The 57,671-nt window shown below is 41.1% G+C and carries 50 protein-coding genes and 1 riboswitch (2 of these 51 cut by a window edge); of the genes, 19 read left to right on the top strand and 31 right to left on the bottom strand.

Features of this window, described 5'->3' with window-relative positions:
- The 3 genes from ACFO6W_RS10590 to ACFO6W_RS10580 all read right to left on the bottom strand — a co-directional run.
- On the bottom strand, positions 1-693 hold the 5' portion of the coding sequence (locus ACFO6W_RS10590) for a peptidase U32 family protein (protein ID WP_379996148.1). 582 nt of this gene lie to the left of the window's left edge; the window shows 693 of its 1,275 coding nt (coding positions 1-693); it begins with the start codon at positions 691-693; its stop codon lies beyond the left edge, outside the window.
- 102 nt (positions 694-795) lie between these two features.
- Positions 796-1,587, bottom strand: a complete 792-nt coding sequence (locus tag ACFO6W_RS10585; RefSeq protein WP_379996146.1) for a tetratricopeptide repeat protein — start codon at positions 1,585-1,587, stop codon at positions 796-798.
- Between the two features lie 14 nt (positions 1,588-1,601).
- Positions 1,602-2,513, bottom strand: a complete 912-nt coding sequence (locus ACFO6W_RS10580; RefSeq protein ID WP_379996144.1) for a LysR family transcriptional regulator — start codon at positions 2,511-2,513, stop codon at positions 1,602-1,604.
- 219 nt (positions 2,514-2,732) lie between these two features.
- Between ACFO6W_RS10580 and ACFO6W_RS10575 the strand changes: the two genes are divergently transcribed.
- From ACFO6W_RS10575 to porN, 4 genes are all read left to right on the top strand, one after another.
- Positions 2,733-3,389 carry a YceI family protein gene (locus ACFO6W_RS10575; protein ID WP_379996142.1) on the top strand — a complete coding sequence of 219 codons (657 nt, stop codon included), beginning with the start codon at positions 2,733-2,735 and terminating at the stop codon, positions 3,387-3,389.
- Between the two features lie 167 nt (positions 3,390-3,556).
- Complete coding sequence (locus ACFO6W_RS10570) at positions 3,557-4,510, top strand: PorP/SprF family type IX secretion system membrane protein (protein ID WP_379996140.1); 954 nt, start codon at positions 3,557-3,559, stop codon at positions 4,508-4,510.
- 149 nt (positions 4,511-4,659) lie between these two features.
- The gene (gene porK / locus ACFO6W_RS10565; protein WP_379996138.1) at positions 4,660-6,084 is read left to right on the top strand and encodes a T9SS ring complex lipoprotein PorK/GldK; all 1,425 of its coding nucleotides are present in this window, start codon (positions 4,660-4,662) and stop codon (positions 6,082-6,084) included.
- Positions 6,084-7,124 (top strand): type IX secretion system ring subunit PorN/GldN, encoded by a 1,041-nt coding sequence (gene porN, locus ACFO6W_RS10560; RefSeq protein WP_379996136.1) that lies wholly within the window; start codon positions 6,084-6,086, stop codon positions 7,122-7,124. Before porK ends, porN begins: the two co-directional genes overlap by 1 nt.
- A 624-nt stretch (positions 7,125-7,748) precedes the next feature.
- On the opposite strand, the gene ACFO6W_RS10555 is transcribed toward porN, so the two are convergent.
- Both ACFO6W_RS10555 and ACFO6W_RS10550 read right to left on the bottom strand, forming a co-directional pair.
- On the bottom strand, positions 7,749-8,495 hold the full coding sequence (locus tag ACFO6W_RS10555) for a BT1926 family outer membrane beta-barrel protein (protein WP_379996134.1): 747 nt from the start codon (positions 8,493-8,495) through the stop codon (positions 7,749-7,751).
- A gap of 87 nt (positions 8,496-8,582) precedes the next feature.
- Positions 8,583-10,283 carry a hypothetical protein gene (locus ACFO6W_RS10550; protein ID WP_379996132.1) on the bottom strand — a complete coding sequence of 567 codons (1,701 nt, stop codon included), beginning with the start codon at positions 10,281-10,283 and terminating at the stop codon, positions 8,583-8,585.
- A 251-nt stretch (positions 10,284-10,534) separates the two neighbouring features.
- Here ACFO6W_RS10550 and ACFO6W_RS10545 point away from each other — a divergent pair, with 251 nt between their 5' ends.
- Positions 10,535-11,185, top strand: a complete 651-nt coding sequence (locus tag ACFO6W_RS10545; RefSeq protein ID WP_291108337.1) for a S24 family peptidase — start codon at positions 10,535-10,537, stop codon at positions 11,183-11,185.
- A 52-nt stretch (positions 11,186-11,237) separates the two neighbouring features.
- Here the strand turns inward: ACFO6W_RS10545 and ACFO6W_RS10540 are convergent, their stop codons facing one another.
- From ACFO6W_RS10540 to ACFO6W_RS10465, 16 genes are all read right to left on the bottom strand, one after another.
- Positions 11,238-12,173: a putative 2-dehydropantoate 2-reductase gene (locus tag ACFO6W_RS10540; RefSeq protein ID WP_379996129.1), complete on the bottom strand. Its 936-nt coding sequence runs from the start codon at positions 12,171-12,173 to the stop codon at positions 11,238-11,240.
- 179 nt (positions 12,174-12,352) lie between these two features.
- The gene (locus ACFO6W_RS10535; protein WP_379996127.1) at positions 12,353-13,108 is read right to left on the bottom strand and encodes a succinate dehydrogenase/fumarate reductase iron-sulfur subunit; all 756 of its coding nucleotides are present in this window, start codon (positions 13,106-13,108) and stop codon (positions 12,353-12,355) included.
- Between the two features lie 19 nt (positions 13,109-13,127).
- A complete protein-coding gene (locus ACFO6W_RS10530; protein WP_379996125.1) occupies positions 13,128-15,101 on the bottom strand; it encodes a fumarate reductase/succinate dehydrogenase flavoprotein subunit in 1,974 nt (657 codons plus the stop codon).
- 44 nt (positions 15,102-15,145) lie between these two features.
- A complete protein-coding gene (locus ACFO6W_RS10525; protein WP_291108327.1) occupies positions 15,146-15,847 on the bottom strand; it encodes a succinate dehydrogenase cytochrome b subunit in 702 nt (233 codons plus the stop codon).
- A 1,061-nt stretch (positions 15,848-16,908) separates the two neighbouring features.
- Positions 16,909-17,970, bottom strand: coding sequence for a glycosyltransferase family 4 protein (locus tag ACFO6W_RS10520; protein ID WP_379996123.1), 1,062 nt, complete (start codon positions 17,968-17,970; stop codon positions 16,909-16,911).
- A 7-nt stretch (positions 17,971-17,977) separates the two neighbouring features.
- Positions 17,978-19,072 carry a hypothetical protein gene (locus tag ACFO6W_RS10515; RefSeq protein WP_379996121.1) on the bottom strand — a complete coding sequence of 365 codons (1,095 nt, stop codon included), beginning with the start codon at positions 19,070-19,072 and terminating at the stop codon, positions 17,978-17,980.
- 6 nt (positions 19,073-19,078) lie between these two features.
- Entirely contained in the window at positions 19,079-20,512 is a 1,434-nt protein-coding gene (locus tag ACFO6W_RS10510) for an MBOAT family O-acyltransferase (RefSeq protein WP_379996118.1), read from the bottom strand.
- Between the two features lie 18 nt (positions 20,513-20,530).
- Complete coding sequence (locus ACFO6W_RS10505) at positions 20,531-21,364, bottom strand: hypothetical protein (protein WP_379996116.1); 834 nt, start codon at positions 21,362-21,364, stop codon at positions 20,531-20,533.
- A gap of 4 nt (positions 21,365-21,368) precedes the next feature.
- Entirely contained in the window at positions 21,369-22,397 is a 1,029-nt protein-coding gene (locus tag ACFO6W_RS10500; RefSeq protein ID WP_379996114.1) for a GHMP family kinase ATP-binding protein, read from the bottom strand.
- Positions 22,398-22,408: 11 nt separating this feature from the next.
- Positions 22,409-22,945, bottom strand: a complete 537-nt coding sequence (locus tag ACFO6W_RS10495; RefSeq protein WP_379996112.1) for a D-glycero-alpha-D-manno-heptose-1,7-bisphosphate 7-phosphatase — start codon at positions 22,943-22,945, stop codon at positions 22,409-22,411.
- A gap of 26 nt (positions 22,946-22,971) precedes the next feature.
- A complete protein-coding gene (locus tag ACFO6W_RS10490) occupies positions 22,972-23,667 on the bottom strand; it encodes a nucleotidyltransferase family protein (protein WP_379996111.1) in 696 nt (231 codons plus the stop codon).
- A gap of 98 nt (positions 23,668-23,765) precedes the next feature.
- Positions 23,766-25,055, bottom strand: a complete 1,290-nt coding sequence (locus ACFO6W_RS10485) for a hypothetical protein (RefSeq protein ID WP_379996109.1) — start codon at positions 25,053-25,055, stop codon at positions 23,766-23,768.
- Between the two features lie 3 nt (positions 25,056-25,058).
- Positions 25,059-26,123: a glycosyltransferase family 2 protein gene (locus ACFO6W_RS10480; RefSeq protein WP_379996107.1), complete on the bottom strand. Its 1,065-nt coding sequence runs from the start codon at positions 26,121-26,123 to the stop codon at positions 25,059-25,061.
- Positions 26,120-27,184 (bottom strand): glycosyltransferase, encoded by a 1,065-nt coding sequence (locus tag ACFO6W_RS10475; RefSeq protein ID WP_379996105.1) that lies wholly within the window; start codon positions 27,182-27,184, stop codon positions 26,120-26,122. Before ACFO6W_RS10475 ends, ACFO6W_RS10480 begins: the two co-directional genes overlap by 4 nt.
- A 96-nt stretch (positions 27,185-27,280) precedes the next feature.
- On the bottom strand, positions 27,281-27,892 hold the full coding sequence (gene pnuC, locus ACFO6W_RS10470; protein ID WP_379996104.1) for a nicotinamide riboside transporter PnuC: 612 nt from the start codon (positions 27,890-27,892) through the stop codon (positions 27,281-27,283).
- 101 nt (positions 27,893-27,993) lie between these two features.
- Positions 27,994-30,222, bottom strand: coding sequence for a TonB-dependent receptor (locus ACFO6W_RS10465; RefSeq protein ID WP_379996101.1), 2,229 nt, complete (start codon positions 30,220-30,222; stop codon positions 27,994-27,996).
- A 114-nt stretch (positions 30,223-30,336) separates the two neighbouring features.
- A riboswitch (TPP riboswitch) is annotated at positions 30,337-30,433 on the bottom strand.
- A gap of 155 nt (positions 30,434-30,588) precedes the next feature.
- Here ACFO6W_RS10465 and ACFO6W_RS10460 point away from each other — a divergent pair.
- From ACFO6W_RS10460 to ACFO6W_RS10450, 3 genes are read left to right on the top strand one after another with little or no spacing between them, the layout of a single operon-like run.
- Positions 30,589-31,092 carry a hypothetical protein gene (locus tag ACFO6W_RS10460; RefSeq protein WP_379996099.1) on the top strand — a complete coding sequence of 168 codons (504 nt, stop codon included), beginning with the start codon at positions 30,589-30,591 and terminating at the stop codon, positions 31,090-31,092.
- Between the two features lie 6 nt (positions 31,093-31,098).
- Entirely contained in the window at positions 31,099-34,479 is a 3,381-nt protein-coding gene (locus ACFO6W_RS10455; protein ID WP_379996097.1) for an AAA domain-containing protein, read from the top strand.
- A 31-nt stretch (positions 34,480-34,510) separates the two neighbouring features.
- Positions 34,511-35,113 carry a hypothetical protein gene (locus tag ACFO6W_RS10450; protein ID WP_379996095.1) on the top strand — a complete coding sequence of 201 codons (603 nt, stop codon included), beginning with the start codon at positions 34,511-34,513 and terminating at the stop codon, positions 35,111-35,113.
- 73 nt (positions 35,114-35,186) lie between these two features.
- Here ACFO6W_RS10450 and ACFO6W_RS10445 read toward each other — a convergent pair whose 3' ends face one another.
- Positions 35,187-37,715, bottom strand: a complete 2,529-nt coding sequence (locus ACFO6W_RS10445; protein ID WP_379996093.1) for an ATP-dependent Clp protease ATP-binding subunit — start codon at positions 37,713-37,715, stop codon at positions 35,187-35,189.
- A 1,009-nt stretch (positions 37,716-38,724) separates the two neighbouring features.
- Here ACFO6W_RS10445 and ACFO6W_RS10440 point away from each other — a divergent pair.
- A complete protein-coding gene (locus ACFO6W_RS10440; protein WP_379996091.1) occupies positions 38,725-39,321 on the top strand; it encodes an IMPACT family protein in 597 nt (198 codons plus the stop codon).
- A gap of 74 nt (positions 39,322-39,395) precedes the next feature.
- Here the strand turns inward: ACFO6W_RS10440 and ACFO6W_RS10435 are convergent, their stop codons facing one another.
- On the bottom strand, positions 39,396-40,730 hold the full coding sequence (locus tag ACFO6W_RS10435) for an NADP-specific glutamate dehydrogenase (protein ID WP_379996089.1): 1,335 nt from the start codon (positions 40,728-40,730) through the stop codon (positions 39,396-39,398).
- A 406-nt stretch (positions 40,731-41,136) separates the two neighbouring features.
- Here ACFO6W_RS10435 and rfbB point away from each other — a divergent pair, with 406 nt between their 5' ends.
- The 5 genes from rfbB (at position 41,137) to ACFO6W_RS10410 (ending at position 46,392) form a co-directional block, all read left to right on the top strand.
- Positions 41,137-42,273, top strand: a complete 1,137-nt coding sequence (gene rfbB / locus ACFO6W_RS10430) for a dTDP-glucose 4,6-dehydratase (RefSeq protein ID WP_379996087.1) — start codon at positions 41,137-41,139, stop codon at positions 42,271-42,273.
- A gap of 20 nt (positions 42,274-42,293) precedes the next feature.
- Entirely contained in the window at positions 42,294-43,172 is an 879-nt protein-coding gene (locus ACFO6W_RS10425; protein WP_379996085.1) for a phage holin family protein, read from the top strand.
- A 30-nt stretch (positions 43,173-43,202) separates the two neighbouring features.
- Entirely contained in the window at positions 43,203-44,210 is a 1,008-nt protein-coding gene (gene murB / locus ACFO6W_RS10420) for a UDP-N-acetylmuramate dehydrogenase (RefSeq protein ID WP_379996083.1), read from the top strand.
- Between the two features lie 94 nt (positions 44,211-44,304).
- On the top strand, positions 44,305-45,609 hold the full coding sequence (gene murA, locus ACFO6W_RS10415) for a UDP-N-acetylglucosamine 1-carboxyvinyltransferase (RefSeq protein ID WP_379996081.1): 1,305 nt from the start codon (positions 44,305-44,307) through the stop codon (positions 45,607-45,609).
- A 141-nt stretch (positions 45,610-45,750) separates the two neighbouring features.
- Positions 45,751-46,392 (top strand): DUF6891 domain-containing protein, encoded by a 642-nt coding sequence (locus tag ACFO6W_RS10410; RefSeq protein ID WP_379996079.1) that lies wholly within the window; start codon positions 45,751-45,753, stop codon positions 46,390-46,392.
- A 93-nt stretch (positions 46,393-46,485) separates the two neighbouring features.
- Here ACFO6W_RS10410 and ACFO6W_RS10405 read toward each other — a convergent pair whose 3' ends face one another.
- Positions 46,486-46,956: an outer membrane beta-barrel protein gene (locus ACFO6W_RS10405; RefSeq protein ID WP_379996077.1), complete on the bottom strand. Its 471-nt coding sequence runs from the start codon at positions 46,954-46,956 to the stop codon at positions 46,486-46,488.
- Positions 46,957-47,157: 201 nt separating this feature from the next.
- Here ACFO6W_RS10405 and ACFO6W_RS10400 point away from each other — a divergent pair, with 201 nt between their 5' ends.
- The 5 genes from ACFO6W_RS10400 to ygiD all read left to right on the top strand — a co-directional run bounded on the left by ACFO6W_RS10400 (position 47,158) and on the right by ygiD (position 52,640).
- A complete protein-coding gene (locus ACFO6W_RS10400; RefSeq protein WP_379996075.1) occupies positions 47,158-47,709 on the top strand; it encodes an IS1096 element passenger TnpR family protein in 552 nt (183 codons plus the stop codon).
- A complete protein-coding gene (gene miaA / locus ACFO6W_RS10395; RefSeq protein WP_379996073.1) occupies positions 47,709-48,617 on the top strand; it encodes a tRNA (adenosine(37)-N6)-dimethylallyltransferase MiaA in 909 nt (302 codons plus the stop codon). Before ACFO6W_RS10400 ends, miaA begins: the two co-directional genes overlap by 1 nt.
- Positions 48,618-48,643: 26 nt before the next feature.
- Positions 48,644-49,849, top strand: a complete 1,206-nt coding sequence (locus ACFO6W_RS10390) for a DUF763 domain-containing protein (protein ID WP_379996071.1) — start codon at positions 48,644-48,646, stop codon at positions 49,847-49,849.
- A 95-nt stretch (positions 49,850-49,944) separates the two neighbouring features.
- Complete coding sequence (locus ACFO6W_RS10385; RefSeq protein WP_379996069.1) at positions 49,945-51,636, top strand: LIC_10190 family membrane protein; 1,692 nt, start codon at positions 49,945-49,947, stop codon at positions 51,634-51,636.
- 173 nt (positions 51,637-51,809) lie between these two features.
- Positions 51,810-52,640 (top strand): 4,5-DOPA-extradiol-dioxygenase, encoded by an 831-nt coding sequence (ygiD, locus tag ACFO6W_RS10380; protein ID WP_379996067.1) that lies wholly within the window; start codon positions 51,810-51,812, stop codon positions 52,638-52,640.
- 4 nt (positions 52,641-52,644) lie between these two features.
- On the opposite strand, the gene ACFO6W_RS10375 is transcribed toward ygiD, so the two are convergent.
- The 7 genes from ACFO6W_RS10375 to purL form a co-directional block, all read right to left on the bottom strand.
- Positions 52,645-53,514, bottom strand: a complete 870-nt coding sequence (locus tag ACFO6W_RS10375; protein ID WP_379996065.1) for a cation diffusion facilitator family transporter — start codon at positions 53,512-53,514, stop codon at positions 52,645-52,647.
- A gap of 46 nt (positions 53,515-53,560) precedes the next feature.
- Positions 53,561-54,490, bottom strand: a complete 930-nt coding sequence (locus tag ACFO6W_RS10370) for a hypothetical protein (protein ID WP_379996063.1) — start codon at positions 54,488-54,490, stop codon at positions 53,561-53,563.
- Positions 54,487-55,206, bottom strand: coding sequence for a histidine phosphatase family protein (locus tag ACFO6W_RS10365; protein WP_379996061.1), 720 nt, complete (start codon positions 55,204-55,206; stop codon positions 54,487-54,489). The genes ACFO6W_RS10370 and ACFO6W_RS10365 overlap by 4 nt, the downstream gene beginning before the upstream one ends.
- 76 nt (positions 55,207-55,282) lie before the next feature.
- A complete protein-coding gene (locus tag ACFO6W_RS10360) occupies positions 55,283-55,684 on the bottom strand; it encodes an acyl-CoA thioesterase (protein WP_379996058.1) in 402 nt (133 codons plus the stop codon).
- 10 nt (positions 55,685-55,694) lie between these two features.
- On the bottom strand, positions 55,695-56,108 hold the full coding sequence (locus tag ACFO6W_RS10355; RefSeq protein ID WP_379996056.1) for an acyl-CoA thioesterase: 414 nt from the start codon (positions 56,106-56,108) through the stop codon (positions 55,695-55,697).
- Between the two features lie 4 nt (positions 56,109-56,112).
- A complete protein-coding gene (locus ACFO6W_RS10350) occupies positions 56,113-57,588 on the bottom strand; it encodes a G protein-coupled receptor family protein (RefSeq protein WP_379996054.1) in 1,476 nt (491 codons plus the stop codon).
- Between the two features lie 66 nt (positions 57,589-57,654).
- A protein-coding gene (gene purL, locus ACFO6W_RS10345) for a phosphoribosylformylglycinamidine synthase (protein WP_379996051.1) crosses the window boundary here: on the bottom strand, positions 57,655-57,671 show its end. 3,679 nt of this gene lie beyond the right edge of the window; only the last 17 of its 3,696 coding nucleotides appear in the window; its start codon lies beyond the right edge, outside the window; it ends in the stop codon at positions 57,655-57,657.

The following is a 57,671-nucleotide window of genomic DNA, read 5'->3' as shown; positions in this document are numbered from 1 at the left end:
GATGTATTCGTTGTCTATCTCAAGCTCTATATCCGTTTCTTTGTCTTTTACAATGTAACTGCGACGGCATATCTGATTACATGCGCCACGGTTTGCCGAAAGGTCGCGTTCGTGCAGGCTGAGGTAGCATTTACCCGATACAGCCATACAGAGTGCGCCATGTGAAAACATCTCTATGCGGATGAGTTCGCCATTAGGGCCTTTTATGTCCTGTTCTACAATATCTTTATAGATAGCCGCTACCTGGTCGAGATTCAGTTCGCGGGCCAATACCACAACATCGGCAAATTGTCCGTAAAACTTCAGGGCTTCTGTATTCGTGATGTTCAGCTGGGTAGATAGATGTACTTCAACACCGATACTGCGGGCATACATCATTACCGATACATCGGACGCAATGATGGCCGACAGGTCTGCTTCTTTGGCTGCATTTACTATCTGATGCATCAATGCAATATCATTGTCATAGATAATAGTGTTGACTGTAAGGTAGCTTTTCAGCCCGTTTTCCTTACAGACAGATGCTATTTGCTTCAGATCGTCGATAGTGAAATTATTGGATGACCTGGCACGCATATTCAGCCCTTCGATGCCGAAGTATATAGAATCAGCTCCTCCTTGTATGGCTGCTGTCAGTGAGTCGTATGACCCTACAGGTGCCATGATCTCAAAATCGGATATATTATTTTTCATTACGGATGTTTAATATTTTACGGGAAAAGATGTGCAAAATTATACTTTTTAAGCTGAATAGACAACTCTGCCATATAGATTAAGCCTATGCTTTTATTAATTTTATATATTGGCAATCTTTTCCTTTGTTATGCGTATGCTGATTTCCACATCATTTTTTATGTCACTGTCACTGCTTTCGTCAAGATTAGCCAGTACTGCCTCGTAATCCTCCAAAGCTGCCTGGTAATTGGCCAGTTCGTAATGTGTATTTCCTCTGTTGTACCAGGCAACGGGCGATCCTTCCAATTTTATGGCTTCATCAAAGTCGGAGAGTGCTTCATCGTAATGTTCCATTTTTTCATGTGTCAGACCCCTGTTATTATAGGCGCTGGCATAATCGGGCTGCAATTCTATGGTACGGTTAAAGTCATGCAGAGCTTTTTCATACAGTCCCATATTGCTGTAGATCGATCCCCGGTTATAATAAGCCATTCCGTCTTTAGGATCGAGTTCTATGATTTTTGAGCAGGTATTGAGCGTCTCCATTTCGTTGCCTGTCTGATAATAGATAGTCGCAAGATGCATATATGTTTTTAGCAGTACTTTATTGCGCCATTCGGTATCTTTTTTATATTTCTCGTCATTGTTGATGCGCTCGATCAGATTGTTCAGCATATTTATTTTCTGCTGAGGAACAGATAGTTTATTGAGCGCAATATAGATGTCATTGTTAAATTTCACCAGGCTTTTTTCTCCCTGTTTCCGTCTTTTTGCAATCAGGAAAAACATGACAGCAAAGAGAATAAACATCAGGACAAACATGGCAACGATGCCCGCTATACCGAATCCGGCGACAGAACTTACATTACAAGATGTGAATAAGAACGGTGTGAGTATTATTATATATTTCATGTGGCAGATCGGGTTTATTCAGTGGTATTAATATATGTCTTTATAAAAGTCCTTACTTTTTCTACGTATTGAGGTTGTATTTTATCCTTATTATATGCCAGATAAAGCGTATTGGTCGCGGGAGCCTCTCCTTTCCAGAGAACTTTTACCAATCCCTTTTCCAGAGCTTTTCCCGCAATCAGGTCGGATGAAACGGCCAGTGCGTCGCTGTTGCTTACCGCCCTCAATATACCGTCGTTGTCGGGTATGGTCGCATGTAGTTTCAGTATAGGACGTTTCTTGAAATTTTCCCGCCAGAATCTCCTTACTAATGCCAGATCGGTACTATAGGCAATCCATTTTTGTGCTTTGAGCCATTTTTCGATATCTTCTATACTGTTTTTTTCTATACAGGCATCGAACCCGGTTGTGTCCATAGCCGGATTGCATACGATCATAAACGATTCGGTGAATAATGCTTCATAAGTGAGGTTATCCGCCGATTTATTTTGTCGTGTGATGATCGCTATATCGAGATCATGACTGATGGTTTTCTCGGTCAGGATATCAGCGAGGCCGTATTCCACCGTCAGGTGCAGATCTTTTTGATTGCCTACATGCTCAGCCAGATAATCATTAAAGATTTCGGCAGGCGTGCCTAAACGGATGCTTGGAGCCTTGTTCAGTACTGTACGCTTAAACTCGGTTTCTACTCGCTCCAGATTATCTATCGATTCCACAATTTGGGTATAGAGCTGCTTGCCGTACTCGGTGGGCATCATTTTGCGGGGGAGCCTCACGAAGAGTTGTTGCCCTATATAGCTTTCGAGCGATGCCAGCTGAATACTCATATTGGGCTGGGATATCATCAGCTCCTGCGCGGCACGGGTGAGTGTCCCGTACTGATAGATTGCTTTGAATGTCCTGTACCATTCCAGATTGACCATATATAATTATGATTTATAGATTTTCAGAGTGAACATGTCATACGTCAAATACGTTTACTCTTTAGTTATAGATTTTTATTTAATTGATTTATTCTGCAAATCTATTAATTTTTTTATGATTATGTATCAATATAACTATTTTGAGAATAGAATGAAGTATTTTAACTTTGCGACATATTTAAAACAAAATTATATTAATATTAAACAAGGAAATTGAAAATGAAAACATATTTATTGGCAATCGCATCATTGGTATTCATGGCATCGTGCAACAACGCTGCTAAAAATAAGGTAGAAGGAACGGATGCTCAGGCGGCTGCATCGGGAACCGGAGTTGAACTGGCAGTAGATCCTTCGGCATCGTCCATACATTGGGTAGGATCTAAAGTGGGAGGGTCCCATCACGGGACAATCGGTATAAAGAGCGGAAGCCTTGCCGTTAATGGAGAAGAAGTGGCTTCGGGCTCATTCGTAATAGATATGAATGCAATTGTAGATGAAGACCTTACGGAAGCTAAAATGAATGATATGCTGGTAAACCATCTGAAAAGTGAAGATTTCTTCGATGTAGCCAAATATCCGGAAAGCACTTTTACCATTACCAAAGTAGAAGCACTTGCAACACCGAATGACAGTGTGAACTATACGGTCAGCGGAAATCTGAAACTGAAAGATGTGGAAAAAAATATCTCTTTCGGCGCGAAAGTTACTAAAGAAGGTGAACTGTATAAGGCTGTTACCGTTCCGTTTACGATCGACCGTACACAATGGAATGTAAAATACGGTTCAAAAACCCTGTTTGCCAATCTGAAAGAAAATATTGTGAACGATAATATCGAATTGCATATAACAATTGTAGCAAAAGCAGCTCAATAATACATAAACGGTATTTAATATTATATACGGCTTTGACTATAACAGTCAAGGCCGTTGTTATATAAATCAGACATTTTTTAATGTATCAATTATAATATTTGGACTACCGGTCCGTATTAATAATAAATTATTGTTACTTTGCACAGCATAACCCACTGATTTTGTGAATGAGGTTTAAATATACCATATTATCTGTTTTGTTTTTCATTTTTGGTTTCGGAGCTGTTCACGGACAGTGGGATGCCCAGATAAGCCAGTATTGGCGAATGAAGAACTTCTACAATCCGGCCTTTATCGGCGAAACGGGTAATATAGAAAGCTCAATGTTGCACCGCCGTCAATGGGTGGGCATAACCAATGCTCCTGTTACTTCCGTGGTCTCACTGAATATGCCGGTTAACTTCTTCGGGAAAGAGCATGGAATAGGTGCTATAATCACAAATGAAAAAGCAGGACTGTTCTCAAATACGTATTTCTTAGGGCAATACGCGTACAAATTCAAATTTAAAAATAATAAGATACTGCATATCGGACTACAGGGCGGCCTGCTTAATGTAAGTTTTGACGCCGCTAAAATACATATTCCAAACAGCGATTACCATACTCCGGGGGAGCAGGACCCCGCATATCCTTCAGCCGCAGGAAGCAAGGTGGTCGATGCAGGACTGGGTGTGGCATGGGTCACCCCTGATTATTACATAGGTTTCTCGGCCACTCATCTTTGGGAACCGAAGTTCGACCTGAATGATAACAGCTCGGCATTCGTCGGGCGTACTTATTATTTAATGGGCGGATACAATATAAGGCTGAATAATCCGTTAATAGAATTGCAGCCTTCTGCTTTCTTTAAATCTGATGCTGTGACCTATCAGTTTGATATTACGGCAAAAATTGAATATAATAAACTGTTCAATGGAGGAATATCTTGGAGAAAAGACGAAGGTTTTGTATTTTTGTTGGGCGTAAAAATAAGGAACATAGACGCAGGCTATTCATACGACTTATTGACATCGGATGTGTCTACTGTCAGTCATGGAAGCCATGAATTGTTTATACGCTATAGTATTCCGTTACAAAAGAAACGTGAAGTAAAAGCAAGCAAGAGTATAAGGATATTATAGAGCCCCGCTAAGCCTCCCCGGAGGGGGGAGGATGTAAAATAGAATAATAATGAAGAGTTTCCCTTTGGGGTAGGGGACTTAATACAAAATTACGACAAACAATTAAGATCAAGCCTAAAAAATAAGTAGCCGAAGGCTAACAGAGATATATGAAACAACTGTTTTTTGTAACTATAGCTTCACTTGTATTACTGGTTTCCTGCGGAAGGTCGACAGGCGGTTCAGGTATCGGAGGTGAAGTAACCGGAGAAAAAGGTTCATCATGGGCCGAGCCGTCACCTTATGGGATGGTACTGGTGTCGAGAGGCTCGATAGAGATGGGCCCTGCAGAGAATGATTCCCTATGGGATATAAAAGCCAATCCGAAAGGCGTATCCGTCGATAACTTCTGGATGGACGAAACCGAGGTGACTAACTCCAAGTATCGTCAGTTTGTATATTGGGTGCGGGACTCCATTATCCGCGAGCGTCTGGCCGATCCTGCTTTTGGGGGAGACGAAACCTTTAAAATTACGGAAGACCGCTACGGTGAACCGGTAAAACCTTATCTGGACTGGAAAAAACCAATCCCGAAAAGGCCTTTGGAAGAAGAAGAGCGCGCTATCAACAGTGTGACGTCTGTTCATCCGATAACCGGAAAGAGGGGATTAGACCCTGCCCAAATGAATTTTAAATACGAATGGTTCGATTATACGGAAGCTGCGAAACGCAGAAACAGGCTAAATCCGCAAGAAAGGATATTAAACACTGATATAACCGTAGATCCCGGTCAGGTGGTAATGATTTCGAAAGATACGGCATATATCAATGAAGAAGGACTTCCGGTTAACGAAACGATTGTTCGACCGTTGGGCTCACTCTTCGACTTTGTACATACCAAGATCGTAAATATATACCCTGATACGACAGTTTGGGTGAATGACTTCAATAATGCTTACAATGAGCCTTACATGAGAATGTATTTCTCCCATCCGGGTTATAATGACTATCCTGTTGTGGGTGTTTCATGGGAGCAAGCCACGGCTTTTGCCGAGTGGCGTACGATGTTCTACCGTATGGGGCAGCCGAAGAATGCCCGTCCGATAGAGAATTTCCGCTTACCTACCGAAGGTGAATGGGAATTTGCTGCACGGAACGGACGCAGCGAGAATAAATATCCGTGGGACCGGGAAGGGACAATGGATGAAAAAGCCTGCTTCATGGCAAACTTTAAACCGGGAGAAGGCAATTATACCAAAGATGGCAACCTGATACCTTCGCGTGTAGCGTCGTATATCCCAAACCGGTTTGGAATATACGATATGGCCGGTAATGTATCTGAATGGACTTCAACTTCATATACCGAATCGGGTACGGAACTGATGAATGATATGAATCCGCAATACAAATATGATGCGGCAAAAGAGGACCCTTATGCTATAAAGAAAAAAGTCGTAAAAGGCGGTTCGTGGAAAGATATAGGACGCAATATCAGAGGAGATATGAGAGAAGGTGAATTCCAGAACCAACCACGCTCTTATATCGGCTTCAGATGTGTAAGGACACAAATAGGCTTTGCAAAATCAAAGAAATAATGAAAAGAATATTCCACATAACAACAATATTGCTCTGCGTGTTCTGCCTAACTAATATGATGCAGGCGCAGAACCAGCAGGAATCGCTGCGCGACAGACTGGCCAGAAAACAGCAGCAAGAACAAGGAGCACAAGGTCAGAGCAACGGACCTAAAGTGCCTCAATTATCCGTTCGCGCAGAAATGATGAACGAAAATCAGACCCGTGATTTGTCGAATGCCACATGGATACGCGAAGTATATCGTTTTCTGGATCTTACGAAAGGGAAAAACGCGGCTTTATTCTATCCTGTACAACCGGTAGGCGAAAAGATGAACCTGTACACAATGATATTCAAGCTGATGGCTAACGGAAGCCTTATAGGATATGACTGGAATCAGGGACAGGATCTATTTACGGACAACCTGATTATAGATTTCGGCGATGTACTCAACCGGCTCGAAATACCATACCAGAAGAATGGCAACATTTACACATTTGATGAATTTAGTATTCCCAGCAATGAAGCGTTGGGTTATTACATAAAAGAAGCCTGGTATTTTGACCAGTCGAATTCAGTACTGGGGGTAAAAACAGTAGCTATATGCCCGGTCTTGTTCCGCCAGCGGTATTTTGGTGATGACGATATGGAATCGTCTATGTCAGCTACCGGTTCCCGCGAACCGCAATTCTGGATACCATACGAATATATAAGGCCATACGCTGCGCGAATGCCGATAATGACTTCTGACCTGAATAATGTAATGAATAAAACCATTGACGATTATTTCAGGCTCAGGCTGTATGAAGGTGAAATATATAAGACAACCAATATGGAAAATAAGTTCCTGCAAGAGAGATTTACCACTCCGGAGGCATTGCAACATGCGCAGGACAGTATCGAAACCCAACTAAAGCAATTCGACAAGGACCTGTGGGTTATCAACGACTCGATAAAAGCAGCCGGGGATATGAATCCTAAAAAGACAAAGGCATCCAAAGTCAGCAAACCGAAATCGTCTTCATCAAATGCAACCTATTCCGCTCGCGACAGGAGATAAGATAAAATATAATATAATAGAGAAGGCGGCAATCATTAGATTGTCGCTTTTTTGCTATTCTTTCACGAAAACTTTATCTATAGAATGTCGCCGATGGTCTTTTCATCCGGGAATAGTTCTTTGACATTTTTTTTGAACCTGAAAACGGAGATACAGTAAAAAGTAACAGTAAGAAAAGTTTACTTTTTAACAGTTACGAGTTACAAGTAGACAAGATACGAGATACAAGATACGAGTTGTTAACTGCTGACTGTTTACTGAAACAAGTGTTACCTTTGTTACTTTATAGTTACAAGTTACTCCGCCCTAGGGCAGTTACGAGTTACGAGTGGACAGAATACGAGATACAAAATACGAGTTGTTCACTGTTTACTGTTAACTGATATATCTGTTACTTTTTAACAGTTACAAGTTACTTCGCCCTAGGGCAGTTACGAGTTACGAGGGAAAAAATTAGCTCCATTAACCGTTGGTTCTTAATTTTTCATTCTCAATTCTTAATTGCTTTCCGTGTTACTTTTGTTACCTTTTCATATCTGTATCCATATAAAAACAAGAGAGGCTTTCCTCTCGGAAAACCTTCTCTCTCACATTAATTATCTTAACTAATTAGTGACAGATCTCTTAAAATCTGATTCCTAATTTTATCATCGGTTGTGATAAGATTGAAAAAGAGTGACTATCAGATGAAAGCAGTCCTAATCCTGCCTGAGGACGGATGCTATAAGTTGAGTATTGATAAGCCACCGGACGGATATCAAATCCTAAGAATAAAGCAGAATTAATAAAATAGTCCGCACCTACAACCGGAGCTACCTTTAATACATAAGCTTCACCTACGCTTGTACCCAGATAGTCTTCACTATCTACAGCATTTGCAGATACACGGCCGTAAGCATAACCGAATTCACCTCCTATGCGCAGATGTAATTGATCCCATTTCGTTTTGAAATAATGGTCTGCTCCTATGCCTGCAAAGAATTGTATATTGTCTCTGCTTGGCACTGCATTATATGTAGGAATGTCTCCTGCTTCGAAATCCTCGCCTAAGGCTGCTCTGGTAACTTCCTTATAAGCGGGATTGTGACTGAAGTTAAACCCTCCCGTCAATTTTAGCGCCCACTTGTCCGACACGAACCACCTGCCTTCTATATCCAATATAGGATTCTTATCGAACCATGCCGATGTAGATGCCGATAATGTATAGGCCGGATTATTGGGAGCCGGAGCGTCTGTCCCGATATATGACCCGACTCCGAAGTTGACGGAGACCATCCAGTCGCCTTTTTTTGGAGCCACGTCACTTGAGTTTTGAGCAAAAGCCGAAAAAGCAAAAGACAGGAGCATTGTTAAACATAATATTTTCTTCATTTTAACTTCTGTTTTTTATCAGAATGAGTTGAGGAAGGAATATTGTTCCCTCAACTCATTGCCAGATAGATTAACCTTCCAGTGTTTTTATTTGATTTTTGCGTCTATTATAGCTTTAGCAACAGCTGCGTCCTTTTTAGCTGCATCCATCTGGAGTTTTTCTTGAGCTACTTCTTCTGTCAGAGCAGCAATCTCGGCTACTTTCGTAGATATATCGTATGTAGTAGTAGCTTCCAACTCTTTGATATTTCTCTCTATGTTACTGATAGACAATTCAGTGCTAGCAATAGCATCTTCAAGTCTTTCTATCTGCTGCTCTTTTATATCTCCTATATATGTGCCGTTAAATACAGCTGATTCAAGCGTCCAGTAGTAGTTTCTCAAAGAATTTGCTTCACGAACTTTTACATCCTTAGCATCAACAGCTGCATAATAGTCTGTTCTTGCTTTATCATAGGCAGCTTTTAACGTTGCCGGAGTAGATTCATCTTTGTAGATAGCTTTCACGGCTTCCATATCAGCAATATCTTCTGTCAAATAGTTAATAGAGTTAGTAGCGTATTCTACTGCACGCTGCGCATTGTCAACCTTATTTTGGCCGTCGTAGTACTTGTTGCTTTTATCGGCAAGAGTTACTGCGGCTGCGTTATCTGCAGTATCAGCAGCGGTAACAGCAGCGTCAGCAGCATCTTTCTGAGCCTGTGTAGACGAAGGGTTATTATAAACTGTATTGCGATCTTCTATTGCTTTATCCAGAGCCGCTCTTGTTTTAGCTTTGTCAGCTTCTGCTTTTCTGAAATCGGTATGTAATCCTACCAGTGCTGAAGTAGCAGCAGTAAAATCAGCTTCTGCTTTAGTCTTATCTGCTTTAGCTGTAGCCAGATTAGCTTTCATGTCTGCAAGGATTGTGTTCAATTCCGCGATTGTATACACCTTGCCGGTTCTCCAGTTGTAAGCGTTATCATAGAAATCGTACCATGTATTACTTGCATTGTTGTAAACGATCTCTGCTTGCAAACGTTTGTTTTCAAGAGCAGGGATATCAGTAAACAGCAGTGCTTTTTCGTCGGCTTTTGCTTTAGCTATTTCTTTTTCGGTATCTTTTATATCAGTAGTAGCTAAAAGATCCTGCCATCTCTTAAGGTCGGCTTTGTCGTTTTCGAGGCCAATGTTCATATTAGCGATATCTCTTTCCTTCAACCTGATATCATTAGCTAAAGTTTCATTTTTCCCTGCTTTATATCCGGCAAGCAACTCATTTTCTTTAGCCAATCTGATTGTCTTTTCAGAGAAAATAACTGTATGGAGATTTACTTTAGCTATCGCATCCTGATATGCAAGTACTGCTGCTTTCAATGCCGGGTCTTCTACTGTAGCCTCAGCTAAAGCTTGAGCTAAAGCCTGTTGAGCTCTTACAAGATTAGCTTTCTCTTTCTCCAATTCAGCCTCAGCTTTCTTGATAGCTACTTCTGTAGCTTTTTCCATTTTCTTGATTTCTTCAGCCCAATACTTTTTATGGTATTCTGTTTCGGCTTTCTTGTACTCAATTTCTGCTTTAATTTTTTCTGCTTCCGCTTCTTTCAAAGCTTTTTCAGCTTCTGCAAGGATTTTTTCAACCTCCGCCTGTGCTCTTTTAAGCTCTGCATCAGCCTTCAGCTGGTCGGCCTTAGCGCCACGCAATTGGGTTACGCTTTGCGACTCGTTGTCATCAACGCACGATGTTGTAGAAAATACAATTCCTGCGCACGCTATAGCCAATACAGGAATATAAAACTTAAGTTTTTTCATAATAAAAAAGCTAGTTGTTAATAAATTAGTTGTTTATCAATTCAGTTATTTATGTGATAGCATATGTTGTCTCTAAATATTAAAATATATCAAAAAGATATGTTTCTACGATAATTATCTAACTTTACTTGTTTATATATACTGTGAATAGCTAAGCACTATTCATAAATACAATATTTGATTGCAAATATACAATTTTATATTGTATAAAAAAGTTTTTTTGATATTATTTTAAAATTTGTAAAAGGAAAATGAACGACAACTGGGATAGACTTGTAAAAGTCATAGAATCGACCAATCTCTCTATCAATAAATTTGCAACCTCAATAGGTCTGAAAAGATCTGAAAACTTGTACCGCATAAAAAATGGCAAGAATTCAATAAGCAAAGATCTGGCAGAACAAATTACAACAAAATATTGCAATATAAGTAAAGCGTGGTTACTTACCGGGGAAGGAACGATGTACATCAACGAATCTGAAGAAAACAGGAAATCTTCATCCAAAAAGAAAATACCATTCTATGATTCCATAATAATGGACTCGGATGAACAGACCGAAATCACTCTTCCCGAACCACTATATTATATCGAGGTACCATCATTGGCTAATTGTGATCTTGCAGCACTCTTTGTCGGAGAATCAATGAAGCCGGAGATACCATCCGGTTCGATAGTTGCACTGAAAGAAATAAACCTGCATCTGATACTCCCGGGAGAAATGTACCTGATTGTAACGGACAAGTACACAACAATTAAATATCTAAGAACTGTAAACGAGAATAACACTCTGTTGCGGCTCATCCCACGCAATACCGAACATTATGATGAAATGCTTCTGGATAAATCTCTTATACGCCGCTTGTTTTTAGTTAAGGGTGTAATTTCTACAAAAGTGTTATAAACTTATACAAATAGAGAAAAGGCTGATTTCCAACCGTCAGCCACTCCAGATGCTATTTATTACCAGATAAATACTGCGTTTCTATAAACTGTAACTGACTTCTCAGCATAGCGATCCGTGTCATTTTATATCCCACACTCTCTGCCTCGGAAATAGGACGTGAATATATATACTCTATCTCCATAGGCCTCCGATAATCAAAGTCCAGCTTCATGCTGGGAGAGTATGGTGTCATATGCCGTGTCATCTCCAATATATCCCTTGCATAACTTTCTGGTATAGAGAACCTGCCCTGACCGACAGAATTAGCTCCATGCACGACTTCGAGCATAATGCTGTAAAGTAACTCTACCATAACCGGATCACCCATTAAATTAGCGGTGGTGCTATTCATTACAACTGTCATACCATTATAAGGGATATTCCAGATCAACTTCATCCAGCGGGCTTTCTCCAGCTCGAGCACCTGTGTTCTTACACCGGATTGTATGAGATCGCTGCATACCTGTTCTAATATTTCGGGATTGGCACACGAATAAGAGCCAATGTTGAGATGCCCCTCATCGAAATGCCCGATATGTCCTTCCCCTATTTTACTGGAACAAATAAAAGCAAGTCCTCCGGCAATGCTCACTCCGGGAAAATCTTTTTGTAAATCGGCTTCCAGCCCCAGGCCGTTCTGAATAAGGATTACTACAGTATCTTTATGTAGCAGGGGAGGCAAGAGTTCTTTTAACAGCTTATTATTTGTTGTTTTTAAGGCAACAAGTACGACATCGCATTTCGGCATATCCGATGTTGATCTATATGCGTGTACCGACTTCAAGTAAAAATTCCCATGAACGGAATCTACTTTCAAACCATGCTTCTTTACAAACTCATAATCAGAGTGCAACAGGAAGTGTACTTCCTGTCCTGAGTTGGCCAGCCGTCCGCCATAGTAACCTCCTATGGCTCCGGTACCTATTACTGCATATTTAAGTGACATAAAACGATTTTCTTGAAAAATTATTTAATTAATTAAATATAAAATGTACAAAAATCTAACTATAAGGTCAATCTTCGTCATCTCTTTACCTATAGATAAATATATTTAGATTTCATAAATATACAAACAAAAAGCGACTATCTTCAGATAGCCGCTTCCAATTCTATAATCAAAACTTACTAGTCTTTATATTTTGCTTTCAGGAACTCACGGTTCATACGCGCAATGTTCGCAATAGAAACGTTCTTCGGACATTGTACTTCACAAGCCTGTGTATTTGTACAGTTACCGAAGCCAAGTTCATCCATTTTGCTAACCATCGCTTTTGCACGGCGCGCTGCCTCTACACGTCCCTGTGGAAGAAGTGCCAGCTGGCTTACTTTCGCGGATACAAACAACATAGCCGAACCGTTTTTGCAAGCTGCCACACAAGCACCGCAACCAATACACGATGCTGCATCCATAGCTTCGTCAGCAGCCGTCTTAGGGATAGGAATAGCATTAGCGTCCGGCACACCTCCGGTATTTACGCTAACATATCCTCCTGCCTGCATGATTTTATCGAAGGCAGTACGGTCTACCATAAGGTCGCGGATAACAGGGAAACCTGCGGAACGCCAAGGTTCAATGGTGATAGTTTCGCCATCCTTAAACTTACGCATATGCAACTGGCAGGTAGTAATATCTTCATCCGGCCCGTGCGGATGTCCGTTTATATAAAGGCTGCACATACCACAGATGCCTTCGCGGCAGTCGTGGTCGAACACAACAGGTTCCTGGCCTTCGTTGATTAAGTTTTCATTCAAAATATCCAACATTTCAAGGAAAGAACTTTCTGTAGAAATGCCTTTTAATGGATATGTCTCAAAAGCCCCTTTTTCCTGAGGACCTCTCTGACGCCAAACTTTTAATGTTATATTGATTAATTTTTCCATCGTTTTTCTGAGTTACAAGTTACGCTTTATAGTTTCTTTGTTGTCTAACTACAAATTCATAGTCGAGAGGTTCTTTCACAAGCTCAGGAGCTTGGCCTTCTCCGTCATATTTCCAGCAGGCAACATAAGAATAATGTTCATCATCACGCATAGCCTCACCTTCCGGTGTCTGATATTCTTCACGGAAGTGGCCTCCACAAGACTCATTACGATTCAATCCATCATATGCCATCAATAAGCCTATCTCGATAAAGTCTGCTAAACGCAATGCTTTTTCAAGCTCAGTGTTCAGACTGGTAGCTTCACCCGGTATGCGGACATTAGACCAGAACTCTACCTTCACAGCTTTCAGCTTTTCGATAGCTGTTTCCAAAGATTCCTTGGTCCGGCCCATTCCTACAAAATCCCACATAATGAGACCCAGTTCCTTATGAATAGAGTCAACTGAGCGTTTACCCTTGATATTCATTAGCTTGGCAACTTTTTCCTTGATTTCATTTTCTGTCTGCGCAAATTCAGGCAGATCGGTACTGAAACGGGGAACAGAAATCTGGTCGGCCAGATAGTTCTGGATAGTATAGGGCAATACGAAATATCCGTCGGCTAATCCCTGCATCAGTGCAGACGCTCCGAGACGGTTAGCACCGTGGTCAGAGAAGTTCGCTTCTCCAAGTGCAAACAGGCCTTTGATAGAAGTCATCAGTTCATAGTCAACCCAGATACCACCCATTGTATAGTGGATAGCCGGATAAATCATCATTGGTGTTTCGTATGGATTTTCATCCACTATTTTGTCATACATCTGGAACAGGTTACCATATTTAGCTTCCACCACATCCTTACCAAGACGGTTGATGGCATCGGCAAAATCGAGGTAAACAGCAAGGCCTGTGGAACCTACGCCATAACCGGCATCGCACCTTTCTTTCGCTGCACGTGAAGCCACGTCGCGCGGAACAAGGTTACCGAATGCAGGATAACGTCTTTCCAGATAGTAATCCCTGTCTTCTTCTTTGATTTGAGTTGGTTTCAATTTACCGGCACGGATAGCTTCCGCGTCTTCTTTCTTTTTAGGCACCCAGATACGGCCATCGTTACGAAGCGACTCCGACATCAGAGTTAGTTTCGACTGGAATTCGCCATGAACAGGAATACAGGTAGGATGGATCTGAGCAAAACAAGGGTTTGCAAAGTAAGCACCTTTTTTATATGCCTGAATGGCAGCCGAGCCATTCGATCCCATTGCATTGGTAGAAAGGAAGAACGCATTACCGTAACCTCCTGTAGCAATTACCACGGCATGAGCAGCGAAGCGTTCCAGTTTACCTGTAACAAGGTTGCGGGCAATAATACCGCGTGCACGCTCTTCGCCGTTGTTGTCTTTTATAAGAACCACGTCTACCATCTCGTAACGGGTATACAGTTTTACGCTGCCTTTGTGTACCTGACGGCTAAGAGCCGAATAAGCACCAAGCAACAATTGCTGTCCTGTCTGCCCTTTAGCATAGAATGTACGCGATACCTGAGCGCCACCGAATGAACGGTTGTCAAGCAGGCCTCCGTATTCGCGGGCAAAAGGAACACCCTGGGCCACACACTGGTCGATGATACTGTTTGCAACCTCAGCAAGGCGGTATACGTTTGCTTCACGGGCGCGGTAATCACCACCTTTGATAGTATCGTAGAAAAGACGGTAAACAGAGTCACCATCGTTTTGGTAATTCTTTGCGGCATTGATACCTCCCTGTGCTGCAATGGAGTGTGCACGGCGAGGGGAATCCTGAATACAGAAGTTAAGCACGTTGAAGCCCATTTCTCCAAGAGAAGCGGCCGCCGATGCTCCTGCAAGGCCTGTACCTACTACAATAATGTCGAGGCGACGTTTATTAGCGGGATTCACCAATTTCTGGTGCGCCTTATAGTTGGTCCATTTTTCTGCCAATGGTCCTTCAGGTATTTTTGAATCTTTTTTTGGATCTAGTATATTACTCATATCTGTTTTTCTTTTAATCTTTAACAAAAATAATCAGCGCCTACTTAACAAAACGGACACAGTAAATGTCTTGCATAAAAGTAGATGGTTACAAAAGCAAATGCCAGACAAATAACAGTGGCAAGTACCTGACTGATTACTTTCCAGCGATTCATCCAAACCAGATTATTCCAACCGATGGTTTGAACCGCACTCCAAAATCCGTGAGATAAATGGAACCATAGTGCAACATACCAAACAAGGTATGCAACCACAACCCAGGTTTGGCTGAAATAATACTTGATGAAAGCAGCCCCATCCTGAGGGGAAACCATTTCACCGCCAAGGGCCACTTCGTGGTGTCCCATCAGCTCGGTGAACATCATCTTATACCAGAACTGGCTAAAGTGAAGCACCATGAAACCGATGACAATTACACCCAGGACAAACATGTTTTGTGAAGCCCACTCTACATGTTTAGGGCGTACGTTTACTGCATAAGCGTCACCTCCGCGCGCTTTACGGTTTTGTAAAGTCAGAATGAGAGCGTAGATGAAATGGATGGCAACAAGTGCACCCAAAGCAGCAGTCCCCGCCACAGCATACCAATTAGCTCCTAATAAAGCACAGATGGTATTGTAGGCATCCTCCGAAAATACAGCCGTCACGTTCATCGAAGCGTGAAACAGCAAAAACAAGATAAGAGCGATACCAGTGATACTCATTATCAACTTCTTACCAATAGAAGATTTAAGTAACCAACTCATAAATTAAAATTGTTTTAGTTATTTAGAATAGTTAAATTTTTAGCTGATAGTGATAGAAAATAACCATATGCAATTGCTTTTTTCTATTGTCATGCAAAAATAGATTAAATAAAGGGATTTTCAAAAGAAATGGAATGCGTTTTTGATTAAAAAGTAAAATGATTTGTTAATCCTTGAACATATTTTCCCATATATTCTATTTTGTTCACAGCTAGGGATTACGGTAATAATCATAATGTAAATTTTGAGTGGAAATAGTAACAGAACGTAATTAATAACTAAGAATGAAAAATTAATAATTCTGTAAGTTCAGATTTGCTTTTTATCTCACTACTGACACTTTATTCTAATTTCGTATTCTCAGCTATATTTAGTTAAAAGGTAACAAAGGTAACAGATATATCAGTGAACAGTAAACAGTGAACAGTAATGTAGCTTTCTCAACTTATGACTTACTACTTATTACTTAAAATTTACTACTTGTTAAAAGGTAACAAAAGTAACAGTCTTTTTAGCCTTTGTGCCCTTTGTGATTCCCTTCGTGTACTTAGTGGTTAAAACTCTTTACCACAAGGGGCACAAAGATTTACACAAAGAGCACTATATAAAAAGTAACAAAAGTAACAGATATATCAGTTAATAGTAAACAGCTATCAGTCAACAATTTGTGTCTTATGTCTCGTCTACTCGTACCTCTTTACTTATAACTTACTACTTGTTAAAAGGTAACAAAAGTTACAGCTTTTATACATTTTAATTTTTAAACCTTAAATCTTTAAATCCTTATTCAACCTTTCAAAGAACGGCAAGCCGTTAAGCTCACTATATAGATAAACCAGAAATATAAACATAACAAAGAGGGTGTGTCAAAAGTAAAACTGTACTATCAAATTATTACCCTCTTTGTCATTCTGAATGTAATGAAGAATCTCGACCCTTCTGGCACGAGATGTTTGACTCCGTTCAACATGACAACCAACGGTCACAGGAGCGTAGCGTATGTAAATAGAAAGTAAAAACTGCTTTTGACACACCCTCCTTATCTTTTCTATCTAAGCTTTTTATATATATTTCTGCGCAAGGTCATAAACCTGCCGGGCGGATTCATCCCACGAATATTTTTTTATCTGTTCCAGACCTTTAAGGCGAAGTTGCTCCCTTAAATCCTGATCTTTCAACAATAGGTTTATTTTTGATTTCATATCTTTCACATCATAAGGGTCAACATACAAAGCGGCGTCTTCGCTAATTTCACGCAAAGCGGGAATGTCGGAACAGATTGCAGGACAACCATAGGTCATAGATTCCAAAGGAGGTAGCCCGAAGCCTTCGTATAGAGAAGGGTAAACCGACAATAGTGCATTCTGATACATTTCTTGTAGCTCATCGTCAGGTATATATCCCGGCAGATGTACATTCTCTCCTATAAGTTTTTTCAAGTCTGGAGTATTGAATGCCTTGAAGGACATGCCGATGATATATAGCTTTACCGATTTATCGTCTATCTTATTGAATGCTTCCACAAGCCTGCTGAAATTTTTACGGGGGTCCATGGACGATACAGCAATTATATATTTTTCACTGTCCGGGTCAGGCTTATAATTCAATATTTCTTCCCGCGCAGGTTTATTATGAAACGGCACATTACTATGTATCACATGTATTTTAGCCGTATCTATCCTCAGTGTATCTACAATCTCATTTTTAGAAAACTCACTCACTGTGACTACCGCGTGCGCTTTTTTGCCTATGCGGGGCATCATAAAATGATAAAAGCGGTAGTAGTTCTTCGAGAACCATTCGGGGTAACGCTCATGCGATACATCATGGATAGTCATTATCTGGTTACTGTAGTATAAAGGGCCACAACCTGTAAAACTGACAAGTAGCGGATCACCTATACTTTTCAGATAACGCGGCAATGAGATTTGCTCCCACAAATGAGTCTTCATCGAACCGCACTTTACCGTCTTGAAGCTGAACTTGTATTCGGGATGTATTTTCTGAGGGGTAGCTACATGAAAATCCACACCCATTTCATGCAGTTTATTGCATATCTCGAATGCATAGCGGTGAACGCCCGTAGCCCTCTGAGTAAGAAATCTCCCGTTTACAACAAACATATAAATTTTATTTGGGTAACCAGTCTTTATTTTTTTCAATAAATGCATCCACAAGGCTATCTACCCGCTGTGCCATTGCATCCACATTCGAAGAATTTATTTCATACCTGGGGTTAAACATATTCATCATTATGCTATCGCCCAAGGCAGGGCTAAAATGGGTAACATCCCCATAATAGTTCAAATCTGTAATTTCATTTCTGTCGAGAAAAGAAACCACCCTTACATTGTCGTATTTCTCCACCATCCGGGTAAACTTAGCTGCAAAGCCAAGAAACTGGTTATAATAATCATGCTTGCGTGTATGGTACCAATACAGGGCCGAATAGGACGGGAACATAAATGTGTAATTCACATCCTTGTGTTTATCTATTTCCAGCTTGGCAATAAAGGAAGTGAGGCTATTGTCCATCCGCTCTTCGATATGTTCCACATGCTGGTATAATACGCTGTTTCCTGCCAGGTAGTAGTTTTTTACAAATTCGGCATCGTAGGTCTTGGCATAACTCTCAGTACCTATCTGGTCAATATTTGTTTTCATCCTATATATATCCGGCAGATTACCGTCTTTAATTTTAAAATACAGTTCCAAGCCTAAGTCTGCGGGAATGTATTGTATCTGGGCTTCATAACTATACAGGTATTGTAGCTTATCCAGGAAGCCATCTGCATAAAGATAATCCGGATAACGGGATACAACCCCGGCCTGATTGAAGAACGGCATATCTACGTTCATTATGATGTTTTTCACACCCCTCTCCTGTACGATTGAATACAATAGTTCCATCTCTGCCAGGTTCATTCCCCCCGAAGATAACTTTACAGGCTTCATCCCCTGATAAGTATTACGCATAGTTGATATATCGAAACTCTGTACCATCGACGAACCTATAAGCGCCGTATTGTATTCATAATTCCTGGCCAGTCCTCCATTTACAAAACGGGGATTCAATATATAACGGGATTCTGGATTCACCCTGAATTGCAGAAACGGGTCGATGATATAGCAAGTCAGCCCGATAATTAGCAGCAAGGCGACTGCCGATATGCTAAATGCCGTCAGAAAGGTTTTGGATGTATATTTCTTATCTGATGTATCCATATTTTACTAAAAATTAAAATAGATAAAAGCTCCCACCTTAGAAAAATGGATTACGGCTATCGAAAACATAACTGCCGACATTATGGCGATTTTCGGTTTCGGTTTGAATTCATTATACAAATCGATACTGTTCTTCGGGAAGAGGAATACAAAATATGATACTATCAGAAGAGTTCCAATTACAAATATCGACTGCATCATGTCCGGATAAGCCAATGTCGTATTGAATGCCAGGTGTGAAATTCCGTCAAACGAAATTGTATCAGGAATATACATTGTTTTCAGCATTATCAGTGCATCGTTTACGGTCAACGAACGGAACAATACCAGCGCCGAACTTACAAACAGGAATGTAAAGAAAATCCTTATCAGGTCAGGAACTTTATCCAGTTGCTTGTCAAATATCTTCTCAAATACACGGACAAGCCCGTGTAACGAACCCCATAATACAAACGTCCATGCTGCCCCATGCCAGAGTCCACTCACAAAGAACACAGCGAAAAGATTAAAGCAGGTACGGGCATATCCTTTCCTGTTACCTCCGAGCGGAACGTAAATAAGAACAAACAAGGAGCGTCCCAGTGTTATATGCCACCGTTTCCAAAACTCGGTAATACTTTTCGACTTATAGGGTGAATAGAAGTTCACAGGCAGGTTAATATTGAACATCTTACCCAGGCCTATCGCCATATCGGAATAACCGCTGAAATCGAAGAATAACTGGAATGTATAAGCCAGAGAACCGAGCCATGCCGCTCCGAAAGATAAAGAATTGGGGTCGAAAAAAGCATTCGAGGATAAGATATTCAGCGTATCGGCTACCACCGCTTTTTTGAAAAGACCAATGATAAATATGAAAAGGCCTTGTGCAAAATTGTCTATATTGAAGAAACGGTTCTTGTCATCCTGATACTGAGCCATTACATCCTGAGAAAAGACGATAGGACCTGCTACCAGTTGGGGGAAAAAGGTGATAAAAAGAACATAATCCAATACTCCGGGCACTTTTTCCTGTCTCTTATTCACGCTTATCAGGTAGGCTATCTGCTGGAAGGTAAAGAAGCTTATCCCAAGCGGCAGCATAATGCCTTTGAGTACAAAATGCGTATCGAATACGGTATTGAGGCTGTCTAAGAAGAAATTATAGTATTTATAATATCCCAGTAAGCAAACATTAAATAATATCCCCGTGACAAAAAACAATTTCTTCCAAATAGTCCTTGCTGCACTCTGCACACCCGTAGCCATTACATAATTGACAGATATAGAAATGAGTATTAGCCATACATAGAATATATGATTGTATCCGAAAAATACCAGTGAAGCGAATACCAAAAATAAATGCTGTACTTTTCGTGATACATAGCGCGATATGCCGAAATAAAGAATCAGTAATACCGGCAAAAAGACGAGAGTGAATATATAGGTGGAAAATATCATAAATCTGAAAAATCGCTTTTACTCTATTACTTTATATGTTTTTTTGCTATACCAGCTACGTTTTACAAAACATTTGCTCAACCCTATCCAGAAGTTCATTTTAAACCGGTTCCACGCTTTATTCCCGGATTTCACCTGCGGGAAATAATCAGTGCCGGCCAGTATATTAAAATAGCGTTTTTTTTGTTCCATTCCGCCTTTCAGAAACTCGATATGATGAGTTACTGTCCTGGATTTTGGGAATATATAAAAACGCCCTTCCCTGATATTGGGTACATAAGGATAACTGTATCGGATATAGCTTGGTACATGTACCGGCATATTCTCTCTTATCCATATGAATCTAACATTTGTATCTCGTAAAAAGTTTGTGATATGACATTCCGGAAAGAGTTCAAAATCAAATATCCCGGGGTTGTCTTTTATATATTTTGTTTCTATAATAGCAAAGTCTGTAGCCAGAGCATAATACTTGTCATACCAGTCGGCGCTGGCCCACACGGCATCTGCTTTTTCCGATAGCAGTTTCGTATATTTAGACTGTATACTATCTCCATAAACCCATGTGTCGGCTTCCAGTATCAATGTATATTTACAGTCGTCGGGGATGCACTTCATACCTTCTATCAGCAGCTGGGAGTTCCCCTTCCTATGTCCGGCATTTTCCTCGAGAATTATCAGTTTGTCTATATAAGGGATAGATTCGGGTAAAATGTCGTGGCCATTTTTTTTACCGTTACTGACGACTATAATATAATAATCATTCTCTTTCCAGGTATCGGAGATAATCTGAAGATTGTATTTCAAATCCTCGATTCTATCGTAAACGCGTATAAGGACAGCCAGCTTCATTCGTTTATCTTATATGCCAGGTTTCCAACCCTTTTTTAGTAAAAGAATACTGCTGCACCCTTCCTCCCAGTCTTTCCAATGCCTTAGATACAGCGAACCGTGTATTGCCCGGACAATAAAAAAACACATATCCGCCTCCTCCGGCTCCCGATATCTTCCCTCCCGATGAGCCTGCATTTATTGCTGTATTGTATATTTCTTCAAACAGCGGTGTTGATATACCGTCTGCCATTTCCCGCTTATAGGTCCATCCGCGATGCAGAATATGTCCTATTTCGCCAAGGTTGTTTTTAAGAATAGCTTCCTTTATTTCATATGCCTGATTCTTTATCTGGTGCATTGCCTCAATAGACTTTGACTTCTGTTCTGTGACGTTCTTTTGCTGCTTTTCTATTATATCACCTGAATTATGGCCTGTATTGGTATAATACAGCAGCATATTGTTCGACAGTTCATTTATTGTTTCGTTGCGGATACGCAGAGGGTTTACAATAACCTTATCCTCGGAGTAGAACTCCATGAAGTTGAATCCTCCGAATGCCGCTGCATACTGGTCTTGTTTCCCTCCGGCTTGCTTCAGGTCGGCACGTTCGATCAGGTATGCCAAATAAGCCAGGTCGTATTCGCCTAAAGGCAATGTAAGCCATTCGGCATATGCCCCTAATATAGCAACCGCTAATGTGGAAGATGTTCCCAACCCCGATCCGAAAGGAACTTCCAGGGCGCAGGTAAGAGTGAAAGATAATGGTTTACCGGTAAAATCTTTCACCACCCTGTTGTAAATTCCTTTCATCAGATCGGCTTTGTCATTCAATATAGGAAGTTCTAAGGCCGCATCGAATACATATTCTTCATTATTCTGAGGTATACGGAATACGATTTTGTTATCGGAGCGGGGTTCTATATTGGCATATGCATACAAACTGATAGTCGCATTCAGTATGCAGCCGCCATACAGATCCGAATAGGGAGAAACATCCGTTCCCCCACCTGCCAATCCCAGTCTGAAAGGCGCTTTACTTCTTATAATCATAGCCGGATTTTTTATTTTGTAAAATTAACTGCAAACTTATACAGATTTTCGTAATAAGCATTTACAGACTCATATATTTTAGTTCCTTTTTTATATTTATCACCTACCAATATGGTAAACATTCCCAGCTTATTACCGAATTCAATATCTGATTTGCTGTTGCCTACCATTATTGACCGGGCAAAGTCAACCTCAGGATAATCCCGCTGGATCTGGAATGCCATACCTATATTGGGTTTCCGGTTTACAGCTGAAGTATCCGGATCGGTACAAAAATATACACGGGTAATATTTCCTCCGGCTTTTTCTATCTCATGTAACATATAGTTATGTACATGCTCAAGATCAGACAACGACATTACATTCCGCCCTACACCTCTCTGGTTAGTCACCACAAATATATAATCAAAAGCCTGAGATAATAGCTCGACTGCCTTTAATGAATCTTTTTCGAAGACAAATTCGGATGTATTTTTTACATAATCACCGGGACGCTCCACATTAATTACGCCATCTCTGTCCAGAAAAAGATATTTGTATTTCTTCATATTACCCATATTCTTATTCGCTCCTCCTATTTTCCAAGAAAATCCACATTCGCTTTCTCAAAATCGGAAGGTATCCCTATATCTATAAAGTAATTATCCAGCCGGTGACCGTAAATATTTATACCGTGAATATGTGACTCCATTATATCTTTTTCAAAAGAGAATTTTTCGGGCAGAGATAACTTTGAAAATAGTTTTTTTGCGATTATATATACACCCCCGTTTATCAATCCTTCTTTTTTATATTCCTTTTCATTAAAGCGTATAATACGTTGTTCATCATCCAATTCTACAGAGCCGTACCTGTCAAAATCCTGCATCGGTTTAAGTGCTACTGATATATCTGATTCCTTTTCCCTGTGAAATTCCAGAAATGATTCCGAATCTAAATCAAAAAAAGTATCACCGTTTATGACAAAGGCTTCTGTCCCTTTTACTTTTGTGAATGCCAGTTTTATAGCTCCGCCTGTACCTAAAGGATATTCTTCCGCTACATATGATACTTCGAAAGGCATGTTTTGCGTTTCCAGCCAGCTGATAACAATTTCAAACTTATAGCCCAATGAGAGGATTATGTGGTTGAATCCCTCATTAGCCGCGTAATCAAATAAGTACCGTAAAAACGGCTTTCCGGCAACTTCCGCCATACATTTAGGAACATCGCTCACAACCGACTGCAAACGTGTGCCAAAGCCTCCTGCTAAAATGATGCACTCTTTCATTATTCTTTATTTAAGGTCTATGACCTGTTTGTTCCTTTTTTATGTATGATGGTTACTGTTGGTTGCGACTAAATAATATTTTCTTTACTTCCGGTTACTTATGATATGGTCGATTCCCTGCTTCTTCTACTCCTTTCATTTCTGAAACTAGCCAGCGTTCTGGTTCCTATATTCCGGCCCGGTATATAGATATAGTATTTATAGAACATGAAATAAAAGAAGAACAGGTATATAATCAGATTTAGATCTATCCATCCTTTTACATTCAACCCCAGGCAATACACTATAATAGCCACTGATACCAGATTTACCGCCCAGTCTTTAGTCTGGTACAACTTGGCGATAATCATCGGGTAACAATAAAAATACAATGTACCGGGAATGCCTACATAATACAGCATACGTGAATATCCGACATCCGTGCCCATGAAGATCATCCTCCCTGTACCAAATATCAGCGTATCTAAATCAGTCGGTATCTTAAACATTTTTTCCAGACCGGCCGATGATCTGGTCTCCAGTTTACCTGTGCGCAGAAATGTTGTAAATAGCTCAAAAGCCCAATCCGAGAAGTGCGGAAAATAGAACATAGCGAAGACGTAGCCCCCGGCCATCATAAAAATGGATGATATGAAAAAGATTCTGGCCTGTTTCTTCACCGACCTGTTGTCCCACAGATATAATATAGCTATTACCAGCAATCCCACAGCGGCGCCGATTACTGTCGTACGCGCCATAAACAGGCCGATATAGAATGTGAAAACGTATAATAGCGCCAGCGCTATGAAACCTGTATTATTAAGTTTCATCCTCATCAGCAGGTAAGAGATAATGATAAGTCCCAGCCCGGCTACAGCTCCTGCTCCAAAAAAAGCGATACCATACCCCATAATACGCTGGCCGGCCCCCTCTTCCAGGATTTCTTCCGTAATTTCGGATTGCATCTGTAAAGAGAAAAAGAAATCTTTTATACTATCATTGACATTCATCCCGAAAGCTATAAGCGCCTGAAGGCCTATTGCTGCGGCAATATATAGCAACACTGTATTGAAAGAAGGTTTTTTATGTATTTTGAAAATGGTGAATATAATGAAGTATGCAGAAAAAAGCCATGCTATCTGACTTCGGAAATATCCGGTTGTATAAGGGTCATCTACGTTATTCAACCAGCCGGAGGTATAAAATATAAAATACATTGCCCCCATCGCTATTAAAACAGATACTATTTCTTTGAAGGGAAAACGGTGATAGGCGAACAGGCCGAATCCCAATATCCCCGACAAGAAAGTAAAAGCCCTTCCCCCCACATCGAGTGCCTGCGGATATATGAGGTAAAACGTCAATATCAACGGCAAAAACATAGGTATAATCTGCTTTAACTTGGACATATATTACCTGAATACAAATTTGTAAATAAGCGACTTTCTATATTTGAGTTTAAATGTACACTTTGTGTAAAGAATAGCAAAATCTCTTGATGTATAATTTTCTTCCTTATACAAAGGGGACTCTTTCAGTTTGCGCAGGACTTTCAACCCCAGACGCGAATTTGCACATAACCGGAGCCAGTGAACTGATAGCATGTGCTCAAGATAGGCTCCATCACAAAATGGTTTATCCCTGTTTATCCGAATCAATGAAAGCATGAACCCTTCACACATATCCAAGTACTTAAAAGATGAATGTAACGGTACACATTCTGCGACCGATGAATATATTTCCAGGAAATCATCGTCTATGGGCAGACCTAAATGCCTGCAATGGATCTTGAATACTTTTTTCTTATTGTCAGTTTGTAGTGCTTCATTCAGTGACGACACCTGTTGTTGGTGAACACGATACAAAAGAAGTGGTTCCCCTATATTAGCAAGTTTTGTTTTATATATAGCCTTGGACCATAACGCATAATCTTCGACATGAAGATACTCTGTCTCAAAACTCAGCCCTAATTCTTTGAATACACGGCTGCGGATCATAACAGCCGGATGGCAAATACCCGATTTAAATAGCAGGTAGGCTCTTAATTCCTCATCTTTCAGGGGACTATGGTGCAAATCCCGTTTTCCGGGATTCCCTGTTCTGAAAGCATAAAAAAGCGTACTGACAATATCATGTTCTTTGTTTTTCTCCAGAAATGCGACTTCCTTTTCTATACGGGTGGGCAAAGCTATATCATCCGCATCCATGCGGGCAATATACTCACCTTTACAGAGGTAGATCCCTTTATTCAAGGTTTTTATAAGTTTCAGGTTTTCCTCATTCTCCACGACCGTTATACGCGGGTCTTTTCGGGCCAGTTCCTGCAGTATCCGGCCTGTATTATCCGTAGAACAATCGTTTATGGCTACAATCTGCAAATCTGTATATGTTTGATTCAGAATCGAGTTCATTGATTCTCCCACATACTTTTCCACATTGTAACAAGGCATCAATACTGAAACCAGAGGCTTGTTCATTTTTTATTTGCAACGATTGCGTTAAAGACAGATTTATATCCGTCTACCATTTTTTCGATTGTAAAGTTAGCAAGATATGATTGTCTTGCATGTATTGACATGCTTTTTTTTATATTTTCATCCGAAAGGATGTATTCTATCTTCTCTGTAAACAGGTTTATATCATTGTTTACAGCAAAACCGTTTTTCCCGTCGAGTATTTCAGTTATACCCCCGACTGCAGATGCAACCACCGGAACTCCGAATGCCAAAGCTTCCAGTAAAGACATGGGTAAACCCTCATAATTAGACGGAAGTATAAACAGATCTGCATATTTCAGGTAGGAGCATGCCAGATGGGCCTCTCCTAAACAGAAAACATTGGAAGGAACATCATGTACCTCCTTTTTATTTCCAATCCACACAAATGCGTATTGCGGCATTCGTTTCGCTATATCAAGGAAAAGGTCGAATTTCTTCTGTTTTGAGATACGGGATATGCACATTACGGTTTTGGAGTATGATAATTGCAGCTTGTCCAGTTCTGTCGTAATCCGGTCCTTTATTTCCACCTGCTCCGGATACAGGTCCGTAACGCCATTGTATATACATTCCACATTCTTATAGATACCTTCCTCGCGCATGCTGTCCACATCGTATTGGCTGACCCCGATTATTTTGTACGCACGGTTTTTGAGAAAACGTTCTACGATAAGGAAACGCTTAAAAGCTTTCCGTATCGAATCGAAACCATGAACCGTATATACTGTTTTTTTTCGGCTAAAAACAATACGTCCCAATACACCCATCTTTGAAGAATGAAGGTGTACGACATCAGGATTATACTTGAATCTATAATAATAAAGTTTGAGGAGCAGACCTATATCTCTTATTGATACCTCTTTGCGGTGATTGTTTAATTTTATTTTTGTAAAATTATTTCCTAAAGCGTTCCATGCTTCGCCATCGCCTCCATATAAAACAAATAGTTCGTGTTCGGAACTCAAAGTTTTAATCAGATTTGCCACAATCGTCTGCGCTCCCCCATATTCTGAAACTGTTATGATCTGGAAAATCTTCATTTAATACTTTACCTACAATTTGAATTTGTAAAGATAATAGGAATAATCTATATATTGAGAAAAATATTGCTTTTATATATTTTCTTTAGCTTATTTTTAGATACTTAATTGACTGGTAATCATTCTTCTCCAATTGATATATCCGAAAATAGATACTACGAAAAAGATGAAAAATAATATTCCCGACATGATATCTTGTTGTACGAATAATAATATGCTTGATACAGCATTCGCAGGTATTACGAGCAACCACTGCTCGGCCCACTTACGGGAGATCATCCACAACGCGACAATATTGAGCGATGTGGTAAGGGCGTCCCCGATAGTAACAAAGGACGGATTGTGGCTAAATTGTATCAGAATAAGATAAATCAACAACGAGATAATTATCACTCCTATGATAATGGGAATAATGAACCGCTTCCCGACATGGGTAATAATCTCCGCTCCCGAATCTTTGTCCCTGTTACGCATAATCCATACTATCCAGCCATAGACAGAAGCCAGAAAGAAATAGATATAAATCCCCATGCTGGCATACAACCCTGTCTTATAGAATATATAAATATAGAATGCAGCCATAACGATACTTACAGCCCACATCCATACATTTGCTTTGTATTCCAAATACAGGAAAACCAACCCTATAATTGCGCCGGTTATACTTACCCAGTTATTTTCTATAAAAGAAAGAATTATATCCATCATAAAGTTACGGGTTATTTCGCCCTTTGGGCAGTTACAAGTTACGAGTTGCAATACACGGTTACTTGTAACTCGTAACTTGTAACTCGTAACTAATATTTCTATCAGAAGCGGTATCTTATTTTCCCCAGCAGGTTCGCGCCTGCCTGTGGATATAAACCACGGTCAACCGATTCGCTTCCATCTTTGAAACGGGCAGTATATACCCATGCATTCGCACTATATTTGATACTTGCCAGATTATTGATAAAGAACTGAAAATCAAATTTACCTATTTTAGGGGCATCCAGCGTATATGAAGCTACCATATCAGTTACAAAATAATCTGATAAACGATTTCCGGCATTCGAGGTGTTGTCATAATACATACGACCAACATACTTATTGATAAAAGACAGCGTAAAATCTTCTTTCTCGAATGGTTTGAATGTAACGCCGAGGCTACCTACCGTATTCGGCGAGAATGAGATATCAGTTGATTTATGGAATTCCGAAACTTGTCCTACCGGATTCCAGTCATTCTGATTATCATACAGATCGTAATAAACCGTATAGTTCTTTATCTTATTACGGCTCAATGTCAGGTTCCCATCCAGGCGCAACCATTCGGTAGGGGTATAAGCCAATGACAGTTCTATACCAGTACGGTAACTGTCAGGTACATTTTCCTGCAACTTATAACCGATATCATTCAGTTTCCCGGTTTGCACCAACTGGTCTTTATAATCCATATAATAGAAATTGGCACTGAACGAAACCATTGAATTAGCATATTTATAACCTAGCTCATAATCATATAATCTTTCGGGAGCAATACTTCGCGAACCTCCGCCTTTCAGTGATTCTTTCAGGTCAGCCCGCAATGGTTCCCTATTAGAAATTCCGAATGATCCGTAAATTTCATTATAGTTGCTGAACCGGAATGAAAGGCCTCCTTTCGGATTTATAAAGTTATAATAATTCTTATTGGTCAAATCCATCAGATCGTCGTCCAATCCTTTCATGCGATAATCTATATAGCGTTCCTGTACCTCCGCAAATAGCGACAGGTTGTCCACCGGGCGGTATTCCATTTTAAGGAAGGCATTCATATCCTGTTTCACGGCCGTATTCCGGTTCCAGTTATACCCTTCCGGAATATTCTCATTATGCTTTACCCACAATAGTTTACCGTAATGCGATCCATCATAGTAGCTGTACATTGCTCCGACCGTAATGCCCAGCTTACCAGCTTTATAATCCAGATTGAAACCGCCTACATAAAAGTCATTTTGCATCAGTTTACGCAATGTAAGATCCGAACTCTCATAGGTCGTCCCTCCTACAATTTGTTTACCTAGTCCGTAATCAGCAAAATCCTCATCTACTTTATAATTCTCGTAATAGCCGTAACCATTATTATAACTCAGATTTACATTCAGTGTCAGCCTGTTTGTAAGATAACGGGTATAAATCAACTGTCCGATATTGGAATAGTAGTTATCCGTCTCGTTATCATAATATTGAGTTCTGCCATTATCATCTTTATATTCTCCGGCAGGATTGTAGCGCCTGTTAATTTTTATCATTTCAGGACTTATGCCTTCCCATGTAATACCCGTATGCTGGATACCATTCATGTATATAAGACGAATCAATTGTTTATCGGAATAGTGTGATAATGCCGCATATATATTCTTGTGGTCTACTTTTCCGTTCCGTATATATCCGTCACTCTTGATATACGAATAGCGGGCATCGAGTGACAGGCCGCTTTTCATGATACCTGTTCCCGCAGCACCTGTCAGCAGTAGAGTATTGTATTGCCCATATGCAGATGACAAGTCGGCATAGGCCTTATTTCCCTTTCCTCCGGCTGTCTGCATCGAGATACTGGCACCAAAAGAGGCTGTACCATTCGTTGATGTGCCCACTCCCCGCTGCACCTGCATGCTTTGCAATGAGTTAGACAAGTCCGGCAGATTAACCCAATATACCTCCTGGCTTTCCGGATTATTTAGCGGCATACCGTTCAATGTCACATTTATACGGCTTGCATCCGTACCTCTGATACGAAGCGCCGTGTTTCCTACGGCTGTTCCGCCTTCGGTATATGAGACTACCGATGGTAAGGATTGTAATATAAAAGGAATGTTCTTTGCAGCATTATCCTTTTTAATTTCCACTTCGCCCAGATCCGAATAGGAGATAGGGGCACCACGGCTTACCCGTGTGGCAGACACTACTACCTCCTCCAGTTTTATGAGCTTAAGGCTATCCGCCTGTTGTTGAGAATAAACTGCTTCTGCTCCACTGATTACAAGAGCAGCAAAAGCTAAAAATACCTTTTTCATTTAAATACAAAATTTCTATAAGCATAAGACAAATCATTCTTGTTTTATACTTTGACGTTAAACAAAAAAGGGGTTTGATAAGATGATTTCCCGGAATTTAAGAATATGCACGTGCGCAATAGCATCTTCTTTCCCTACGCCGGCATTACCCGGATCAGGTTTAATGGGTGTGATCTCAGCCTGTAATTTTAAGGCACCCCTAAGACTTCGAGGCAAAGATAACCAAACCTTTTCAATAAATAAGTGTTTACCTATTATAAAATTTTTCTATAACTGGGATTTCCGATGTTACAAAACGGGATTTTCCTAGTCATATATAATATTAGATAAAATTAATTTACCTTTGTAACATAAAACTTAAAAAACATGAAAAAGAATATTTTTGTCGCGGTTCTCTTTTCTATTGTAGCGTTGGTTTCTTTCTCGTCCTGTGAGACTGATCACTATTACTGGGACAGAGGACGTTTAGATTATGTCGCAGAACTAAGAGTTCCAACCAATAATACTTTTCAGACGAGTTTCAGAATTTACGAAAATGATATTAGACTAAGAGGATATGACAGATATGTGGAGATACATGATCTGAAATTTATTAGTGGCTATTCAGATATATATGTATATACCACGGGATATATAGACTGGATGGATCTTCGTGTAGATGGGACAAATGCCGTTTTACAATATGATATCATATATTTAGGTTATCCCGTCCAGGACGAAACTGAAAAAGCACAATATTTTCTTAATGCAATGACAGAGCAGATACGGCGTTATGGTTATGCAACTATTATAGTCGAAGGAAAAGGGAAAATGAATTCAGATTATGATATTGAGATAGGCGTAGATCTGGATATTTATATCCGTGACTAAACCATTATGTCAGATCATATCTCACTGTCAGCATCTTTTGGCTATCTCTCCGAAATACAGCAAATAGATAGTTCCGGCCTATCATTAAGAAATAAATATATCCGCCTGAAACAGGTGCTGGAAAGAGTCTGCAAAGATATCACGGCAAGTGAATCTTTGCAGTTTCCCTCTTTATTCTCCCGCCTTGTCTTTATCGGGCAAAAATATGAACTGCCAAAATCATTGGAATGGCAGTTGCAAAACATACGCATAAAAGCATCCTGCCTGCAGCGGAACGATAAGAATCTGGTATCTCCCGGACAGTATCAGCAGGCAAGGGAAGGTCTGGAAAATTTCCTTTTATATATCGAGGGTGAGAAACAGGATTTCAACTATGTGGAAGATACTGTTTTCGATTATGAACCTGTGTCTCAGGATTTATCAAATAAGATACGAGTACAGATATTGGAAATCGATGCCGAAGACGAACTTCTTATTTGCAGGTCCGAAACACTTATCGGTCAGAGCTTAAAAGTGAAATATAACGTCTCTCCCGTTAATAATATATTCAATGAAACTATTGAACGCCTTTGGATTGGCGCGCAACTCAACCTCATTGACGTAAAAGTAGACGATGCGGGGTTCTACATCCCTAAAATGTTTGTACTGGAACCCGATTATCTGATAGATGCTTCAGCAATGGCTGAATGTTTTCAACCCTATGGCAGTTCATATCTGCACTATTTTCGCCGTAAATTCGAACCCAATGTAAATACTCATTACATATTATTGGGGAATCTTGCCAATTTCTTTTTGGATGAACTTATTTATGCAGGGGATGCCGATAATCTGGTATTCGAAGAGGTGTTTATGAAGTCGTTCCGCTCCATGCCATTCGAATATGCGGCATGCAAAGAGATTCGTGATAACGCTGCTTTCAAAGAGTTTATGGTCAAAGCCCGGAGCCAGTTCGAAAACATAAAGCGAGTGGTGTTGAACGATATGCCTGCAAACGGATTCGATGTGGCATCCTGCACGCTTGAGCCATCCTTCTTTTGTGAGAAGTACGGGTTTCAGGGACGGCTCGATTTACTTCAACTATCAAACGACAAAACAGGGACAGACCGTATAATCGAACTGAAATCAGGCAAACCTCCCTATCCTCGCGAAGACGTTACCAAAATAGCGCCCAATCATGAGACGCAGACAGCCGTTTACCGTCTTATGATACAAAGCGTATTCGAAAAAGATGCACGCCATATATATCCTACCATCCTTTATTCTTCGGCCGAAAACGCGGGAGAGAACATTCGGTTTGCCGCTATCTATCAGCAATTAGAAAAGGAGATTATTAATATGCGGAATCTCATTGTAGCGACCGAACATGATTTATATATCGGTGATACGCAATCCGTAGAGAAGACTTTCGGCAGTCTTTCCAATCCGGATAATTACGGACGTGTGCCCCAGTTTTTTATAGACAAGTTGGCTGGGTTGGAGAAAGTAATAGATAAGGCCGCTCCATTAGAACGGGCATATTTCTATCGGTACATCAGTTTCATTACCCGAGAATTATACCTTCAGAAGACAGGTGATGAGGGTTATAATACATCGATGAGTGTATCCGCCTTGTGGAATACCTCTTTTGAAGAACGGCAGGATGCTTTAGATCTGATTGCAGGCCTTGAAATAGATGATATTGACAACAGCGGACGGGACATGATTATCCGTTTCCGCAGGGATAGCCCGGATGATTGTGTCAATTTCCGTGAAGGGGAAATATGCATCCTGTATCCCCGTCAAAACAATGATGATTCTGTATTGACAAATCAGATACTGAAAGGCACAGTGGTAGAAATTACCTCAGGCCATGTTATTCTGCGCTTCAGATATAAACAGCGAAACCATGATTTTTTCTCCCGTTACAAATACTGGGCTGTAGAGCATGATAAACTGGATCATAGCTATAATACGATGTACAAGAGCCTGTTTGCTTTTTTGTCTGCCCCTGATGACAAAAAAAGGTTATTGCTTGGCTTACATGAACCTGCTTCATCTGCCCGCTGTAAACAACAGTATGCTAATGCGACAAAAGAGGAAAGGCAAGAGGTTATCATAAGTAAAGTCCTGGCTGCGGAAGATTACTTCCTTATTGTGGGGCCTCCGGGAACAGGCAAGACATCCATTTTTGCCCGGCAACTTATAGAACGCTTCTCTGCCGGGAAGGATACAAATATCCTAGTAATGGCATATACCAACCGTGCCGTGGATGAATTATGCGCTTCCATTTGTCAGGCATTCGGCAAAAGTGAAGACGAGTGTGACAGATATATCCGTATAGGCTCGGAATTATCGTGCGGTGAAGGTTACCGCCATCGTCTGTTGCAAAACATTTCCCATCAGGCTGAGAACAGAAAAGAATTACTCCAGGCTATAGGTAATGCCCGCATTTTTGTCGGCACTCTGGCTTCCATTACCGGAAAGCCCGAATTATTTGATCTTAAGAAGTTCGATGTTGCTATCATAGACGAGGCATCTCAAATACTGGAACCTCAGCTTATAGGCCTTTTGCCCCTGTTCGACAGGTTCATTATGATAGGGGACCATAAACAATTGTCTACAATCACCTTACAGGATGAAAACAAGTCGGGGGTAAAAGAGGCTATATTGAATGACATTGAACTGTATGACTGCCGGGAATCCTTATTCGAACGATTGTTCCGTATCTGTCAAAAACGAGGCTGGACACATGCATATGACACTTTGACCTATCATGGACGGATGCATGAGGATATTGCCACTCTCGTCAACCCTACCTTCTATGATAATTTGCTGAAAACTGCCACCGGCAGGCAAAGCATGCCTCTCGAATTCCGGGAATATGAAAGATCAGACAAATTACAATCTCTAATAGCAACTAGGCGTACGGCCTTTATCCCAGTCAGAGAAACAGATGATACAAACAACTCGGACAAGCTGAACAAACATGAAGCGGACGTTGTTATTTCATTGATAAAAGCGATACTTGAGATTTACAGGCTTAACAATATGAATTTTGACGCCCGGAAAACAATCGGCGTAATCACTCCTTATCGTAATCAGATTGCCTTGATAAAGCATAAACTGGAAGAAGCGGGAATTCCGGAGTCTAATGACATTATGGTGGATACCGTAGAACGTTATCAGGGTAGCCAGCGGGATATTATCATTCTTTCATTTTGTTTCAATAAGCCATATCAATTGAGATTCTTTAGTAATCTGAACCGTGAGGGCACTGTGGACCGCAAACTGAATGTCGCTCTCACCAGAGCCCGCGAACAGCTGTTTATGATTGGGAATGATTATATACTGAATCAGGATTCAATCTATAGAAAGATAGTAAACCAATCGCTTATCAGTTTACGATAACTTCTTTTTGTCCCGAAAAAACGAACAAGCAATGACCAGCAAAATAAAAGAATTACGGAAAATAGTCCCTGTACCAATGAATGAGGCCTTGCAGCTATTACAGGCAAATGACGGGGATGTGGAAAAATGCGTCTATCTGTTCAAAGCCAAATCAATCAAAGAGATATGTGAACAGACAGGCTGTGACGAACAAACTGCGGCTGAATACTACGAAGCTGAGAAATTCGATATAAACAGGGCTGTATCCAATATCAAGGAAGCCATCTTTGATAAGAACTATCAGCCAATACCTGGCGTCACTAAAGAGGGTATCGGTAATATCCTGCAATGGTTGCGTGTGGTCGAAGCCGAAGATTTCGGCATATCTCTCGATTATCAACTGCTGGATAAAGCATTGGAGACATTGAGCCTTATTTCCTCGTTACATGATATTGCGGCGAAAGTAAAAGCCGCTAAACAAGCTAAGGAGTTGATCTTTCAGGGCTATACGGATGCCGATAGCCTTGAAGACTTTGTCCGTCGCCACAGGGAGCTGGATGACGATCAGGATTTTATAGAAGCGAATCAGGTCATCGGTCTTAGATTTACAGTAATTAAAGAGGAACTTTTGAGGCATGTACGAAATCTTAACTAAAAGGTCTTAAAATAAGATGCAAAGAGGTGCTGATTTTCCCATCAGCACCTCTTTTATTATAATGATCTTACTGTTAAGCTTTCGCAAGTTCATGGGCTACAGCTTTCAGTTTATCCTTTTCTTTATCTACTTCGAAGGATATAGTGCTGCCTTCTTTGGCTGCACCCGAAAGTATCAGTTCGGCTATTTCGTCCTCCACATAGTTTTGGATAGCACGTTTCAACGGACGGGCCCCGAACTGGACATCATAACCCTTATCGGCAAGGAAATCTTTCGCGTCCTGAGTGAGCTCGATAGTGTAACCAAGCTCGGCCATACGTTTGTAGAACCCTCTCAATTCGATATCTATAATCTTTTCGATAGAAGTTTTGTCCAGCTGGTCGAATGTAATAATATCATCCACGCGGTTCAGGAACTCAGGCGAGAACGTCTTGTTCAGCGCTTTTTGAAGTACGCTTCTCGAATACTCGCGGTTTGCCGCCGATTGCTTGTTAAAGCCGATACCTCCGCCAAAGTCCTTCAACTGACGTGTACCGACATTCGAAGTCATTATCAGTATTGTATTCTTAAAATCTATCTTACGTCCCATGCTGTCGGTCAGATGACCTTCATCCATTACCTGAAGCAGGATATTATACACATCGGGGTGAGCTTTCTCTATCTCGTCGAGCAATACTACAGAGTACGGTTTGCGACGGACCTTTTCACTCAACAGACCACCTTCTTCGTATCCTACATATCCCGGAGGTGCCCCGACCAGACGCGATACGTTGAATTTCTCCATATATTCGCTCATATCGATACGGATAAGCGCATCGGCGGAGTCGAACAATTGTTCGGCGATCATCTTGGCCAAATGGGTTTTACCCACCCCTGTAGGTCCAAGGAACATAAATGAACCTATCGGGCGGTTAGGGTCTTTAAGGCCTATACGGTTTCGCTGTATCGCTTTCACAATCTTATTTACAGCTTCATCCTGGCCAACAACCGATGCTTTCAGGCTGTCCTGCATTCCTACAAGCTTGATGCCTTCCGATTCACCGATACGTTGCACCGGTACTCCCGACATCATGGAGACCACTTCGGCAACCATCTCTGCATCCACAGTTTCCGGTTTTTCCTTCAATGAAGCTTTCCATTCGGCCTCTGCCGTATCCAGTTTTGCCATCAATTGGCGTTGTGTATCACGGAAGCTTGCTGCCAGTTCGTATTTCTGAGCCTTAACAGCTTCGCCTTTTTGTTCTACAACATCCTTCAGTTCCTTTTCAATATCTTCTATCTCCTTAGGAACATGTATGTTTGCGATATGCATACGGGAACCCGCTTCGTCCAGGGCATCGATAGCCTTATCCGGGAAGTTGCGGTCCGTAATATATCTGTCAGTCAGTTTCACACAGGCTGCGAGCGCATCTTCGGTATATTTCACATTGTGATGTTCTTCGTACCGCTCCTTGATATTATGCAATATCTGCAATGTTTCTTCAGCAGTAGTAGGATCTACCATCACTTTCTGGAAACGGCGTTCGAGTGCACCGTCTTTCTCTATATTTTTACGGTATTCGTCAAGCGTAGTTGCACCGATACATTGTATTTCACCACGGGCCAAAGCCGGTTTCAGCATATTGGCGGCATCCAGCGAACCGGTTGCCCCTCCTGCACCCACTATAGTGTGTATCTCGTCAATGAACAATATGATGTTCGGATTTTTTGATAATTCGTTAAGTATCGCTTTGATACGTTCCTCAAATTGTCCACGGTACTTAGTACCGGCCACTACCGAAGCCATATCGAGGGCGATCACACGTTTATCGAACAAGACACGTGACACTTTCTTCTGGGTAATACGTAAAGCCAGTCCTTCTACAATAGCTGATTTACCTACTCCGGGTTCACCTATCAGTATGGGATTATTCTTCTTGCGGCGGCTCAATATCTGCGCCAGTCGCTCTATTTCCTTTTCACGGCCTACTATCGGGTCCAGCCTGTTTTCCAGTGCGGCCTTTGTCATATCCATACCGAAGTTGTCCAGTACGGGTGTATCGGTTGCCTGGCGGGGCTGTTGGGTATTCACATTTGAGTTGCCGCCCACAGCTTCGTCCTCATCATCGTCGTCATCTGTGAAATCGGCTCCCATACGGGGCGATTCCTTGCTGTTTTTATGTAATATATCACCCATGCTTTTAATATAGGTGAAAGCTCCGTTGTAATCCATATGGTTTTCTTCCAGTAACATCGCCGTAACATTGTCGTGATCTTTCAGAATAGCAAGAAGTAAGTGTTCGGAGTCAGTTTCCTGGCTTTTAGTCAAACGCGCTTCCAGTATGCTCATCTTCAGAATCTTTTCAGTGCTTTTACTTAATACGATCTCACTGTTTGGGTATGCATCCTCCTGTTGCTTTAATATGTTATTATCAATACTGTCTTTTAACTCAATTAGATCTATTCCGAAATCCTTCAATGCCTGTATGGCTAATCCTTCTCCGTTGCGGAGTATTCCAAGCATCAAATGTTCGGGCGCTAGATAATTCGTTTGCAGACGTCCGGCCTCCTCACGACTATAAGTCATGATTTTGCGAACTCTTGGTGAAAAATTATTTTCCATAACCGTCTTATTTGATGTTTTATGCAAATTATGCGTATGTTACAAATATAAGATTTATTTCTAAAATGTATTTCAGATAAAATCTTAATAATCTAATTTATTATATTCAAACAAAAATGGTGCCATAATGTTTACATCTGCTATGCAAATCTAAAAACAATATTTCAAATTGTAAAATTTTAAATGTTATATATGACAATATGAAATATTATGCATTACATAAATATTACAATAATGTTAAATAATTATTTTTAATTACTTTTTGTTTGATAATATAAAAATAGTTCCATACTTTTGTAAAGTATTTTTCATGGTATTAGATTTATGGTTAGGAGTGAAGATTGGTTGTCGTGAGACAACCATTCCTATTTAATAGGGTTTCGTTCCGCCTATTTTCCGCCTTTTAAATTGGAAAACCTAAGACTAATTGATGTCTCTCTTTACCTCATTTCTTTATTCTGTTACTATCCGTCATTTATATTGGTTTTGCTTTCCACTATTGATTTAAGTTATTTATTATCAATGATTAATATCGAAAAAGGTAACAAAGGTAACAGATATATCAGTTAACAGTTAACAGTAAACAGTAATGTAGCTTTCTCAACTTATGACTTACTACTTACTACTTAAAATTTACTACTTGTTAAAAGGTAACAAAGGTAACAACCTTTTCAGTGAACAGTTATCAGTAAACAGTATCGTGGTCTGTCATGCTGAGAGAAACGAAGCATCTCGTCCGAGAGTAGTTAACAACCTGTATCTCGTATCTTTCTCCAAAAAGGTAACAAAAGTAACAGATATATCAGTGAACAGTCAGCAGTTAGCAGACTTGTAACTTGTAACTGCCCGCAGGGTGAAGTAACTCGTAACTGCTTTAATCAATACTTCAAAGAGCTGACAGCTAACAGCTCAAAGCTATCAGCTATATACATAGATAAAGTTTTCCATAAAACTTTTACTATATTTACCACAAAGCTAATATTAAGAGAAAAGATTATCTTTGCTGACTATGGAAGATACTTTCAGGACAATCGCCAAAGCATCCAAAGCAATCTATACAGAGAAGCGAAGCAAATTTATAGCTTGCGCTATCCCTGTATTGTCGGCCGAAGAAGTTAAAAATGAAATAGAAAAATTACGAAAAGAATACTATGACGCCCGCCATGTATGTTGGGCGTATATGCTGGGTGCCGACAGAAAAGACTTCCGGGCAAACGACGACGGGGAGCCCTCCGGCACGGCAGGGAAGCCGATACTCGGGCAAATAAACTCCAATGAACTGACAAATATTCTTGTTGCCGTAGTGCGTTATTTTGGCGGGATAAAACTGGGTACAAGCGGACTTATTGTGGCATACAGAGAAGCGGCAGCCGGGGCAATCAGTGAAGCCGGAATAATAGAAAAAACCGTAGACTGTCAAATCTCATTTAGCTTCGAATATCCTTTCATGAACGATGTGATGAAAACTGTGAAAGATCTGGAGCCGGCTATTTTAAATCAAAGCTACGAGATGGACTGTCTGATGACCCTCGAAATACGTAAAGCTAAATTTGAAGAATTGAGAAACCGTCTCGAAAAAGTAGAAAGTTTGAAATTTATTGAATAAAATAGCGGCTATCGGATACTTGACAGCCGCTAAATTCATATAAGAAATAATTACGATAAAATTTAAACCGGTTCTTAGATTATTCCCTGGGCCATTACAGCTTTTGCCACTTTCATAAATCCGGCTATATTCGCACCTTTCACGTAATTTACATAACCATCCGGCTCTGTACCGTGTTTTACACAGTTTTCGTGAATATTAGCCATAATCCATTTTAGTTTGCTGTCCACTTCTTCTTCTGACCAGCTAAGGCGTTCTGAATTTTGTGTCATTTCTAGTCCCGATACAGATACGCCTCCCGCATTGGCGGCTTTACCCGGTGCATACAGTATTTTTGCTTTCTGAAATACAGCGATAGCTTCCGGTGTGGACGGCATATTTGCTCCTTCCGAAACAGCAATAACTCCATTTGCCACAAGCTTTTGCGCGTCTTCGCCGCTAATCTCGTTTTGTGTTGCCGACGGAAGGGCGATGTCTCCTTCTTCACCCCAGGGGCGGGCACCGGCCACGTATTTACATCCGTAAGTTTCGGCATACTCGCTGATGCGTCCCCTGTAAAGTTCTTTCAGCTCCTTCACATATTCCAGTTTCTCTGCCGTAATGCCATCCGGATCGTAAATATAACCGCTCGAATCTGACAATGTTACAGGTATTGCTCCCAGTTCTATCAGCTTTTCACAAGTATATTGCGCCACGTTGCCCGAACCAGACACAAGGCATCTTTTACCGCTTATGTTTATGTTTTTAGTTTTCAGCATTTCCAGCAGGAAATACACATTTCCATATCCTGTTGCTTCCGGACGAATCAGAGATCCCCCGAATGTAAGGCCTTTCCCTGTGAAAGTTCCTGTAAATTCGCGAGCCAGTTTCTTGTACATACCAAACATATAACCAACTTCTCGTCCGCCCACGCCTATATCTCCGGCCGGAACATCCGTGTCAGGGCCGATATGACGCCACAGTTCTGTCACAAAAGCCTGGCAGAAGCGCATAACTTCCGCGCTCGATTTCCCTTTAGGGTTAAAGTCGGAACCCCCTTTACCTCCACCCATAGGCAGTGTAGTAAGCGAGTTTTTAAATGTTTGCTCAAAGGCAAGGAATTTAAGTATCGACGGATTCACCGAAGCATGCAAACGGATACCTCCCTTGTATGGCCCGATAGCATTGCTATGCTGTACACGATATCCCATATTGGTATGTGTATTCCCTTTATCATCCACCCATGTTACACGGAACGAAAAGATACGGTCGGGGATACAGAGCCTTTCTATCAGATTGGCTTTTTCAAATTCAGGATGTTTGTTATACTCTTCTTCAATGGATTCCAATACTTCATATACTGCCTGATGATATTCAGGCTCGTTAGGGAATCTGCGTTTTAAGTCCTCTAATACTTGTTCTGCTTTCATTTTTATTTATGGATTTTGATTTATGGATGCTACAAATATAGGGAAAAAACATCTATTTGTTAATTTTTATTTCAAAAATGTGATAATTTATTTATGCCGGGGCTTGCTTGGATATTCAGGATGGTTCATTTCACGGGAATAAATAAAGGGGCTAACCGCGCCGGGGAAAAGAACAAGCGAAGCAGAACCAACCGAAGAAAAACTGGAAAATGCTCATAGAAGAATATTCGAGGGAATTGAAGATTCATGAATGCCTGAAAATACGATGAACTGGAATTTAAACAGGCTCTAAGTACACCCTAAATTACGAATTGGAGTATCTTTACCATGATATATTGTGCCACAGATATTTTTTAATCTCGTTTTTTTCTTATTTTTGTGAATAATATAATTTTAAATTAAAAAAATGACATATTTAATCACAGGCGGAGCCGGTTTTATCGGCTCAAATTTTGTGAAACATATGCTGGCCGTATATCCGGACGCAAAACTGATCATATTCGACGCCCTTACGTATGCCGGTAATCTCGGGACATTATCGGAGGAGCTGAAAGATCCCAGGGTTACTTTTGTAAAAGGAGATATCTGTGACAGAACGGCAACCGAGAAAGTTTTCTCCGGATACGATATAGATTATGTCATTAATTTTGCGGCGGAAAGCCATGTCGACAGAAGTATCGAAAACCCGCAACTGTTTTTGCAGGTGAATATTCTGGGCACTCAGAACTTGCTGGATACTGCAAAGAAATACTGGACCACAGGTAAGGATGAAGATAATTATCCTGTTTGGCGCGAAGGCGTAAAATACCTGCAGGTATCTACCGACGAAGTATATGGCTCCTTAGGTGACGAAGGCTATTTTACAGAAACTACCCCTTTGGACCCGCGCTCACCGTACAGTGCAGGAAAAGCCGGAGGCGACCTTATTGTAGGTGCCTATGGTGAAACATATAAAATGCCTGTGAATATAACCCGTTGTTCGAACAATTACGGCCCCTTCCATTTCCCCGAAAAGCTGATTCCGCTTATTATACGCAACATCTTGTCGGGAAAACAACTGCCTGTATATGGAGACGGCAGTAATGTTCGCGACTGGCTGTACGTGGAAGACCACTGCAAGGCTATAGACGCGGTCCTTCATAAGGGGCGCATCCACGAAGTTTACAATATAGGCGGACACAATGAGAAAAAGAATATAGATATAGTTAAGCTTGTTATCAGGACCATTCACGATATTATGGACAAAGAACCCCGGTATCGTGAAGTATTGAATAAAAAGGAAGCAGCTGCCGACGGCAGTATAGACATCAGCTGGATAAATGAGAATCTGATCTCATTCGTCAAAGACCGTCAGGGGCACGATCACCGTTATGCGATAGACCCCACAAAAATAAGTGCCGAACTGGGGTGGTTGCCCGAAACAAACTTCGATACAGGTATCGTAAAAACGATCTACTGGTACCTCGACAACCAAAAATGGGTGGAAGAGGTAACCTCGGGTGACTATATGAAGTATTACGAACAAATGTACGGAAACCGATAAATATGTAATCGTAATAAAAAATGGAACGCTTAAAAGCAATTCTGGCCGATAAAATACTGGATATATCATCCGCCAGCGGTGATGAAGTAAAGGCGAAAATAGACAAAATGCAACGCTTCCGCGACTTTGCCAATGCCTGTCAGACCTTGATGAAAAAATATCCTGCCATAGAGGATGAGCTCATTAAGATGGTCGAAAACGGAGACTTTGATACTAAAGTTGCCTCGTCACGTGTAGATACCGTTATTCGCCTGGCAGACACCGAAGCGGCGCAGGCCGGCAGGATTATCATACCTCAAATTACAGAACCTGTAAACGCAGAAGGCAATTCTACAGGAGTACCGGTTGCCGGGGAAAGTGAAGTGTCTGATATACAGGAAGAACAGTTCCCGGACGAGACCGGGGCAGAATTTCAATACACTTCTGTAGATGACATACCGATGGAGATCATCCACACGGAAGATGCAGACTACGAAGAATTACAATCATCACCCGGAGAGGATACGGAAAATTATGTACCTTTCGAAGATGTAAGCCCGGCAGAGGAAACTGAAACCGGTATATCGTTAGAGGCGGAAGAAAACTTCGAACAGGAATTATACCCCGATTCTGAACCGGAACCGGATACGATCACCGAAGCCATCATAAGATCCGGACAGGAAGGACCCAAGCCGGACTCATACGAAGAAGACGAAGCCGGATTGAGCGAAGAAGAGCGTGTTGCCCGGCGTAAAGTTATTATCAAAAGGGTTATTCAGATAGCAGGGCTTGTAGCTGTAGTGGTAGCATTGATCTTTATAATCAGATTTGTGATGGACCATTGGCTAACCATACTGATTATTCTCGGTGTTCTGGCTGTTTTAGCCATATTATTCTTCTGGTTTAAGCGAAAGCGGTAACCGGATCATGTCGAACCAATTATTTCCGAAATGGACTATTATAGGCAATTCTCGTTAAAAAATTACAATTCATTTAAGACTGAAGCTTCGGCAAAGATATTTTGCCAGCCAAAAAATGTAGAAGAGCTTCGAAGATGCCTGACAGAGCATCCATACGAACAAAAACTGATTATAGGAGGTGGTTGTAACCTCTTTTTTACCAAGGATTTTGACGGGCTTGTCATCCGTCCCGAACTGAAAGGCCTTCGCGAGATATCCGACGAAGAAGAAGAGGATGAGGACATATTTATTGAAGTAAATGCCTCCGAAGACTGGGACGAATTTGTTTCCTATTGCGTAGAACGTGGTTTCGCCGGGCTCGAAAACCTGTCTTTGATTCCCGGCACAGTAGGTGCGGCGCCTATTCAGAATATAGGAGCATACGGAGCAGAAGTAAAGGATGTTATCCACGAAGTCGTAGCCATAAATATGGTAACCGGGGAGGCCGTGTCTTTCTCGAATGCCGAATGTGAGTTTGGATACAGAGACAGTATTTTTAAACGGACAAACAAATATCTCATTATTTCAGTCGTGTTCCACCTGAAACGTACTTTTGTTTATACACCGAAATACTTCGACCTGAACAAAGAACTGGAGGATATAGAAGAACCCACGATACAGGATGTGCGCAGTGCTGTAATACATGTCCGCCAGCGAAAATTACCGGACGAAAAAGTATTGCCTAATGCCGGCAGCTTTTTTAAGAATCCATATATAAGCCAGGAACACGCAGAAAAGATAAAGACTGATTATCCCGAACTCCCGGCCTTTTTACAGAAAGACGGCTCGGTGAAGACATCGGCTGCTTTCCTTATCGATAAAGCCGGTTATAAAGGCATAAGGATCGGCGATATAGGTACTTATCCAAACCAACCGCTTATTATCGTAAATTACGGTTCTTCGGATGGAAACGATATTGTGCGTTTTATGCGTGAAATCCAGAGTGCCGTAAAAGACACATTCAATATAGAATTGGAACCCGAAGTAAGAATATTTTGAAAGCCATTAGCCCATAGCCATTAGCCCATAGCCATTTGTGCAAAAGCTAATAGCTAACGGCTAATAGCTAACAGCTAAACAAACAACTAATAACATGGCATCATTTATCATAGAAGGCGGTTGCCGCCTCAAAGGTGAAATAACTCCGCAGGGAGCAAAGAACGAAGCATTACAGGTAATCTGTGCAGTATTACTCACACCCGAAGAAGTAATAATAGAAAATATCCCTGATATACTGGATGTGAACAACCTTATTGCCCTGCTGGGCGAAATGGGTGTGGAAACAAAACGATTAGGTGAGGATACATGGTCGTTCAAAGCCGAAAATGTAAATATCGATTATTTACAAACACCTGAATTTTTGAAGAAAAGCGCGTCCCTTAGAGGATCAGTCATGATTATCGGTCCGCTCGTGGCCCGCTTTGGAAAGGCTATGTTGCCGAAACCGGGGGGGGATAAGATAGGACGCCGCCGTTTAGATACCCACTTTATAGGCATTCAGAAGTTGGGCGCCGACTTCGTGTATGATGATGTTCAACAAATCTATAATATCTCTGCCGGGAAGCTACAAGGTACTTATATGTTGCTTGATGAAGCGTCGGTAACAGGTACAGCGAATATCCTGATGGCTGCCGTATTGGCAGAAGGGGAAACAACTATCTACAATGCAGCTTGTGAACCATATTTGCAGCAGCTGAGCAAAATGCTGAATAAGATGGGCGCCAAAATTTCGGGTGTAGGTTCTAATCTGTTGAGAATAGAAGGTGTAGAATCTCTTGGAGGGGTTAAGCACCGTATTTTACCCGATATGATCGAAATAGGCAGTTTTATAGGAATGGCAGCTATGACAGGTTCGGAAATTACTATAAAGAATGTTGCATATGACGATTTAGGTGTCATCCCCGACACCTTCCGCAGATTAGGTATTCAGCTGGAAAGGAAAGGCGACGACATACATATCCCGGCTCAGAAAGAGTACGAAATAGACACGTTTATCGACGGGTCTATACTCACTATTGCCGATGCGCCGTGGCCGGGTCTGACACCCGACCTTATCAGTGTATTGCTGGTGGTGGCTACACAGGCCAGGGGCAGCGTACTCATCCATCAGAAGATGTTCGAAAGCCGCCTGTTCTTCGTCGATAAACTGATAGATATGGGTGCGCAGATTATATTATGCGATCCGCACCGGGCGACAGTTATCGGTACAGGCAAGCGTCCGATGCGCTCTACTACGATGACATCACCTGATATCCGCGCAGGTATAGCACTGCTTATAGCTGCAATGTGTGCTGATGGAAAAAGTACAATCCACAATATAGAGCAGATAGACCGGGGATATCAGAATATAGACGTGAGACTGAATCAATTAGGCGCAAATATTATGCGATTGGACTAAGGGTCCTGCTCTCAATCTCACCGGGGGGAAGATATTCGACAAATGATAATGGAAAGGCTATTCGATAACATAAATACTATTAATTTATACTCTTAGCCCCCTTTTTGGGAAGGGATGGGGGCTACAATTTTTTTTTACACTATGACAGAAAATGAAAAATATCTCTACGATCATTTCCTTATTAGTATAAAATCAGGATTTGAAGCATTAGAAGATATTATTAACGATGCGCTGGAGGCCGTAGAAGATGAGGGCTGGGAGAGCGAAATTTCCGAAGAATGGATTCGTGAAACATTTGAAAGGGAATACAAAAAGAATGAGGACGAAAGCAAAACATGGCAGCATCCAACCGATACGGAAAAACTACGTGTGGTATTTGATACACTCTGTAAGGAAAAGATAGTTGCTTTGCATAACGCCGGATATACCCAATCCGATGCTATCTATGATGTGCAGGATGTATGGACAGATCTGGAAGACGAAGGTATTAAGCCTATCGGCTACTGTTACTATCACGGACAGGATTTGGAGCGTGTGATAGAAACCGGAACGCTTTCTATCGGATTCTATGGGGAAAAAGAGAAGAATGATAAGGAAGCCATCCTTATAGGCAATAAAGTGGCTGCAGCTCTTAAAGAAGCAGGTTTTACCATCGACTGGAATGGTTCTGCGTCAAAAAGAATAGAAATAAAAGATTTCAACTGGCAAAATGTATTTATTTCCGATGATGATGTGGAAGAAAAGTGGGGTTATGCCCGCGTTTTACAATTGATGGAAGAATAAGATATTTTGGTAAAATTAAAATTCGTCAGAAAATAAAAAAAGGCGGGAGAAAACTAATACTGGTTTCTCCCGCCTCTTTTTATCAAACGGTTGTCAAAATCTTACACCATATCCTAACATGATATTTGCATTATCTACATCCTGGAACGAATATTTAAATTCAAGGTTCAAATAACCATTATTCCCTATATCATAACTGCCTCCTGCACCGATATTCACACCGAAATCCGTACTGCTGTCGGAATGCCCACCGTGAGACCAGCGATTATTCACCATGGCAACGCCAGCCAGAGGATATAATGAAAAACCGCTCTGGATAGGAAATACATAATGTATATTCGCATTAAAATCCAATCCGGTCAGATGATTATTCGGAAAATAGAAAGTAAAATCCGGTGCCAACCGGAGATTGTTTGTTATAGAATAACGACCTTCAACGCCTAATCCGAATCTTTCATAATCTGTTTGATATCCGGCTTTAACTAATACTGATTTAGAACCGCTTTGGGAAAAAGCTCCCATAGAAAGGCCTATCAGAGCTATTAGTACGAGTAATTTTTTCATCTTGTGATAAATTAGTTTATAAATAAATGAGTTTTTGATCGATTTTCTTTTATCTATAACAATAAAATATTGAATAGGTTCACTCGCTGCTATGGCTTCTCATGAAAAGAATCCCTTTGTTGAACTCATTTTTTATATGATTTTATGCTCTTTATAAAAAAATTACTACTTTTGAATTAAGAATAAAAATGTCTATTGAAAATGGTATTCAGATTTTTACTTTTATCGGATGAAGTGGAAGACTTCAAACGTGAAATTCAGATAGATGCAGATGCTACATTCTTTGATCTGCACAAAGCTATTGTCAAATCGGTCGATTATAAAGAAGGCGAAATGGCTTCATTTTTTATTTGCAGCGACGATTGGGAAAAAGAACAGGAAATCACACTTGTGGAAATGGATACAAGCCCCGAAGAAGACTCTTACACAATGGAGGCATCCGTATTGAATGATTTTCTGGAAGATGAGCGCCAGAAACTTATGTATGTATTCGACTATCTGACCGAACGCGCGTTCTTTATGGAATTGCGCGAAATTATCACAGGAAAAAATATGGAAGAAGCCGTCTGCACCAAATCTATCGGAAATCCGCCTGCACAGGTCGTTGATTTCGACACAGTAGCGTCAACCTCTTCCTCCCTTGATATAGGAGAGAATTTCTATGGAGACGAAGGTTATGACATGGACGAGCTCGATGCTGAAGGTTTCGACGGTCTGGATAACGCTCCGCTACCGAGCGACGAGGAGTATTGATGAAACAGCTTATAGTCCTGCTTGGCCCTACCGGCGTAGGGAAAACGGAGCTTAGCCTCAATCTTGCAGAGCACTATCGTTCGCCCGTTATTTCTGCCGATTCCCGGCAATTTTTCAAAGGACTGGAAATAGGAACTGCTGCACCTACGACAAAGCAATTGTCGCAAGTGCAGCATTTTCTTGTTGGTATGCTCGGTATCACAGACTATTACAGTGCCAGTGAGTTTGAACGGGACGCATTGAATATAATAGCGGAACAGCATAAAATACATGATGTGCTGGTTGCCACAGGTGGCTCCATGATGTATATAGACGCGTTATGCAACGGTATAGACGACGTGCCTACAATAGACGAAGGACTGAGAAAAGAGCTATATGACCTATACGAAAAAGAAGGACTGGAACCCATTCGTGACCAATTGAAAACTATCGACCCGGATTTTTACAATATAGTAGATCTCAAAAATTACAAACGAGTGATTCATGCGCTGGAAGTTTGCCTGATGACCGGAAAACCATATTCGTCTTTCCGTACCAATACAAAGAAGCAACGTCCGTTCGACATTGTAAAGATAGGGCTGACGCGCGAACGCGGACAGCTTTACGAACGTATCAATCAACGGGTGGATGAAATGATGGAACAAGGCCTGCTTGAAGAAGCGGAACAATACTATCCGCAACGCCATCTCAATTCCCTGAATACAGTAGGATACAAAGAACTTTTCAAATATCTGGATGGCGAATGGACTCTCGATTTTGCCATCGAAAAGATAAAGCAAAACAGCCGGATTTATTCCCGTAAACAAATGACATGGTTTAAGCGGGATGAAGATATACACTGGATAAATCTGTCGGAAACGACTGATAGTGAGGCTTTACAAAAGATAATTGCCATAGCGGGTTCTTGAACCTGTTTTTTTCTTACCTTAGAAGGATGAAACGAGGACATGCCGATTTACCCCTTCACTACGGGACAGTACCCCCTTGGTTGGCCCAGCGTATGAGCCTTCTGGGCGGAGCCATTGCCGAAGCCATCGTTATCGAATATGGGCGTCCGGCATTGTTGCAGCGGCTTAGTGACCCGTTCTGGTTCCAGTCATTGGGATGTGTGTTGGGTATGGACTGGCACTCGTCAGGTATTACCACATCAGCGATGAATGCTTTAAAGAAGGCCATAAACAAGCGTTCCGCCGAATTGGGTGTCTACGTTTGCGGCGGACGGGGAAAATCTTCACGGCAAACGCCTGCCGAGCTTATTGAGATAGCTAATAAAACAGGTTTGAACGGAGATGAACTGGTAAGGAACAGTAAATTATCGGCCAAGGTAGATAATACGGCCGTTCAGGATGGTTACCAACTTTACCTGCATTCTTTTGTTGTAACTATCGATGGAGAATGGACTGTTATCCAGCAGGGGATGAACGGAAGCAACCGTATGGCGCGGCGCTATCACTGGCTTTCGTCTTCTCTTGAATCCTTTATGGAAGAGCCGCACACTTCTGTTTGCGGAAAGAATCAAGGGTTGATCCTTAACCTGACGGATAAACTCGCAGCCCCGGCCAAAGAAGGGATTCTGGAACTGACAAAAGAAACTCCGGATAAACTGATGAAAGAAGTTTCAATTATTTTGCCAAACCATCATGACGTACGGGCCGAAGATGTAAATCTGAAACGTTTGGGAGCCGCGCTCATTCTTGCCCATGAAACAGATGTCTCTGATATGGAATCCCTGCTCCTGCTCGAAGGAGTAGGTCCCCGCACTTTACAATCACTCACACTGGTCAGCGAAGTGATACATGGTACGCCATCGCGCTTCTCCGACCCGGCGCGCTTTTCGTTTGCCCACGGGGGAAAAGACGGGCATCCTTTTCCTGTCCCTACACGCGTGTACGACGAAACTATCGGGATTTTCGACAAGGCTATTCATCAGGCGAAACTGGGAGACAAAGATAAATCGGAAGCTCTGAAAAACCTCTCTAAAATATCGCAGGAAATGGAGAGGGGATATACTCCAAATAACTATTTCGACGATCTGGTACAGCACGAACGTAATACATCATATAAGTACGGAGGAAAAACGGTATTCGGCGACACCAGGAAGCCGAAAGATGAAGGGACACAACTGAAATTGTGGGACTGACTATGAGACTCCGCTAATACAGAGCGAAATATATTAGTTTAACAGAATAAATTCGTAATTTTGCAGTCTCTTTATAAAACTTTAAAACAACCCGGATGATTGCCGCTATATTGTGCTGGTTCTTAATAACGCTTGTTTTCTTTTCATTTGGAGACATATTCGTCAGCCTTTATTCGAAAGTCTTGAAAAGGGATGAAGACTACTCATTCTTTGAGACATTCCTTATCGGCCTGTGTATTACGGGAACAATAATCTGCATCACATCCATCTGGTTGCCTTCCGGTATAAAGATAGCCGCTACTCTGGGCGTAATCTCAATTCTCTACCTGATTGCTGTCAGGAGAAAAGATATTGTGACTAAAGTACGGACCGTTATCAAAAGCCTGTCTCCATTGCAGGTTATCTTAATTGGTTCTGCCGGATTGCTATTTATGTTATTCTTTCTTGTACCGCCGCAATTTCCCGATATATATTACTACCATCTGCAGAATATACTGTGGAATGAGGAATACCATGTCGTACCCGGCCTGGCAAATCTGGAAGAACGTTTCGGCTTCAACAGCAACCTGTTCCTTTTATGCTCTGCATTTGGCCTGCGCCCGTTGACCGGAGAATTTGTCTTTGGAATAAACGCGCTATGTATGGTGTTTATGATGGCATATATAATCAGGCAGGCCGGCCGTCAACGGCTGTTTCTTATTGTTTTGTTCATTGTCGTATTCGTTCCGTTCTTTATGGAATATAAGACGCATATAGGTTGCTCTTCGGCCGACTTATTACCTAACCTGCTTATCGTATATCTATTATTTACTCTTTTAGCCGGCCAGCAAAACCTGAAGAAAAAAAGTATACTCTTCTGGCTGGTCCCGATATTCTGCATCACTCTGAAAGTGTCTACTGTGTTTATTTGCCTGGTATCCCTTTACCTTCTTATTCTGTTTATCAAAGAGAAGAATTATAAAGCCGTAGCTTTTATTTGTATTTCTGCCCTGATAGTTGTTGCCCCATGGCTGGTACGTAATGTAATTATATCAGGCTATCTTATACATCCCTATCCTTCAGTAGATTTATTTACTTTCGACTGGAAACTTCCTGTAGAATACAGTATAGAATCGAAGCGGTATATCGAATCTTTTGCCATCAGCTACGATGCCATGTATAACTCCAGCGACTATATTCTGGATATGCCATTAGCTGTAAAGGTTCAGAAATGGCTGGGAGAAAGGCATCCGCTCGACATTTGTATTGCAGGCGCAGGTCTGGTTTCCCCGCTGTTGATGCTCGGGGCATTGTTGAGGAAGAAGGTGCTTATAAAAGAATATTCTGTGCTATTGCTCGTCTGGGTTATAGGACTGATGGGCTTTATATTCTGGCTGGTAATGGCTCCGGCCGTGAGGTTCGGGTATGGATTTATAGCCATCGTATTTTCCATTCCGGTCTATCTGTTATTCAAAGATTTTAGAAATCCGGTCAGGTCCTTACCTGCAAATGTGTTTCTGGTAGCTACGATAGCCTATTTCGGAGTATTATCAGTCCGCTACTTCCTTGTTGTAAAAGAGCCTTATGTGTCTTACGCAGAGATATTCTATAAGCCGCAAAGCATACAAACCCGCCTCGATAAATATCCTGTGACAATGGAGATATTCAAATTGAACAACACAGAATTCTTTAAACCTCTTGATGGTGGTTGTTATGACCATGTCATACCTTGCAGCAACAATTACATAAAGAATCTGGAGATGAGAGGTAAAACCTTGCAGGAAGGTTTCAGGGAAAAGGAAAATTAAAAAGGCAGAAGACTGAACTATACAATTTACCGGGTGTTTAATCTTTTTCGTTTGGTTTATTCTTTTATTCAATTCTGATGCTCCTCGATTACCGTTTCGAAGAAGAATAAATCGGACTTGGGATAGTTCTGATAGAAACAAATAAAATTGAAACAAGCTCTTGAGATAAAATTATGACACTAAAAGACTTACATAAACAAGCCATGCAGTTTCAGGATACGCCGCTTATGCCGGTTGTATTTGTCGGACATGGTACACCCATGAATGCCATTGAGGATAATGAGTTTGTACATGCATGGACCAGTTTGGGGCAGGATCTTCCGCAACCACAGGCCATTCTTTGTATTTCCGCCCATTGGGAAACACGCGGGACTTTCGTCACAGCCATGAACGAACCTAAGACGATACACGATTTTTATGGCTTTCCCCGTGAATTATTTGCCCAACAATACTCTGCCCGGGGATCGAAAGAACTGGCGGATTTAGTAAGAGAACGTATAAACGATGTTGCCATCGGAGAAGATTACGAATGGGGACTCGATCACGGTAGCTGGAGCGTGTTGAAACACATTTACCCGCTGGCGGATATCCCGGTAGTGCAGATGAGCATCGACCATTTCCAAGTAATGCAGTATCATTACGACCTGGGACGGGAACTGGCTTTTTTGCGTCGTAAAGGTGTTTTGGTGATAGGTAGCGGAAATATGGTTCACAATCTGCGGATGGTACGCATCGAAGGGGATGATTTCAATACAGAATATGGTTACGACTGGGCTTTCGAACTGAATGACTTATTCAAAGATAAGATATTGAACGGCGATTTCCATTCCCTGATAGATTATACACGTTTGCACGATGCAGCCCGTCTGGCTATTCCTACACCCGAGCATTATATTCCATTGCTTTATACTTTGGCTTTGAGGCAGAAAAATGAACCGGTTCGGATTTTCAATGATAAGGTAATCGCCGGGTCTCTGAGTATGACCTCACTTGTAATAGGATAGAGGCTCATCTTGAAGGTTCTACATGTATCAGCACATCTGCTATTTCGGGTTTATGGGCTATTAGCCTGCGCTTCAGTTCGTGGGCAATGTCATGCCCTTCTTTCACTGTAATATTTTTATTTACAATAATGTGTAAGTCTACATAGTAAGACATTCCCGTTTTGCGGATATGGCATTTTTCGGTATCTGCCACTCCGTCTATTGTTTTTGAAAAATCGCAGATATCGTTGGCTATATCCGTATACATGTCTTTATCCATCATTTCTCCCCATGCAGGTTTCAGTATGTGGTAACTGTTATACAGGATAATAAACGCTGCGAATAATGCTGCCCAGTCGTCAGCCGATTCATACCCTTCTCCTTTATAAATAGCGATGGATATTCCTATAAAAGCTGCGACAGAAGTAATAGCGTCGCTACGGTGATGCCAGGCGTCAGCTTTCAGAGATGTGCTTCCTGTTTGTTTTGCTTTTCTTATTACCAGACGGTACGATAATTCTTTCCAGATAATGATTGCTCCCAGTACAAATAATGTAAATAGCTTGGGGCCTTCGTGCGGCGTACGTATATTTTCTATACTTTCTATTGCGATAATTGTAGCAGAAATGATAAGAAAGCCTACAACCGCGAAGGTAACAAGCGGCTCTATCCGCCCATGCCCGTATGGGTGGTCTTCATCCGCAGGTTTGCTGGCATACCTTATGCCTAAGAGAACGAGAATGGAAGAAAATATATCAGCGGTGGATTCAATTGCGTCGGCAATCAGGGCATAGGAGTTACCGAAATATCCTGCCAGCCATTTGCATACAGCTAAAAGAGTATTGCCTATTATACTAAAAATAGATGCCTTTTGGGCTGTCTGGGTTTTATCCATTTATCTATATTTAAAGTACAAATATACAGTTTTAAATAATTGGATTTTATTTTGTACTTGTAATTTTGTCACCTCTGAAAGTCAGGTTTCCAGCAGGATAAGACCATTGTTCCGTATTTCCGTTTTCTTTTATTTCTGTTGGCTCACCACATGCCAGGCGGGTCATTTCCTTTGTCATCCCAACCCTGATTTTATTTTGCAGGATACGGCGGAAATTATTTGCATTATATTTTCTTGTCAGGGCTGAAGCTTCAGCCGCAGTATATACTTTCTTTATACTCTCATTATTCAATATAGCGGAGTAGGGGATAACTGTTTTTATGCCCTTAGTATTTTGCAGGACCAATGAAAGTTCGTTCATCGTATTGTCCATAGTCACATCCGTACATTTCCATGTCTGCCCGGTGGTGAAAATCAGAGCCTTGCCTGTAACCAAATTACGGGACATCCTTAATATATCGTCCGATATTACATATTCTTTTCCTGTCAGTAATTCTTTCTGCTTTTCGAAAAAGCCTCTTACGAGAAAAGGGAAGGTGTAGTCGGATTCGGCATTATATTTATAATACATAATATCACCATTCGAAAGTTCCTGTAATTTCAGATAGAATTCGTCACTGTAATCTTTTACTTCTGTTTTTGATCTCGGGTGGCGGATCACTTCTATTACACGGAAATACTTACCGGCCAGATCTTCGTAACGGGAATTGTAATTATCGTTCGGTTTATATATATTTTTTTCGTCGTTCAACAGGTCGTCGTCTTTCTTGTATTTAAGTATAAAACCGCTATATCCGAAAGATTGGGATGATTTATCCAATCCTTTCAGGTACAGTTCCTGCCCTGTATATCCCATTGCATTTTTGCCCAGGAAATTAGCTGTACTGTCATATGCAAATGCCGGAACTGTTTCTTTCTGCGCAAACAGGGTGATACTAAATAAGACGGGGAATATTATTAAATATATTTTTTTCATTGTCCAGATATTGTAACCGCTTCTTTTTTACCTTTTTCCACATAGCTCATGTCTGCCATCGATTCGACTGTAAACTTACCGTCGTGGTAAATAACCTTGCATACAGCTGCATTCTCCAATGGCTTCTTGAATAATTTGTCTCCTCCCAAGCCTAATAACATAGCCAGTATGCTCATCCCGTGCGAGATAACCAGTATATTAGCATCGCCATGTTGAGACTCATTCTTTGCTATTTCGAGAAGACTTTCCTGAGTGCGCGCTTCTACCTGGGAAAAATTTTCAGCCATGCCCATTTTATCCAGTTTTTTGACGGCATCAAGTACCTCCCGGTAGCTGATCTCTTTTTCCATAATCGCTTTAATCATACTTTCAGAGGACGTGTGATGGAGGTATAAAGCGGCACTATGCCACATATGATGATTAAAGTCGGCTTCGAAACTACCAAAGCATGCTTCGCGTAATCCTGAGAGCTCGACCACGGGAATGTCTTCCTGTCCTTTGGCGCCCAAAACTATTTTGGTTGTCTGCACGGTTCTACGCAGGTCGCTGCAATAAGCAGTACGGAAATTTATATCGCTCATTCCGTAGCCCAGATAGCGGGCTACATCTATACCTTCTTTCGTTAGCGGTGAATCACACCAACCCTGCACCCTGTCGAGGGTATTCATCATTGTCTTGCCGTGACGGGCAATGTATAATGTAATCTTTGAACTCATTGTTTTAATTATTAAGGTACCAATATAATATCTTTATCATTCCATTGGTATATTGGCATATTAGATAATTAGTATATTATTTTATATAGTCTGCAAAAGCTTTATCGAACATATCCGGCGTGGAAACTTTACCATCCATTAAACACACTACCTCTATAACAGCACTAGCGCATAAAGTGTTGTCGGGCACACGGATTATTTGTTGACGGAAATAATACCTGACCCCTTTCCTATCTATGTTGACAGTACAAATGAAGCATTCTGAGCCGCGGAGGGAACTTTTGTAGCTGATATTGGCATTCCGTACGACGGGGATGATATTAGCCTCTGTAAGATCGCGCAATCGCAGGCCGCATCTTTCCATCAGTTCGTGGCGGGTAGCTTCGAAATAATGCAGATAGATAGCATTATTGACCACGCCCTGCGAGTCACATTCGTAGTCGCGTACTTTCATATTGTTTTCAAAAGTCAGAGCCATAGTTTTGTGATTAGCTGGTTAGCAAATGTCCGAGAGCTTTATCGAATAATTCAGGTTTTCCCACTTTTCCGTTTACCATACAGGCTGTTTCTACCCTCGCTGTCGAACAAGCTTTATTGTCTTTCAGCCGAATGATTTTCTGGTTGAAAATATAACGGATACCATCTTTTTCGATGGAATCGACAGTACAGATAAAATCATTGGCTCCGCGCAGGGAATGTTTGTACCGTATATAGACACTTACTACTACAGCATCGATACCTTGCTCATGCAACTCGTAGAAGTTCAACCCGTGTTGCTCCAGAAATTCGTGGCGGACTACTTCGTAATAATGCTGGTAGTTAGCGTTATTCACTATGCCTTGCGCATCGCATTCGTAGTCGCGAACTTTCATTTTATATTCGTATATAGATGTCTTATTCATTGTTTTATATCTTCTTTATTTTTTTATACGCCATTATCCGGTTATACAATATGTATGCCACCCCGAAGAATATAGCATTCATCGGTATCCAGAACCGTGTGGAAACGGGGCTGGCAAATACAGTAGCAGCATAATATAGTATTCCGGCAGCAACGATTATCCAGAATATCTTACGCTCGTTTTCTCCCCATTCCAGATGTTTTCTCCATATTATGGAAAGTACTGCGGCTACGGCGATAATGAGCCATGCGGTGAGGTATGATATTGTTATCGGTTTATCTAAATAATCACTATAAATAGTGTATCTGGCATCCAGATTGGTGTTTTCGGGAATTTTGTACCATTCCAATACGTTTTTCATATTTATCGGATAATATTTTCCGATGATTTCGTGGTGGGCGGGATAGAATACTTCCTTACTGTTCGGCAGATAATAGTATCGTGCAAACTGCAAAGGATAGTGGCTAATGATATAAGTGCCATATTCTTTGTAATTGCGGCTTCCCAGCCATATCCACGAAGGTGAATATCCTTGTCCGGTCTGTTGGATATATGAGAACATGAACTGCTTCAGAGGTAGGTCGTTTATCCACATAAATGCGGCAACGGCTTCCGTTCCGTCTTTCGTCCGTTCTTTTATTACATCTGTCTGTGTCAGCATGTACTGATGCAATATCCTCATTTCGGGGTCTTTTATCTTTTCAGGTTTCAGGTCTATATAAGGTACGGCATGCATCGCGTTATTTGCCAGCTGCCATCCATCGAATCCGGTCGAAAATTGGTCGAACCCTGTTGTCTTATGCATCTCTCTTTTTACCTGATTGTAAAAAATAAGCGTAACAGCCAGGGTTGCAGCTATTCCTATCCAGCGCATCTTTCCTTTTACCATAAAGAAAAAGCATATAAACAGTGGAGGGAACATAATGGCCGAATAGCGGATATGCAAAGCGAAAAACAATGAGATAAGGAACAGGCAAAGTGCGGCAGGGCCTTTTGTCCTGATATAGTAAATGAATGATGCCAGCATGAAATAAATCATCACGGCAAACAGCAGATCGCTCATCAGAGCATTCGACATGTAGAATGCGACAGGGCTGAAAACAAACAAAAATAACAAAATCCGCCAGAAAACAGAACTTACAGGCGGAATTACATATTTCAATACAAAAGAAAAAGCTGCAACGGAAAAGAAATATAGGATTGTTTGCACAATAAATACTGCATGGATACCCGGAGATATCGCGTGCACTATCTGCAGGAAGTACGAGTATCCGAACGGGCGATAGAATGTAAACATATCTTCAGCTGCCGCATGTACATAAGTACCGGAATCGGAAATTGTAGCAGGATAAGGATAACATGTTTTTAGTACGATATATCCGATTATACAACTTACTATCAGTATAATCCAGTCTGTCCTTTGCTCTTTCGCTTTCAGGAACATAAAGATGGAATTTGATGTATCGTTGTTTTTAGTCATTGGAATAAGGATAAAAGGCACGGGCTGTTGACCCATGCCTGTTTAATATATGTATCTTCTGATTTCTCACTTCTCATTTTTCA

Origin of the sequence: Dysgonomonas termitidis (genome assembly GCF_042654545.1) — a bacterium.
GTDB lineage: Bacteria > Bacteroidota > Bacteroidia > Bacteroidales > Dysgonomonadaceae > Dysgonomonas > Dysgonomonas termitidis.
Note: the sequence above shows the minus strand (reverse complement) of the source record. Positions and strands in the feature narration are given on the sequence as shown.

What these genes read in the sequence shown, in the direction of transcription:
- ACFO6W_RS10585 (WP_379996146.1), bottom strand. Translation starts at nt 1,587, where the DNA reads ATGAAATATATAATAATACTCACACCGTTCTTATTCACATCTTGTAAT.
- ACFO6W_RS10580 (WP_379996144.1), bottom strand. Translation starts at nt 2,513, where the DNA reads ATGGTCAATCTGGAATGGTACAGGACATTCAAAGCAATCTATCAGTAC.
- ACFO6W_RS10575 (WP_379996142.1), top strand. Translation starts at nt 2,733, where the DNA reads ATGAAAACATATTTATTGGCAATCGCATCATTGGTATTCATGGCATCG.
- ACFO6W_RS10570 (WP_379996140.1), top strand. Translation starts at nt 3,557, where the DNA reads ATGAGGTTTAAATATACCATATTATCTGTTTTGTTTTTCATTTTTGGT.
- porK (WP_379996138.1), top strand. Translation starts at nt 4,660, where the DNA reads ATGAAACAACTGTTTTTTGTAACTATAGCTTCACTTGTATTACTGGTT.
- porN (WP_379996136.1), top strand. Translation starts at nt 6,084, where the DNA reads ATGAAAAGAATATTCCACATAACAACAATATTGCTCTGCGTGTTCTGC.
- ACFO6W_RS10555 (WP_379996134.1), bottom strand. Translation starts at nt 8,495, where the DNA reads ATGAAGAAAATATTATGTTTAACAATGCTCCTGTCTTTTGCTTTTTCG.
- ACFO6W_RS10550 (WP_379996132.1), bottom strand. Translation starts at nt 10,283, where the DNA reads ATGAAAAAACTTAAGTTTTATATTCCTGTATTGGCTATAGCGTGCGCA.
- ACFO6W_RS10545 (WP_291108337.1), top strand. Translation starts at nt 10,535, where the DNA reads ATGAACGACAACTGGGATAGACTTGTAAAAGTCATAGAATCGACCAAT.
- ACFO6W_RS10540 (WP_379996129.1), bottom strand. Translation starts at nt 12,173, where the DNA reads ATGTCACTTAAATATGCAGTAATAGGTACCGGAGCCATAGGAGGTTAC.
- ACFO6W_RS10535 (WP_379996127.1), bottom strand. Translation starts at nt 13,108, where the DNA reads ATGGAAAAATTAATCAATATAACATTAAAAGTTTGGCGTCAGAGAGGT.
- ACFO6W_RS10530 (WP_379996125.1), bottom strand. Translation starts at nt 15,101, where the DNA reads ATGAGTAATATACTAGATCCAAAAAAAGATTCAAAAATACCTGAAGGA.
- ACFO6W_RS10525 (WP_291108327.1), bottom strand. Translation starts at nt 15,847, where the DNA reads ATGAGTTGGTTACTTAAATCTTCTATTGGTAAGAAGTTGATAATGAGT.
- ACFO6W_RS10520 (WP_379996123.1), bottom strand. Translation starts at nt 17,970, where the DNA reads ATGTTTGTTGTAAACGGGAGATTTCTTACTCAGAGGGCTACGGGCGTT.
- ACFO6W_RS10515 (WP_379996121.1), bottom strand. Translation starts at nt 19,072, where the DNA reads ATGGATACATCAGATAAGAAATATACATCCAAAACCTTTCTGACGGCA.
- ACFO6W_RS10510 (WP_379996118.1), bottom strand. Translation starts at nt 20,512, where the DNA reads ATGATATTTTCCACCTATATATTCACTCTCGTCTTTTTGCCGGTATTA.
- ACFO6W_RS10505 (WP_379996116.1), bottom strand. Translation starts at nt 21,364, where the DNA reads ATGAAGCTGGCTGTCCTTATACGCGTTTACGATAGAATCGAGGATTTG.
- ACFO6W_RS10500 (WP_379996114.1), bottom strand. Translation starts at nt 22,397, where the DNA reads ATGATTATAAGAAGTAAAGCGCCTTTCAGACTGGGATTGGCAGGTGGG.
- ACFO6W_RS10495 (WP_379996112.1), bottom strand. Translation starts at nt 22,945, where the DNA reads ATGAAGAAATACAAATATCTTTTTCTGGACAGAGATGGCGTAATTAAT.
- ACFO6W_RS10490 (WP_379996111.1), bottom strand. Translation starts at nt 23,667, where the DNA reads ATGAAAGAGTGCATCATTTTAGCAGGAGGCTTTGGCACACGTTTGCAG.
- ACFO6W_RS10485 (WP_379996109.1), bottom strand. Translation starts at nt 25,055, where the DNA reads ATGTCCAAGTTAAAGCAGATTATACCTATGTTTTTGCCGTTGATATTG.
- ACFO6W_RS10480 (WP_379996107.1), bottom strand. Translation starts at nt 26,123, where the DNA reads ATGAACAAGCCTCTGGTTTCAGTATTGATGCCTTGTTACAATGTGGAA.
- ACFO6W_RS10475 (WP_379996105.1), bottom strand. Translation starts at nt 27,184, where the DNA reads ATGAAGATTTTCCAGATCATAACAGTTTCAGAATATGGGGGAGCGCAG.
- pnuC (WP_379996104.1), bottom strand. Translation starts at nt 27,892, where the DNA reads ATGATGGATATAATTCTTTCTTTTATAGAAAATAACTGGGTAAGTATA.
- ACFO6W_RS10465 (WP_379996101.1), bottom strand. Translation starts at nt 30,222, where the DNA reads ATGAAAAAGGTATTTTTAGCTTTTGCTGCTCTTGTAATCAGTGGAGCA.
- ACFO6W_RS10460 (WP_379996099.1), top strand. Translation starts at nt 30,589, where the DNA reads ATGAAAAAGAATATTTTTGTCGCGGTTCTCTTTTCTATTGTAGCGTTG.
- ACFO6W_RS10455 (WP_379996097.1), top strand. Translation starts at nt 31,099, where the DNA reads ATGTCAGATCATATCTCACTGTCAGCATCTTTTGGCTATCTCTCCGAA.
- ACFO6W_RS10450 (WP_379996095.1), top strand. Translation starts at nt 34,511, where the DNA reads ATGACCAGCAAAATAAAAGAATTACGGAAAATAGTCCCTGTACCAATG.
- ACFO6W_RS10445 (WP_379996093.1), bottom strand. Translation starts at nt 37,715, where the DNA reads ATGGAAAATAATTTTTCACCAAGAGTTCGCAAAATCATGACTTATAGT.
- ACFO6W_RS10440 (WP_379996091.1), top strand. Translation starts at nt 38,725, where the DNA reads ATGGAAGATACTTTCAGGACAATCGCCAAAGCATCCAAAGCAATCTAT.
- ACFO6W_RS10435 (WP_379996089.1), bottom strand. Translation starts at nt 40,730, where the DNA reads ATGAAAGCAGAACAAGTATTAGAGGACTTAAAACGCAGATTCCCTAAC.
- rfbB (WP_379996087.1), top strand. Translation starts at nt 41,137, where the DNA reads ATGACATATTTAATCACAGGCGGAGCCGGTTTTATCGGCTCAAATTTT.
- ACFO6W_RS10425 (WP_379996085.1), top strand. Translation starts at nt 42,294, where the DNA reads ATGGAACGCTTAAAAGCAATTCTGGCCGATAAAATACTGGATATATCA.
- murB (WP_379996083.1), top strand. Translation starts at nt 43,203, where the DNA reads ATGGACTATTATAGGCAATTCTCGTTAAAAAATTACAATTCATTTAAG.
- murA (WP_379996081.1), top strand. Translation starts at nt 44,305, where the DNA reads ATGGCATCATTTATCATAGAAGGCGGTTGCCGCCTCAAAGGTGAAATA.
- ACFO6W_RS10410 (WP_379996079.1), top strand. Translation starts at nt 45,751, where the DNA reads ATGACAGAAAATGAAAAATATCTCTACGATCATTTCCTTATTAGTATA.
- ACFO6W_RS10405 (WP_379996077.1), bottom strand. Translation starts at nt 46,956, where the DNA reads ATGAAAAAATTACTCGTACTAATAGCTCTGATAGGCCTTTCTATGGGA.
- ACFO6W_RS10400 (WP_379996075.1), top strand. Translation starts at nt 47,158, where the DNA reads ATGGTATTCAGATTTTTACTTTTATCGGATGAAGTGGAAGACTTCAAA.
- miaA (WP_379996073.1), top strand. Translation starts at nt 47,709, where the DNA reads ATGAAACAGCTTATAGTCCTGCTTGGCCCTACCGGCGTAGGGAAAACG.
- ACFO6W_RS10390 (WP_379996071.1), top strand. Translation starts at nt 48,644, where the DNA reads ATGAAACGAGGACATGCCGATTTACCCCTTCACTACGGGACAGTACCC.
- ACFO6W_RS10385 (WP_379996069.1), top strand. Translation starts at nt 49,945, where the DNA reads ATGATTGCCGCTATATTGTGCTGGTTCTTAATAACGCTTGTTTTCTTT.
- ygiD (WP_379996067.1), top strand. Translation starts at nt 51,810, where the DNA reads ATGACACTAAAAGACTTACATAAACAAGCCATGCAGTTTCAGGATACG.
- ACFO6W_RS10375 (WP_379996065.1), bottom strand. Translation starts at nt 53,514, where the DNA reads ATGGATAAAACCCAGACAGCCCAAAAGGCATCTATTTTTAGTATAATA.
- ACFO6W_RS10370 (WP_379996063.1), bottom strand. Translation starts at nt 54,490, where the DNA reads ATGAAAAAAATATATTTAATAATATTCCCCGTCTTATTTAGTATCACC.
- ACFO6W_RS10365 (WP_379996061.1), bottom strand. Translation starts at nt 55,206, where the DNA reads ATGAGTTCAAAGATTACATTATACATTGCCCGTCACGGCAAGACAATG.
- ACFO6W_RS10360 (WP_379996058.1), bottom strand. Translation starts at nt 55,684, where the DNA reads ATGGCTCTGACTTTTGAAAACAATATGAAAGTACGCGACTACGAATGT.
- ACFO6W_RS10355 (WP_379996056.1), bottom strand. Translation starts at nt 56,108, where the DNA reads ATGAATAAGACATCTATATACGAATATAAAATGAAAGTTCGCGACTAC.
- ACFO6W_RS10350 (WP_379996054.1), bottom strand. Translation starts at nt 57,588, where the DNA reads ATGACTAAAAACAACGATACATCAAATTCCATCTTTATGTTCCTGAAA.